Annotated in this window: 42 protein-coding genes (2 of these 42 cut by a window edge); 24 read left to right on the top strand and 18 right to left on the bottom strand. The window is 53.3% G+C overall.

Annotated elements, in window-relative coordinates; genetic code table 11:
- Together EI42_RS20640 and otsB are read left to right on the top strand one after the other, a co-directional pair.
- Window positions 1-1,926 carry the 3' portion of an amylo-alpha-1,6-glucosidase gene (locus tag EI42_RS20640; protein ID WP_111324532.1) on the top strand. Its footprint begins 249 nt before the window's first position, so only the last 1,926 of its 2,175 coding nucleotides appear in the window; its start codon lies off the left edge, out of view; its stop codon occupies window positions 1,924-1,926.
- 116 nt (window positions 1,927-2,042) lie between these two features.
- Window positions 2,043-2,858 (top strand): trehalose-phosphatase, encoded by an 816-nt coding sequence (gene otsB / locus EI42_RS20635; RefSeq protein ID WP_211326280.1) that lies wholly within the window; start codon window positions 2,043-2,045, stop codon window positions 2,856-2,858.
- 65 nt (window positions 2,859-2,923) lie between these two features.
- Here the strand turns inward: otsB and EI42_RS20630 are convergent, their stop codons facing one another.
- Window positions 2,924-4,501 (bottom strand): alpha,alpha-trehalose-phosphate synthase (UDP-forming), encoded by a 1,578-nt coding sequence (locus EI42_RS20630; RefSeq protein WP_111324530.1) that lies wholly within the window; start codon window positions 4,499-4,501, stop codon window positions 2,924-2,926.
- 318 nt (window positions 4,502-4,819) lie between these two features.
- On the opposite strand from EI42_RS20630, the gene EI42_RS33395 reads away from it, so the two are divergent.
- From EI42_RS33395 to EI42_RS20605, 5 genes are all read left to right on the top strand, one after another.
- Entirely contained in the window at window positions 4,820-4,987 is a 168-nt protein-coding gene (locus EI42_RS33395) for a hypothetical protein (RefSeq protein ID WP_211326279.1), read from the top strand.
- A gap of 949 nt (window positions 4,988-5,936) precedes the next feature.
- The gene (locus tag EI42_RS20620) at window positions 5,937-7,073 is read left to right on the top strand and encodes a hypothetical protein (RefSeq protein ID WP_111324528.1); all 1,137 of its coding nucleotides are present in this window, start codon (window positions 5,937-5,939) and stop codon (window positions 7,071-7,073) included.
- 7 nt (window positions 7,074-7,080) lie between these two features.
- Window positions 7,081-8,187: a histidinol-phosphate transaminase gene (hisC, locus tag EI42_RS20615; RefSeq protein WP_111324527.1), complete on the top strand. Its 1,107-nt coding sequence runs from the start codon at window positions 7,081-7,083 to the stop codon at window positions 8,185-8,187.
- Window positions 8,188-8,383: 196 nt separating this feature from the next.
- Entirely contained in the window at window positions 8,384-9,709 is a 1,326-nt protein-coding gene (gene eno / locus EI42_RS20610; protein ID WP_111324526.1) for a phosphopyruvate hydratase, read from the top strand.
- A gap of 196 nt (window positions 9,710-9,905) precedes the next feature.
- Entirely contained in the window at window positions 9,906-10,781 is an 876-nt protein-coding gene (locus tag EI42_RS20605; protein WP_111324525.1) for an alpha/beta fold hydrolase, read from the top strand.
- Window positions 10,782-10,917: 136 nt separating this feature from the next.
- Here the strand turns inward: EI42_RS20605 and EI42_RS20600 are convergent, their stop codons facing one another.
- Both EI42_RS20600 and EI42_RS20595 read right to left on the bottom strand, forming a co-directional pair.
- On the bottom strand, window positions 10,918-11,160 hold the full coding sequence (locus tag EI42_RS20600) for a hypothetical protein (protein WP_211326278.1): 243 nt from the start codon (window positions 11,158-11,160) through the stop codon (window positions 10,918-10,920).
- A gap of 134 nt (window positions 11,161-11,294) precedes the next feature.
- Window positions 11,295-11,969, bottom strand: coding sequence for a hypothetical protein (locus tag EI42_RS20595; RefSeq protein ID WP_111324523.1), 675 nt, complete (start codon window positions 11,967-11,969; stop codon window positions 11,295-11,297).
- 402 nt (window positions 11,970-12,371) lie between these two features.
- Between EI42_RS20595 and EI42_RS20590 the strand changes: the two genes are divergently transcribed.
- Complete coding sequence (locus EI42_RS20590; protein ID WP_111324522.1) at window positions 12,372-13,202, top strand: XdhC family protein; 831 nt, start codon at window positions 12,372-12,374, stop codon at window positions 13,200-13,202.
- Window position 13,203: 1 nt separating this feature from the next.
- On the opposite strand, the gene EI42_RS20585 is transcribed toward EI42_RS20590, so the two are convergent.
- Window positions 13,204-13,956 carry an SIR2 family NAD-dependent protein deacylase gene (locus EI42_RS20585; protein WP_111324521.1) on the bottom strand — a complete coding sequence of 251 codons (753 nt, stop codon included), beginning with the start codon at window positions 13,954-13,956 and terminating at the stop codon, window positions 13,204-13,206.
- 166 nt (window positions 13,957-14,122) lie between these two features.
- Here EI42_RS20585 and EI42_RS20580 point away from each other — a divergent pair, with 166 nt between their 5' ends.
- From EI42_RS20580 to EI42_RS20550, 7 genes are all read left to right on the top strand, one after another.
- Complete coding sequence (locus EI42_RS20580) at window positions 14,123-15,325, top strand: GAF domain-containing sensor histidine kinase (RefSeq protein ID WP_170142784.1); 1,203 nt, start codon at window positions 14,123-14,125, stop codon at window positions 15,323-15,325.
- A 44-nt stretch (window positions 15,326-15,369) separates the two neighbouring features.
- Window positions 15,370-16,047 carry a response regulator gene (locus tag EI42_RS20575; protein WP_111324519.1) on the top strand — a complete coding sequence of 226 codons (678 nt, stop codon included), beginning with the start codon at window positions 15,370-15,372 and terminating at the stop codon, window positions 16,045-16,047.
- A 194-nt stretch (window positions 16,048-16,241) separates the two neighbouring features.
- On the top strand, window positions 16,242-16,574 hold the full coding sequence (locus EI42_RS20570) for a hypothetical protein (RefSeq protein WP_111324518.1): 333 nt from the start codon (window positions 16,242-16,244) through the stop codon (window positions 16,572-16,574).
- Window positions 16,575-16,589: 15 nt separating this feature from the next.
- A complete protein-coding gene (locus EI42_RS20565) occupies window positions 16,590-18,068 on the top strand; it encodes an NAD(P)/FAD-dependent oxidoreductase (protein WP_111324517.1) in 1,479 nt (492 codons plus the stop codon).
- Between the two features lie 2 nt (window positions 18,069-18,070).
- The gene (locus EI42_RS20560; protein ID WP_111324516.1) at window positions 18,071-18,376 is read left to right on the top strand and encodes a 4Fe-4S dicluster domain-containing protein; all 306 of its coding nucleotides are present in this window, start codon (window positions 18,071-18,073) and stop codon (window positions 18,374-18,376) included.
- A gap of 4 nt (window positions 18,377-18,380) precedes the next feature.
- Entirely contained in the window at window positions 18,381-19,178 is a 798-nt protein-coding gene (locus tag EI42_RS20555) for a hypothetical protein (RefSeq protein ID WP_111324515.1), read from the top strand.
- 161 nt (window positions 19,179-19,339) lie between these two features.
- Complete coding sequence (locus tag EI42_RS20550; protein WP_111324514.1) at window positions 19,340-19,756, top strand: hypothetical protein; 417 nt, start codon at window positions 19,340-19,342, stop codon at window positions 19,754-19,756.
- On the opposite strand, the gene EI42_RS20545 is transcribed toward EI42_RS20550, so the two are convergent.
- The 3 genes from EI42_RS20545 to EI42_RS20535 form a co-directional block, all read right to left on the bottom strand.
- The gene (locus tag EI42_RS20545; protein WP_111324513.1) at window positions 19,753-21,312 is read right to left on the bottom strand and encodes a hypothetical protein; all 1,560 of its coding nucleotides are present in this window, start codon (window positions 21,310-21,312) and stop codon (window positions 19,753-19,755) included. The two genes, EI42_RS20550 and EI42_RS20545, sit on opposite strands and share 4 nt — an antisense overlap.
- Window positions 21,313-21,338: 26 nt before the next feature.
- Entirely contained in the window at window positions 21,339-23,393 is a 2,055-nt protein-coding gene (locus EI42_RS20540; RefSeq protein ID WP_111324512.1) for a protein kinase domain-containing protein, read from the bottom strand.
- 335 nt (window positions 23,394-23,728) lie between these two features.
- On the bottom strand, window positions 23,729-24,508 hold the full coding sequence (locus EI42_RS20535) for a hypothetical protein (RefSeq protein ID WP_111324511.1): 780 nt from the start codon (window positions 24,506-24,508) through the stop codon (window positions 23,729-23,731).
- Between the two features lie 320 nt (window positions 24,509-24,828).
- Between EI42_RS20535 and EI42_RS20530 the strand changes: the two genes are divergently transcribed.
- The gene (locus EI42_RS20530; protein WP_170142783.1) at window positions 24,829-28,311 is read left to right on the top strand and encodes an ATP-binding protein; all 3,483 of its coding nucleotides are present in this window, start codon (window positions 24,829-24,831) and stop codon (window positions 28,309-28,311) included.
- 56 nt (window positions 28,312-28,367) lie between these two features.
- On the opposite strand, the gene EI42_RS20525 is transcribed toward EI42_RS20530, so the two are convergent.
- From EI42_RS20525 to EI42_RS20515, 3 genes are all read right to left on the bottom strand, one after another.
- Complete coding sequence (locus EI42_RS20525) at window positions 28,368-28,706, bottom strand: hypothetical protein (protein WP_111324509.1); 339 nt, start codon at window positions 28,704-28,706, stop codon at window positions 28,368-28,370.
- A 192-nt stretch (window positions 28,707-28,898) separates the two neighbouring features.
- Window positions 28,899-31,286 (bottom strand): ATP-dependent helicase, encoded by a 2,388-nt coding sequence (locus EI42_RS20520; RefSeq protein WP_111324508.1) that lies wholly within the window; start codon window positions 31,284-31,286, stop codon window positions 28,899-28,901.
- 169 nt (window positions 31,287-31,455) lie between these two features.
- Entirely contained in the window at window positions 31,456-31,965 is a 510-nt protein-coding gene (locus tag EI42_RS20515) for a hypothetical protein (RefSeq protein ID WP_111324507.1), read from the bottom strand.
- Window positions 31,966-32,158: 193 nt separating this feature from the next.
- On the opposite strand from EI42_RS20515, the gene EI42_RS20510 reads away from it, so the two are divergent.
- Both EI42_RS20510 and EI42_RS20505 read left to right on the top strand, forming a co-directional pair.
- Complete coding sequence (locus EI42_RS20510; protein ID WP_111324506.1) at window positions 32,159-33,628, top strand: pyridoxal phosphate-dependent decarboxylase family protein; 1,470 nt, start codon at window positions 32,159-32,161, stop codon at window positions 33,626-33,628.
- A gap of 67 nt (window positions 33,629-33,695) precedes the next feature.
- Window positions 33,696-34,607 (top strand): PHP domain-containing protein, encoded by a 912-nt coding sequence (locus tag EI42_RS20505; RefSeq protein ID WP_249033471.1) that lies wholly within the window; start codon window positions 33,696-33,698, stop codon window positions 34,605-34,607.
- A 36-nt stretch (window positions 34,608-34,643) separates the two neighbouring features.
- Here the strand turns inward: EI42_RS20505 and EI42_RS20500 are convergent, their stop codons facing one another.
- The 3 genes from EI42_RS20500 to EI42_RS20490 form a co-directional block, all read right to left on the bottom strand.
- The gene (locus tag EI42_RS20500; RefSeq protein WP_111324505.1) at window positions 34,644-36,965 is read right to left on the bottom strand and encodes a transglycosylase domain-containing protein; all 2,322 of its coding nucleotides are present in this window, start codon (window positions 36,963-36,965) and stop codon (window positions 34,644-34,646) included.
- A 428-nt stretch (window positions 36,966-37,393) separates the two neighbouring features.
- The gene (locus EI42_RS20495) at window positions 37,394-40,315 is read right to left on the bottom strand and encodes a transglycosylase domain-containing protein (protein ID WP_111324504.1); all 2,922 of its coding nucleotides are present in this window, start codon (window positions 40,313-40,315) and stop codon (window positions 37,394-37,396) included.
- A gap of 243 nt (window positions 40,316-40,558) precedes the next feature.
- The gene (locus EI42_RS20490; protein WP_111324503.1) at window positions 40,559-41,194 is read right to left on the bottom strand and encodes a MerR family transcriptional regulator; all 636 of its coding nucleotides are present in this window, start codon (window positions 41,192-41,194) and stop codon (window positions 40,559-40,561) included.
- Window positions 41,195-41,454: 260 nt separating this feature from the next.
- Between EI42_RS20490 and EI42_RS20485 the strand changes: the two genes are divergently transcribed.
- The 5 genes from EI42_RS20485 (at window position 41,455) to EI42_RS20465 (ending at window position 47,867) form a co-directional block, all read left to right on the top strand.
- A complete protein-coding gene (locus tag EI42_RS20485; RefSeq protein WP_111324502.1) occupies window positions 41,455-41,985 on the top strand; it encodes a hypothetical protein in 531 nt (176 codons plus the stop codon).
- 421 nt (window positions 41,986-42,406) lie between these two features.
- Window positions 42,407-42,529 carry a hypothetical protein gene (locus tag EI42_RS34440; protein ID WP_281278952.1) on the top strand — a complete coding sequence of 41 codons (123 nt, stop codon included), beginning with the start codon at window positions 42,407-42,409 and terminating at the stop codon, window positions 42,527-42,529.
- Window positions 42,530-42,720: 191 nt separating this feature from the next.
- Complete coding sequence (locus EI42_RS20475; RefSeq protein ID WP_111324500.1) at window positions 42,721-43,908, top strand: FIST signal transduction protein; 1,188 nt, start codon at window positions 42,721-42,723, stop codon at window positions 43,906-43,908.
- 109 nt (window positions 43,909-44,017) lie between these two features.
- Window positions 44,018-45,307: a lactate racemase domain-containing protein gene (locus EI42_RS20470; RefSeq protein WP_111324499.1), complete on the top strand. Its 1,290-nt coding sequence runs from the start codon at window positions 44,018-44,020 to the stop codon at window positions 45,305-45,307.
- A gap of 4 nt (window positions 45,308-45,311) precedes the next feature.
- Entirely contained in the window at window positions 45,312-47,867 is a 2,556-nt protein-coding gene (locus tag EI42_RS20465) for a metallophosphoesterase family protein (RefSeq protein ID WP_111324498.1), read from the top strand.
- A gap of 66 nt (window positions 47,868-47,933) precedes the next feature.
- On the opposite strand, the gene gyrB is transcribed toward EI42_RS20465, so the two are convergent.
- The 3 genes from gyrB to EI42_RS20450 all read right to left on the bottom strand — a co-directional run bounded on the left by gyrB (window position 47,934) and on the right by EI42_RS20450 (window position 54,489).
- The gene (gyrB, locus tag EI42_RS20460) at window positions 47,934-49,955 is read right to left on the bottom strand and encodes a DNA topoisomerase (ATP-hydrolyzing) subunit B (protein WP_111324497.1); all 2,022 of its coding nucleotides are present in this window, start codon (window positions 49,953-49,955) and stop codon (window positions 47,934-47,936) included.
- 657 nt (window positions 49,956-50,612) lie between these two features.
- Window positions 50,613-51,209 carry a zinc ribbon domain-containing protein gene (locus EI42_RS20455; protein WP_170142782.1) on the bottom strand — a complete coding sequence of 199 codons (597 nt, stop codon included), beginning with the start codon at window positions 51,207-51,209 and terminating at the stop codon, window positions 50,613-50,615.
- A 175-nt stretch (window positions 51,210-51,384) separates the two neighbouring features.
- Entirely contained in the window at window positions 51,385-54,489 is a 3,105-nt protein-coding gene (locus EI42_RS20450) for an alpha-mannosidase (protein ID WP_111324495.1), read from the bottom strand.
- Between the two features lie 480 nt (window positions 54,490-54,969).
- Here EI42_RS20450 and EI42_RS20445 point away from each other — a divergent pair, with 480 nt between their 5' ends.
- Window positions 54,970-55,881: a glucosaminidase domain-containing protein gene (locus EI42_RS20445; RefSeq protein ID WP_111324494.1), complete on the top strand. Its 912-nt coding sequence runs from the start codon at window positions 54,970-54,972 to the stop codon at window positions 55,879-55,881.
- A gap of 8 nt (window positions 55,882-55,889) precedes the next feature.
- Here the strand turns inward: EI42_RS20445 and EI42_RS20440 are convergent, their stop codons facing one another.
- Window positions 55,890-57,239: a helix-turn-helix transcriptional regulator gene (locus tag EI42_RS20440; protein WP_111324493.1), complete on the bottom strand. Its 1,350-nt coding sequence runs from the start codon at window positions 57,237-57,239 to the stop codon at window positions 55,890-55,892.
- A 68-nt stretch (window positions 57,240-57,307) separates the two neighbouring features.
- A protein-coding gene (gene clpB / locus EI42_RS20435) for an ATP-dependent chaperone ClpB (protein ID WP_111324492.1) crosses the window boundary here: on the bottom strand, window positions 57,308-57,671 show its 3' portion. The gene runs 2,234 nt beyond the window's last position; the window shows 364 of its 2,598 coding nt (coding positions 2,235-2,598); its start codon lies off the right edge, out of view; its stop codon occupies window positions 57,308-57,310.

Here is a 57,671-nt window from a genome sequence, read left to right as displayed (position 1 = left end):
CGCCAGCCTATCATGCTTTCCCACCATATTGCCAACGAAGGAGACGCCTGTCAGATTGACTCCACAAACGCGACCCTGACCATAAATAATACCCCCATCGAACAGGGCGAAATCCATATCAGTCGTCTACTGACGTTGCAGCCAGAACAACTCATACAAACTATCACGATCACCAGTTTCAGCCCGCAGCCGCTTCCTGTCACCATCAGCTTCAAAGTCGATACAGATTTCAGCGATATCTTTGAAGTGCGTGGAAGCGTGCGCCCGGAAAAAGGGACCTTACAACCGGCCTTTATTCAGGACTCCACCTTGCACCTTCCCTATCTGGGACGGGATCACATCCAGCGCGAAGTACAGCTCCACTGTACGCCGGCTACTCCCCATATAGCAGAGCAGGTGATCCACTGGCAACTTCTCTTACAGCGTGGGCAGCCAGTCGAGCTTCAGCTTCGCGCCACAATGCATGAGGAAGTCAAAAAGCATTCCATCAAGTCTGTTGCTCTCCCTGCGATGCATACCATTGCTCAGCCAACAGTACGTACTGATGATCTTCTCTTTAATCGTCTTCTCTTGCGTGGCATGCATGACTTGCAGATGCTCAGCACCATTACGCCCCATGGCTTCTATCCCTATGCGGGCATTCCCTGGTTCTCCTGCCCATTCGGGCGCGACGGGCTGATCACCTGCCTGCAATTTCTCCCCTGGTATCCAGAGGTCGTGAAAGGCACGCTACAGTTTCTGGCCGCGCATCAGGGCACCAAATTCGATGATTTCACCGACGAAGAGCCCGGGAAAATGCTTCACGAAATGCGCACCGGCGAAATGGCGAACTGCCGAGAGATTCCCTATATTCCCTACTATGGAAGCGTTGATGTCACACCGCTCTTTCTGATTACGCTTGAAGGCTATATCCGTTGGACCAACGACACCGACCTGCTTGAGCGGCTCTGGCCCAACGCTGAAAAGGCAGCTTGCTGGCTGCGAGACTATGGCGACAAAGATGGAGATGGCTTTGTTGAATACCATCGTGCGCGTGAGACAGGGCTGGCCAATCAGGGCTGGAAAGATGCCTGGGACGCTATTTCTCATCAGAACGGGCGCCTGGCAGTCTCCCCGATTGCCCTTTGCGAAGTGCAGGCCTACACATTCGCTGCCTATCGTGCGATGGGATACCTGGGAAGCCGCCTGGGCAAACAGCAAGAGGCAACCTACTGGGAACAGCAAGCGCGGAAGCTTCAGGAACACTTCTTACAGCGCTTCTGGTGGGAGGAGGAACAAACACTCTATCTTGCATTGGACAAGGAGAAAGAGCCCTGCGCGGTCGTTGCGTCCAACGCGGGTCAGTGTCTCTGGACGGGCATCCTCCCCAAAGAGCAGGCACAGGCAGTCATAGCACGACTGATGCGTGAGGATATGTTTAGCGGTTGGGGCATTCGGACGCTCTCAACCACCGCTGTACGTTACAATCCGATGAGCTACCATAATGGCTCCATCTGGCCGCATGATACGGCTCTGATCGGTGCAGGATTCGCCCGCTATGGGGCGCGAGAAGAGGCCGCAACCCTGCTCTACAGTCTTTATCAGGCAAGCCTGTTCTTTGAGCATATGCGCCTGCCAGAGCTTTACTGTGGGTTCTCGCAGCGTCCGGGATTTGGTCCGACGCGTTATCCCGTTGCCTGTTCCCCTCAGGCATGGGCAACCGGCGCCCCCTTCCTGCTCCTCACCTCTCTCCTGGGTATGACAGCCGATGGAGAGCAAGGACGCCTCACCCTTGAACAGCCTGTGCTACCACCCTGGCTGAATACGCTTGAAATCAAGGATCTCTATCCGGGGGCACGGCAGGTCCACCTGCACCTTCAGCGCAAAGGCACGACTGTGGAGGTATTTCCGGGCACCCAGAATGAAGTAGAGATTGAGTTGCTGTAGACAATCAGGGTGAGAAAGGAGATTCCTTCTCACCCTGATTTCTATTTGACAAGCTATCAGAGATGAGACATAGTGAACCCAGGAAACGAAAAAAGATGAAGACAGAGAGTGACGTGATGACAACAACAGCATTGCAATCAGTTCTGAAGCAGAAACCACTCGGCCTTGTGTTTGATATAGACGGAACACTCAGTCCCATCGCGCCCACACCAGCCGAAGCGCGTTTGTTTCCGGGCATTGACACACGGCTCCGTGAGCTCTCACGCTATGCAAAGATCGCTATTCTGACCGGTCGGGCCGCAAAAGAAGGCGCAGCAATGGTCAATGTTGAGGGGCTGACCTATTTTGGAACTCATGGTCTGGAATGGTGTAACGGCCTTCCTTCCCCCACCAATCTTGTCGAAATCGTGCCAGAAGCGAAAGCCTATATTGAGCCGGGTAACCGCATTATGGACCTGGCCGAACGGGAACTGGCAAACGAGCCGGGCATTCTCATCGAGCGAAAACAGCTCGGTGGCACCATTCACTATCGACTTGCCCCCGACAAGGATCATGCTCGCCAGCGTATCCTAGACGTTGTCGAAGGACCGGTCGAGCAGGCACATATGCGTCTGGGATACGGCAAATTTATTATTGAGGTTCTTTCCCCCTTGAAAGTGAACAAAGGGGTGGCGTTACGCAGTTTTGCGCAGAAAATGGATCTGCGAGGAGTCATCTTTGCAGGAGATGATCGAACTGATCTGGACGCAATGGAAGCGGTATCTGAGCTGAGAGAGGAGGGGATCAGCGGTCTCTCTATTGCTGTTCAACATCACGATACACTTCCCGCACTTCTCAATCAGGCAGATCTTGTCGTCCAGGGTGTGGAGGGTATGGCTGCAACACTACAGGGGATACTGGAGTACCTCAAGCAACTGAACGGTTCTCGCTAGCTTCGGGCTACCCACTCTTCGGTAAGGACGCAAATTGTTTGCGTCCCCCGAAGGCAGTATTGGACTTAGCTGACATTTGCAACGATATTACCGGAAGCATCTCTCTGAACCGTATCAGCTTTTTTCGCCTGCGAGGCTACTGAATATTCAAGCAACTCGTTAATATCGCGAATCTGCCTGGCCAACCAGGCATCAAGATTATTCCGTTCCACAGACTGCCTTACGAACGTGGCTTTTGCATGTCGCTCTTCCTCGGGCAACATCAACGCTTTATACAATGCCTGTGCAGTCTCAATCACGTCAGTCGGGGAGGTTGGAATAGAGCCCTTACCCAACTGCTGGAATGCCCCAACAGTACGGGAGAGAACAAGCACACCATCGCGCTGATTCACTACAGGGCCTTCTTTTGCTACCAGGTTCATACCATCAATGATTGGATTCACCAGAAGGACATCATAGTACTGCATTGCCGCCAGAGCACGCGCGCGGTCGTTCCCCGTAAATGCCTGAATTGGTGTCCAGTCATCTGAGCCATATTTCTGATTGATCTCATCAATAATGGCCTGTACCTCTAATGCAGTGCGGCGATAAATGGGGAGAGATTGGCGTGAAGGAACCAGGAAAGCCAGAAACGCAACTTTTCCATGCAATTCCGGGTGCTCTTCCAGCAGCAGATCATAGGCCTGGAAGCCACGAAGTATATTTTTTGTCGGTTCGATACGATCTACGCGCATAATATTATATTCGCGTAAATACTGCTGTATCTCTTTCGCGGCACGCTTTCCGGGAGCACTGTTCACAACACGGCGCTCCTCTGTCACAGAGATCGAAATGGGGTAAGCGCGAGCCTGAGTGCGATGTCCCTGCCACCAGACAGCCCCTTCTTCAAAGTCAACAACGGCCCCATCCAGGATGGTGCGGGCTCCTTCAAGGAAATTGCGTGCATCACGTTCCGTCTGGAAACCGATAATATCATTGCCAACCAGACCGCTATAAATGGCCTGCGCAATATTACTTGGCAAGAAGTGCCAGCAGCGAATATCGGGCCAGGGAATATGAATAAACTGCTGCATAATGATCGAAGGATGTTTCTTCCGAATCATCGAAGAGACCAGATAGAGATGGTAATCCTGAAGCATCACCACGGGCAGGGAGTCCTCACGCTCGATCTCTTCAACTACAGCCTCAGCCAATTCCCGATTGGCCTCACAATAGCCATTGGTCCAGGCATCCTGGAGCTGTCGAATGTTACTCTGATAGGGATCATACATGTAGTGCTGTAAGAACCAGAGCACCTCATTGCTGATCTTGTCATAATATTTCCGGTACACGTTCTTCTGGACAGGCACATAATGAAGTTTCATGCGATGTCCTCGCACCGGAGAAGGCAAAACGCCTCCATGTTGCTGCATCTCGCGAACCGCAACCCTGTCGCCCTCGGTCATCGTCACAGCAACCCAGGTTACATCCATACTTTTCGCAATTTCGATTAAAGCGGTGACCATCCCACCAGCACCGCGACGCGCCTTGAGCGATCCATCCTGACTAAGTTGGAACTCGACGGGACCACGATTTGAAGCGATAATAAGGCGACGAGCATGCATCAACTGCGGAGGAGCGTCCGTCGTCGTCCGCGTGGGCATAGCATTTCCTTTCTAACAGGTGCTTACTGTTGTTTGTTCTATGACCGCCAACGACGCTTCAATACAGAAGCGAGCTGATGCAAGAAGCATTCTCTTGAAACGGTCTGCTACAGTCTTACACCGATTTACTTACTACGGCGTTACGCAAGGCACCATGTGTAATGTTACCATATGATGAAGTGTAATTACCAGAATTCGATTTCATCAACTGCCTGTAGTCCTTGCATTCCATACCCATAGTAATCGATTGCGTATAGTGTGCAACGATTTCGACAGTACAAATACACACTGGAAGGTATCACTTTATGATACGAATCGATGGTCACATTTAGACTCAACAACACACAGGACCACCGCAGGCCATCATTTAAGATTACGCAGCAAGGTCGTTTCTGGTTGAATCCCGGCATTCCGCGTGCCCTGATGCCGCATCATACCCTGGCAAGCATTCCACCATACTTAAAGGAAAGATTCGCCAGCATGTGAACACAAATCGAAAAACGCATATATGCTTTCTCCATCTTTTCTCAATCCACCTGCTCTCCCCGTTCTGCCCTGTTGCTCCTGTAACCGCTTCTTCTCTTTTTCCTGCTCTCTACCAATATATACCCCTTGATCAGGCGATACAGGGATATGACGCATTGAGCAATACCCCCACCACTTATTGGATACAACAAAGGTTAAATAGTAGTAAAAAAAGATGCTCGTTCTCTTTTCGCCTGCTTCCTTATCAATTGCTCCCCCAAGGATAGCAAGAAGAGACAGGGTCCAGAGAGCCCCACCTGCGTCATGGAAGACGTTCCCGGCGAACCGCATATGATACAGCAGGAAGCGCCAACAGCAAGCAGAAACTCGGCAGCAAACCAGACATCCGGTACTATGGTACCGTTTATCTTTATCAACACAAGCTTTCTTCGTTCTATCAGATACACGGTCCAAAAAGTCCCGTTCGTTTAAGGCGGGAATGCATGGGCCTCCCAACAGAATGGTACCGTCGGGCAGACGGGAACCAACGATCCCAGCAGATCGTAAAACGCTTCTGGACACCTGGCTCTCCTCGCTGTCTCGCAAGGGGTCAGCCGAGCATGCCACGTGGATGAAAGAAGAAGCCCCCGCATTGAAGCGGGCGAAATGCCAAGATAGAAGAGGGCAAAAGTGAAGCGGGCGACCGCAAAGAAGCCCGAAAAATGATGGTCTGATCCGTTTTTCTTTGTTGAAGGAAACAAGCTGTCAAGCGGCAAGCCTGTCAAGCCGGGAGGGGGTAATCAGACGAAACACAATGAATACCCACCCCCAAAACTACCTGTTATTCCGATAAAATTTGCAGATATCCAGGGCCACATGTTAGAATCAGCCCTGCAAGCACAACACACATCCGAAAGTAGAGAGAAGATTTTATCTGTCGGACCAGCGGCAGAACCGAGAGGAGCGCACATTGGAAGAAGAGAAGACAGGAAGAAAATGGCTTCGCCGCATACTGGACTTTATTAATCCTTTACGCGATCCAAGCCTGATGGTCGCCGCCGTACTGACCTTTATACAAGAAGCGGGACAGCACGACCCCTGGTACCTGATCATCCTACTGGCGCTCGTGAACTGGCTCGCGGTACGAGGAATCGTCTGGCTGGTCGTTAATTTTACATTTGCGGCAACCTTTTTGGCCAGGCGATTATGGTGGGCATTAAAACATCCACGTCTGGCATGGCGTATACTGGATGCTATAGGGCACGAAGAAATCGTGATAGGAGGGCTTCCTTCCGAGGGAGTCTTGCTTCAGGATGGAACAGCTATTATGGGCCCAATGCTTGGGGCCAATGGAATTCAGGTACTCGGCGAATTACCCGCGGGCGCAGAGGTTCCTCTTTACGGTCTGCCCGGCGGTCAGCCGATGGGCCAGGATTTCAGCGGCTTTGGGGGGGCTGGTTTCTTTCCTGCTGGAAATGGTTTCCAGGACTTTAACAATCAGGCAGGTTTCCAACCGATGGGCATGGGGGCCAACGGCTTCGTCAGTGCCCAGAGCACAGATGGGTTGGCTCAGGGTTTCCCCAACGGCCATTCATCTGAGGAAGAAGAGCGTATACGCCAGCAACTGGCAACCCTGACCCAGCTCCTGGATGACTGGATTCAGTTCACGGAAGAGAAATGGCGTACAGTAAGCGATACCCAGTTAGGCTGGAAACCATTGCGCGGACGCTGGAGTAGCTGGGATGATATTTTCCAGGATGTTTATGCCGCCAAGACAGGTGATGTCATGGCGCAAGCAGCGCAGGCAGCCGGTGAAGCCACATCGCGCCGGTATGAAACCTCGAAAGATAAAGGCTCTGCTGCCTCTGCTGTGGCCTGCTTTATGCGTGACATGCTCACACTACGGCAAGGTCTGGAACTCCTTCAACAGTCGAACGGAGAGGGTCCCGGAACATCTGGACTTCAGCAGGTTGTGCAGCCACTGACCAGGCGTTTCGGTAGCAGCAATAGCGGCTCGCTCAATGGCTCTACTGGTAGTGCCGGTCCTCGCAGCACATTTATTCGACGCCCTGCGCAAATTTTTGTGGATGCTGACTCGGAGAAGTAAATAAGTGATGTATACATATTCCCCTCGTCTTGTATCCGTGCGCCCAGAACTGGACCGCCTGGCCGAATATGTACCGGGCGAGTCGTTAGAAGCGTTCAGCACACGTACAAATATTCCTATACAAGAAATTATCAAACTAAATAGTAATGAGAGTCCCTATGAACCGGTGCCGGAAGTCCTTGCGGCACTGGCGAACTATAAGCAGTTCAATCTCTATCCAGACACAGACTCGGCGGCTCTTCGCCAGGCTCTCGAACAGTACACCGGAGTAGAGAAGCGTCATATCGTCGTACAGCATGGGAGCATGGAACTGATTAACCTGCTCTGGCACCTCTTCCTGAGCCCGGGTGACAACATCATCTGCTGCCCTCCGACGTTCTCGCTCTATAAGTCGGTTACAACCTTCTGTGGCGCTCATGTTATCGAGGTTCCACGTAACCCTGACTTCTCACTGAATGTCGAAGCGATTAAAGCAGCGATTACGCCTCAGACCAAATTAATCATTCTCTGTTCTCCCAACAATCCAACGGGTAACCCGATCCGTCAGGAGGATCTTTTTGCCCTGCTGGATACCGGGCGCATCATTATGGTCGATGAGGCCTATGTGGAGTTCTCAGATTTCCCTCATGGCTACGCGCATCTGGTTCCTGAACATGAGAATCTGGTTGTCACCCGCACGTTCAGCAAATGGGCGGGACTGGCCGGGCTGCGCATTGGCTATGCCCTTGTGCCCGAGTGGATTCAGTCCTACATGCGCCGCGCGCAATGCCCATTTGAGGTCAATATGTCCGGGCATATCGCGGCCATCGAAACGCTGAAACACCTCGATGCAACCCTGCAAAATGTGCAGCGCATTGTAGAAGAGCGGGCTCACCTTTTTGAGGTTCTTGCCAGCTATCCCTTCTTAAAGCCGCTGCCCTCGCAAGGGAACTATATTCTGACCTTCGTTGACCAGAGTCTGGTGACGATCAAACAGCTACGGAACGCGGTCGAGTCGCACGGCATTCTGCTCCGCTACTTCTCATCACAGCCCGATCTGGCAGACTACTTCCGGGTTACGGTTGGTTTACCGGAGCATACAGAGAAACTCAACCAGGCATTACAAGGCCTGTGATCACATACCATTCATCCCGATAAGTACCCTGGTGAATCTTTCACCAGGGTCTTTCTCTTGCTTGCCCATACCCGGCACTCCGATGTACAATAGCCCAGGCAAGGATGCAACATCCCCTGCGACTGGGCTATTATAAAGAGAGAAACAATTTGCTCCGCATGTGCATAGATAAGATTTTTGTGGAGGATTTTTGGTTATGCCACTCAACACAAACGATTCGACATCCATCAAGGAAGTCATCGCCCGCGAGATCCTGGATTCGCGCGGCAATCCCACGGTTCAGGTTGAAGTCACCCTGAAGGGAGGAGCGCGGGGAGTAGCGGCGGTTCCTTCCGGAGCTTCAACCGGAGCACATGAAGCAGTCGAGCTACGCGACGGCGACAAGAGCCGCTACGGTGGCAAGGGTGTTCTCAAGGCCGTTGAAAACGTCAATAAAGTGATCGCTGAAGAGATTGCTGGCTTTGATGCAACCGATCAGGTTATGCTCGATGAAGTGCTGATCGGTCTGGACGGTACACCCAATAAAGCGAAACTCGGCGCGAACGCCATTCTCGGCGTCTCACTGGCACTTGCCAAAGCAGCGGCACAGGCATACAATCAGCCGCTCTATCGCTACCTCGGCGGTGTTTCCGCCTGCACCTTGCCCGTACCCATGCTCAATATTTTGAACGGCGGAAAGCACGCGGATAATTCCACCGATATGCAGGAATATATGATCCTCCCGGTTGGCGCTTCTTCGTTCCGCGAGGCGCTGCGCATGGGAGCAGAAGTCTATCAGGGCCTCAAGAAAGTTCTCCATAGCAAGAAACTTAATACCAACGTCGGTGATGAAGGTGGCTTTGCTCCTTCCCTCTCCTCCAACCGGGAGGCACTGGAAGTGCTGGTTGCGGCAATTGAGACAGCCGGATACAAGCCAGGTCAGGATATCTTCCTCGGTCTGGACGTCGCAGCAACCGAGCTTTACGACAATGGGAAGTATGTGCTTGCCCGCGAGGGTCGCACGCTCAGCGCCTCTGAAATGGTCGACCTCTACGATAAATGGACAAGCGAGTATCCGATTATCACCATTGAAGATGGTCTTGCCGAAGACGACTGGGAAGGCTGGTCCCAGCTTTGCAAGCGTCTGGGCAGCCGGGTACAGCTTGTAGGTGACGATCTGTTTGTGACCAACACCGAGCGCCTCAAGCGCGGTATTGTCGAGCAGTCCGCTAACTCTATCTTGATCAAGCTAAACCAGATCGGTTCTCTGAGCGAGACAATGGAAGCAATCGAGATGGCGAAACGGGCCTCCTTCAGTGCGATCATCTCGCATCGCTCGGGTGAGACCGAAGATACCACTATCGCTGACCTTGTGGTTGCAACCAATGCCGGGCAAATCAAGACCGGGGCACCCTCCCGCAGCGAGCGTGTGGCAAAATATAACCGCCTGCTGGTTATCGAGGACGAACTGGGTGGAGATGCAGCCCACTACGCAGGCTTTAGCGCCTTCTACAATGTTCCGGCCCTCTATGCCAGAGCATAAGGCCTATCCCGGGTCATAGACAACCGATATCCCACCCCCGGGCCCGCCCTCGGAGTGGGATATCCCTATTTGCGAAAATGGCCAGCTACGCTTTACAATTCAGAAGGGAACAGAGTAGCGCATTATCGCTACCCGCTCTCATCAGAGATTTATCTACTTTGCTTATCCGTGAAAGAACCCTGTAAAGTGAGGACGTATGTCAACGAAATCATCCAAGACCTCCGTCTCGCAAGAACGACGGAAGGCACCTACCATACATTATAAACTCAGCTATATTGTCCAGGGCGCCGAACATGGACCAGACGGGGCAATTGTCCTGCTCCATGATATTCCGGCAGGCGCCTTCACCTGGGAAGCCGTGATGCCTCAACTGGCCGGCCTGAACCGTGCTGTCTACGCATTCGATATGCTTGGCTATGGCGAGTCCGATCATCCCTGGCCCGCCGATACCTCCGTCTGGGGCCATGCCGATGCGCTCGCTCTGCTGTTCAAGGATCTCAAGCTGAACAATATCATCCTGGTTGGTCACGGCCTCGGCGGTGGCGTCGCTCAGATTCTGGCAACCCGCCTCTATCGCGAGCAGACCGCGGCGCTGGTGCTGATCGATAGCATCTGCTACCTACAAGCCTTTGCCAAAGATTGGCCTCTGCCCGAGATGGAGAAGCGTCAGGACTTCGACGCTCCCAAGCAGACCAGCCTCGAAGATATGATTCGCGATCTGCGCGAGACCCTGCCACAGGCAGCATTCAAGAGCCAGGATTTCGCCAACGTGCTGGATCAATATGTTGAGCCGTGGAACAGCGAGCTCGGGAAAGAGGTGCTCTATCAGCATATTCGCCTGCTTCTCCCTCACTATGTCAATTCGGTCTCAACCGATCTGGCAGTTGCCAAAAAGCCTACCCTGCTGATCTGGGGCGAGAAAGACGAGCAGATCCCGCTGAAATATGCACAGCGTCTCAATCGGGAGATCGAGACCTCCAAACTGGTCGTCGTGCCAAATGCGGGCCATCTGGTCCTTTTCGACGCACCGGCTGCTGTGGCGAAAGCTATTGTCGATTTTGTACAGGCCTGATACTGTGGAAGAACGATAAGGGGACAACTTTCGCTTTGAGGTGTGGGACCCCGCAAACACAGTGAAGGTACTCACCGCTTCTCTTATGCCAAAATAGCGCTGCGAGTACCTTCACGCCTTACGTTGGCGATGCTTTCTACGAGGCTTTCCTACGACGTTTTCTCTTCTGGACAGTTGATCCGGTCTCGGGGTGCTGCGCAGCCGCCTGTTCAACAAGATAGCGTTCAGCACAGTGGTTGTACTCTTCAACAGCCAGCATATAGGCGTTAAACATCCGATCCAGCGTCTGGAGAGATGCCCCTTGCTGCTCTGCTGTTACCAGATCATACCATCGTTGTTTCATGCGCTTTTCAGCACACTCTACCTCTTCAGATGTCATTGTAAAATTGCTTTCCCGCTGCACTATGAAACCGCGTCGGGTTTCGCCTCCCACTACGTTCACCAACATGCGATCTACCTCTTTCAAGCAGGCTGTTCCAGATGATGTATTCCGGAAAACAGCCCCAATCGATATTACGAGGCCTTGTTCTGTTTGCGCTCTTTGTACTCGTTGGTCAGATCTTCGATCATTTTCTTGGCGCCCAGAAAGCTGAGAGATGTGATATTCTGGGGCTCTTCTTTGCCAAGATGCTGACAGAGTTTCCTGATATTGGCAATCTGTCGCTCAGTTACCTGGGCGTCAGCCGCGGCCTCGGCGCTCATGACGCCTGTTGCCCCATTGCGGGACGGGGCAGCACCTCCCTGACCGCCGACCGGGCTATCAACAATGCGGTGTTCCTCATCGAGTTCCGGGGCAAACTGTGTGCCATAGCCAAGCGCCGCTAGCGCTCGTCCGATTGCTCCAGTTTCGGCCTTCTCAAGGAAATCCGGGAATGAAGCCGCTTTCTCCATCTTCGTTGCGGTCGCGCTTCCACCTTTGCCATCTTTGACGGTCGCCCGAAAGACGGCCAATCCCTTTGCCGTTTTGACTACTTTTTCACTGCGCCGTTTTTCAGCGTTCCAGACAAAAGCCTCTTCTTCCGTCTCTCGTTCCAGATCCAGTTGCAGCAGTTCGGTCTCAATACTTCCTTCCGGACATTCCGAACGGAACCAGACAAGCCGCCACTGGACAGGCAAATACTCGGTTGCTCCTTGCCTGTTTTTAATCGTTATCAGATGTTCTCGTGGATTAAAGGTATTGTTACTCATTCGCTCTTGCTCTCCTCTGTCATTCTCTTCGTTGTCATAGCAGAGAAACATACGAAGTTACGTCAGTACAAGCTTATCTGCGGACTGTCTGACCGGTTGCTGCGGTTCTTTGCTCCCGCCTGTACCCCTTAGAATAGATGTTCTACATAATATAGAACACTTTTGATCTTTTCGTCAAACGCGCCGCCATCTCTAATGGCTGCTAGACAATGTGTTCTATAGCGCTTGTCATGTAGCTATTCTTTTCAGCACAGACAAAGGTGGAATCTCCCTTTCCACCTCCAGGAGAGATGCCCATGCTATTGTTGCCGGGAATATATTTTTCAGGCAGCAGCGTTTTATCATATAATCATAGGTGCAATATTCAGTCTTTGAGCAATAAAAAACGGGGAGACAGGTTTCATGAATGCTTTACCTATTTACGAGGCCATTCAGGAGGTCTTACGTCAGGGTGAACGCGTTGCAGTAGCAACCGTGGTAAAAACAAGCGGCGCGACTCCCTGTACAGTTGGTAGCAAAATGGTGATCCGGGCAGACGGATCTACAGAAGGAACGCTTGCCGGTCCCATCACAGATCAGAAGGTTGTTCAGCTCGCACTAGAAGCGATGCGAGAGGAGCGTACATTTCTCCAGCATGTACACCTTGACGCCGATCAGGGTGAGGCCGTCGGGAGTTGCGGGGCAACACTGGAGATCTTTTTCGAGGTGCTTCAGCCACAGCCGCGCTTGATTATCGCCGGAGCCGGATATGTCGCGCAGGCGCTTGCTCGTCAGGCAATCTCGCTCGGGTTCCATATTGTTGTGGTCGATGATCGCCGTGATCTGGCTGACCCTAAAAACTTTGGAGAACAGGTACAATTAACCTTTGGCGATATCCCGGAGACCATCCGTACACTGGCACAGGATACCTCCAGTTGGATTGTCATTGTCACTCGGGGCCACCATCTGGATAAAGACGCGCTGAGAGCCGCTCTAGAGACCAGAGCAAGCTATATCGGCATGATCGGTAGCCCGAGCAAGGTCAAACATATCTTCAAGGATTTACTCAATGAAGGGGTCTCTCGCGAACGACTGGCAGCCGTCCACGCCCCTATTGGGCTGGATCTGGGAGCCGAAACCCCGGACGAAATCGCGCTCAGTATTGCCGCCGAAATGGTGATGTTGCGCCGCAAGGGAACCGGGGCACAGCTCAAAACGATTCACCGCCTGCTTGAAGAAGAGGCGCTGGTCTGAATCAGGTTCGTTCGGGCCAGGCCCGCTGAACCAGTTCGGGTAATATGGTCCCTGCCTTTCCATGAATCTGATAGAGCGGAGGCACATCACGAGGTTCAACATCCAGATTGATCAGCGCAACCGTTGCCCCCATCTGCCGGGCAAGACGAGTCAAGGACGCGGCAGGCTCAACCACGCCAGACGTACCAATGGAGAAAAAGAGATCACACTGTGCAGCGGCTTCTACTGCCTTTTCAAAGGCGTCGGCGGGCAGGTTTTCACCGAACCAGACAACATCCGGACGCAATGGACCACCACAGTCAGGGCAACGGGGCGGCACCTCTCCCGTGTCCTCCCAGGAAGGGATCACCGTGTTTTCATGGAAGCAGCGAACCCGGGCAAGGTTTCCATGCAGTTCCAGCACGTTCTGGCTTCCTGCACGTTGATGCAGGCCATCTACATTCTGCGTAATCAGCGTTAGCTTTGGGACATGCTGTTCCATCGTCACCAACGCACGATGAGCGGCATTCGGCTCCACCCGCTCAACCAGCTCCCGTCGGTGCGCATACCATTCCCAGACCAGCTTTGGATCACGCTGAAAGGCCTCGGGCGTTGCCAGTTCTTCAGGGTTAAAGCGGGCCCACAGACCGGTCAACGCGTCACGAAAGGTGGGAATACCACTCTCTGCTGAGATGCCGGCACCGGTTAAAATAGCGACACGCCGTGCCTTTCGCAGGGCATCAACCAGCCCCGAGGGAACGAGAGCAGAAGACATAAGACTCACCTCGCTGTTCTTCTTGTTGCTTCAAGAATAGGCTACATAGCCCTACCTGTCAAACCATATCGCAACCGAACAGCAAAGGTTGGCTCCGAACCGGGATATGATATACTGCAAAAAGGAAAATACAGGGCAGGCAGTACCGGGAGGAAGGGGAAAGGTTATGGACAAAGAAACATCAAATCATACAAACGCAATTACATCGCCGCTTCTCCATCGCAATCGTGATCTCGCAATACTTTATGAAATCGCCAGCTATCTCAATCACATTGTAGATGTACAAAAAGCGCTACAGGAAGTGCTCGTGCGAGTGACAGAGCTCTTTGGCCTGCGCACAAGCTGGGTGTGGCTTCTCAATGAAGAAGGAAAACCATATCTGGCCGCCTCACAGGCACTTCCACCCTATCTGGGAAAACACCCGAAACGGATGGAAGGTTCCTGCCAATGTCTGGACACCTTTCTAAGTGGAGATCTTACCGGAGCCGCTAATATCAACGTCCTTCGTTGCAGCCGGTTAAAAAATGCCGAACGCGAAAGCGATCCGACCGCGCTCGGGCTCCGTTTTCACGCCAGTGTTCCCATCTACGCAGGCGATACCCGTATCGGGATTCTCAACGTCGCAAGCGAGGACTGGCGCGAGCTACACACCGAAGAACTGCAACTCCTGCATATTATCGGCGATCAGGTCGGGCTGGCCATTCAGCGGGCCCGCCTCTCCGCAGAACATACCAGAGCCGCGACCAGGCTGGCAACTACCGAAGAGCGCAACCGACTGGCACGCGAGATTCACGATACGCTGGCCCAGGGCCTTACCGCGATCTCACTTCAGCTAGAGACAGCGGATGTGCTGGTTGAAAGTCGGCCAGACAAGGCCCGCGAGGCCATCCAACGGGCGCTGCGCATGGCGCGCCGCAATCTGGAAGAAGCACGAAACTCGGTTATGGATCTGCGAGCCGCCCCCTTGCAGGAAAAGACCCTCCCCGAAGCGCTCAAGATGCTGGCCCAGGAGACCAGTGACGATGGAGAGAAAACCGCAATCCATTTTACGATCATTCCTGATCCCGACTTCCCGGCACTTCCCGCCCGCGTCGAAGCAGGACTCTATCGAATCGCCCAGGAGGCGCTGACCAACGCACAGCAGCATGCGCACGCCACACGGGTTGATATCCACCTGGAAGCCAGCGAGCATCAGGTATATCTGACAATTGAGGATAACGGTCAGGGTTTCGATCCCACAGCCATTCCAGAAGATGGTCACTTTGGCCTCAAAGGCATGAGTGAGCGAACCCGGCTCTTGAGTGGTACAATCTGTATTCAGAGCGAACCACAGAATGGAACTCGCGTCGAAATCATCGTCCCTTACTAGATCAACAGACGGTCAACAACAAGCGAAAGAAAGGCTCGAAGAGAATGGTGCGCATAGTGCTGGCAGATGATCATCCGATTGTACGAGAAGGATTGCGGGCAGTGTTGGAAACGCAGGAAGATCTTGAGGTCGTGGCGGAGTGCTCCCGTGGAGATGAGGTCCTGAGAACCGCGATGGACCTGCGGCCCGATATTATCTTGCTTGATCTTGAAATGCCGGTTATGGATGGCGTAGAAACCATTCGCCGCTTACGACAGGCACCCCATAATTTCAAAATTCTGGTCTTCACTGCCTTCGACAATGATGAACGCATTATTGCCGCAATCCAGGCCGGAGCCGATGGCTACCTTCTGAAAGGCTCACCCCGCGACGAGATCTTCAAAGCGATCCATCTGGCAATGGAAGGCGGCTCACTCCTTCAGCCAGTCGTTGCCTCAAAGCTCTTGCGCCATATCGGACAGCAGACAAAGCCCGTTGCCAGAGGCGATGATTCTATTCCTCCCATTGAGGAACTCACTGAACGAGAACTAGAAGTCCTGCATCTTCTGGCACAGGGTATGCCCAACAAGGAAATTGCCTCACAGCTTGTCATCAGTGAGCGAACAGCGAAATTTCATGTCAGTTCGATCATGAGCAAGCTTGGAGCAACCAACCGAACCGAAGCGGTTGCCATCGCGGCCCAGCGAGGCCTGATCAATCTGCGTAATAATCAACCATCCTGATTGGTTTCTCATCCTCCTCAACAGGCGAGCAAGACTCGCCTTTTTCTTTTTTAGAAGCCTGATTGATAGCTAATCAGGCTAACCAGAACGACGAAAAGCTGAAGATTGCCTCATTATCATGTAGAATCACTGACGGGAAAAGGATGCCACTTTGTAGCTCGTTTCTGTCATTGAGAGGATGCGAATCGGAAAAGATGCGAAACATTCGTCTGGCAGCCGCTCTTTTCGTGTTCTTGCTCATCGGGACGCTTTCACTGGCCGCTATTTTGACCCTTCATTGGCTTGGGCCTGCTCTTGCGCACGGCACCGATGCTCACCATGTACAGGGTACCATTCTGTTTCTGACAGGCAATGAGCGCGACTTTCACTTTCAAACCAGCGAGGGGCAGATTTTGCAATTCCAATGCAGACAACACTGTAAAGCCTCCTACGGCCATATGCAACGCCACATACAGGAGAAAGCGCCGACTGATGTCTACTATATCATCGGTCCGGGAAAGACCTTGATCGCGCTTGATGTCGATTAACGGAGAGGAGTTTCGATGAACGGACGCCTTGATAGAGCCGAAATTGTAATTGTCGGAAACGGCATTGCGGGTATCACGGCAGCGCTCGAAGCTCGTCGCCTTGCCCCGGAAAAGCGCATTGTTGTGATTACCTCACAGCTTCATCCCCCTATTCATACGCCCGCTCTCAAGCAATTTGCCTGTGCTCGGCTGGAACGGGAGCAATTGCTTGTCCATCCTGCCGGCATCGAGCGGCAGCAGCGCATTCACGTTATCACCTCAAGAGTGGAAGAGATTCAAGCCCAGAGCCAATATCTGCTGCTTAGCGGGAACCGCCCCTTTCACTATGGGAAGCTGCTTCTTGCCACAGGAAGCGTGCCGCAGGGACTTCCAGAGACGCTCCCAGGCCAGCACTTTGACGGCGTGCTTACCCTGCATCGCCTGCGTGATTACCTGGATCTGCGGCGTCGGCTGCCCACAGTGCAGGAGGCCGTCGTAATTGGAGGAGGAGCGCATGCGGTCGAAACCGTGATGACGCTGCTGTACTGGGGCATTCGGACACACTGGCTACTTCGAGGAGAATATCCGCTAAGCCGCCAGCTTGATGCGCAGGGGGGAGCGCTTGTCCGGGAAACGCTGCACCGAGCCGGGGCCATTATTCACCAGGGAATCGAGGTCGTGGATATAGTGGGCCGCATCGGCGTTGTGGTTGGTGTCATCACCAATCAGCGAAAGATGATTCCCTGCCAACTGGTGCTTGTCTGTACCGGCTCACGCCCCGCCATCGAGCTGAGTGAGCGCTGTAGCATGCCACTGTGCAGGCAGCATGGTATTCTGGTCGATGATCTTCTGCGGACCAACGTGCCCAATATCTTCGCTGCAGGCGACGTCGCGGCAATCAGAGATCCGCAGACCAATCGCTACGCGCCACGCGCCCAATGGTACGCGGCAGGAGAGCAGGGCCGAATTGCCGGGGCAATGCTGGCCGACCGTCCTGATCTCACACGCCCGCCCCTTGGGGTTTCCTGGCATGCGACCCACCTGGGCGAGCTCTCGCTGTTGATCGCGGGCAATCCGCATCTCCAATATCCCGGCATTGAGACGCTAACCGATGCGAGTCAGGGAGGCTATCGCCGTCTGGCACTCTTTGAGGATCGCTTGATTGGCTATCTCTCGCTCGGTCATATCCAGCCCGATAGTCTGGCGATCAAACGCCTGATTGAAGAGGGTCACTCGGTTCGACCGATACTCAAAGCGCTGCTCAAGGGAGACGTGGACGCGCACCACTATTTCGCCCGGCTCCAAGCTCCTCCTGTACAGGCGCTTCCGCTCATCAACTCGCAACCAGAGAGGCAGCGACTTCCTATCACCGGAAAGCTCGCTCTGACGCCTGAACAACTCCCGTTGCTGGCAGGTAGCTCACCAACAGGGCCCTCTCCGAAGGTTCCGGCTGGTTCATCGGCGTATTCCCACCATACGCTCTGGTCCTATCTGGAGCAGAAAGAGAGGCCATAAGTATGCGCAAGCTGTTGAGAATGTTCGCACCGCCACCTGCCGGGCTGCATAAGACGGTCTCCCACATCGCACAGGAAATCAATGCCTGCATCGGCTGCAATGAATGCTTGCTGGCCTGTCCTGCTCTGAGCGAGCCGATTACGATTGACGTGCTCAATCATGCAACGGTGCACGGGCCCATTACTGAATCAGTTGCCCATTTTGCCCGTTCCTGTTATCAATGCGGGGCCTGTGTTCCTCCCTGCCCGGTTGGGCTCCATCGAGATGCCATGATGCTCTGGCTCAAGATTCGGCTACTTCAGGAGTAAATGAATGATGCAGAGGCCACCGCGCACTGAACATGGCTATCCATTACTCTTCTTTCGGCTCAGTCGTCCACTGCGGAGAAGCGTTCTCCGCTCATTCGCCTTTGCCTCTACAGCGCTCCTCCTCACACTGCTCTGGGGCTCACTGACAAATGATGTGGCTCCCGATAGTCCGGCAGGCTATCTGCTGGCAATCGCGGGCACTGTGTGCATGCTGCTGGCGCTTTTCCGCTATAGTATACAGCGCCGGACAGCGAGAAGATTTGCCGGCATGCTCAATGCAGCGCTTCACTCACATGTGGCCTTCGGATTCCTTGCCCTCTTTTTGCTTTTCCTGCACGGTGCTGGAAATTTTAATGCTCGCTCAGGAACCTACGCACTCTATAGCCTGCTTGCCTTGATTCTCAGTGGCGTGGTCGGGCGCCTCCTTGATCGCATTCTGCCCAGGCTCATAGCAGAAGAGGCACGAACCACACTGACCCCACAGGGAGAAGACCGACAGCAGGAGCTGCTTGCCGCCACCTCTTCCAGACAGGCCGGCCAGGACTATCAACCAGCGCTGCAAGCTCCCTGGGATCTAGCCTCTCTCCCGCTTAACACGCCGCTCCATACCGACACGCGCCCACTCTCGAAAATGGCGCAACTACTTGAACTCCATACCTTTCAGCATGCCTACCGCAAAGAACTCTTCTATAGCTATGTCATTCGGTACTGGCGGCTGTTTCATAGTGCTCTCGGCTTGCTGACACTCGGCCTGACCATCTGGCATATCCTCTATGCCTTGCACCTTTTGTTACCCCACTAACCGAATTCGCGCGGAAAAAAAAGAAAAGGGAGTGGAAAGGAACGATTCAACGACAGAGGCAACAGAATCGTAATAGAGAAGGAGAGCGAAACGTATTCGTCTCTATCGTATGATGCAGGAAAGACCCCCACCATTTCGGGGCAGAAGAGGAGCGCAGCAAGATGAAACAACAACAGCAACAACCGTACAGGAGACTGAACATCAGCCAGTATCCCTATCCCAAACGCATCGAGATTTTCCTGCATCTGATCAAGACAGGGAAGCTCTTAAAACGGCTGTTCACCGATTCCCGCATTCATCCCGGGCGGAAGATCTCGTTTCTGGTCTCAGTGGTCGGGCTGGCAGTCATCCTGCTGGCGTTGCCATTGGGAGAATTTGCCCTGGGAACTCTCTTACCAATCATCGGGATTGTGCTTGGCGTGCCACTGGATACCGGCGTTGACTGGCTGACCTTCGCCATGCTTGTTGTCAGCTTGCTCCGCATTTTCCCGCACGAGATTGTCTCGGAGCACTATCAGGATCTCTTTCACCATTCCTCCCGGCGGAGATGGCGCGTTCAGCCAGATGGAAACGCCTAAAGGTCGCGTAGACGTATGAGAATGCCACCCGCCGCCAGCAGCCCGAAGAGCGGGAACAGCACAGTGCTCAAGAGAATAAAGCGCTCCAACCCTTGTGTTATCACAGCAAACGTCTCAGCATAGCGATGGTGATTTGCTGCGGCATACGCGCTCGTTGCCTGATCAAAGTCACGCACGACCTTCGCCGCATCGGTTTGAGCGCTCAGCGCTGCATCGTGAATCTGTTGCGCGTTGCCGGTTTGCAACTGCTTATGCAGAGAGAGATAGCGCTTCCATTGCTCGTCTGCCTGCGTGACCGGCTTCTGCTCATCGGGCCAGTAGACAAGCGTTCGATCGTTTTGAAACCATATCTGCACGGCATTGCTATGCTGCTGCCACACATCTGACCAGTGTTTCGCCTGTTTCTGATCGTTATAAGCCGATGCAGCCAGCCACCTCATTTCTGCCGCCTGCGCCCAATCAGCCTGAAGCTGTGTCTGCATAGCATCCAGCTTACGAGCGTAGCCAAACTGCGTCATACGATCATAGTCGCCATCAAGGACCCCTCCCAGACGCAACAGGAAGAGCCCCAGGAAAACGCTCAACACCGCCGTACCGATCAACGAAACATTCACAGCGGGCTGTAGCACGCGATGGGTCACAAATAAGAGCCAGATGGAGGCAAAGAGCAGGCACAGAATCAGGAGCCCGGCCAGAGTACAGATCACCAGCATAAAGGGGTACATCTCGCCCCGGCTATTCTGATCCGCGGTCTTGTATTCCTGAATGTTGATCGAGCTCAAACAGGCGAGGGCTGTTGTGATACCGCCTTTGGTCCATTGCGCCGCGGGCATCTGCTTCCCGCTGACCGTACATGCCGGTGCATTTCCTGCATCCTGTGGCAATTGCCCTTCTATCTGCTGATAGAGCACCTGACCAGCGGAGTGATAAGCCTGCTGGACCTTTTGCATATGGGGATCATTGGGATTCCCTTTTTGCTCTGCCTGCGCATATTCCTGGCGCATAATAGCAAGGTAACCAGTATACTGCTCAAAGCCAGTGGTGATTCGCTCAATTGCAACACGCTCTCCGGGATACACCAGATGGTGAGAAGCGTTGATCAATTCCTGATTAAAGAGAGCGATAGAGGCATCAATGTTGCGCTCGTTACACTCCTGCACGCTGATCGTTCCCGGAGAGCCAGATGCTCCCGGAACAGTACACGGCTCTTTCTTCTCAACTGGCGTAAAGAGATAACTCGCGGCATAGGCGTCCAGTTCAGAAAGCGCTCGCTCCATTGCCTGAGCGGCATCAGTTCCCGGAACGCTATTCTGCCCCATACTCCCGATATTATCAGCGAGCCGACGCAAGGAGAAAAGCGAGAAGAAGGAAAGAAACAGCGACAGCAGCAGAATAATTGACGCCAGCATCACCAATCTTCCGCGAAACGTGCGAAACATCCAGAATCGAAAGCGTGGGAACACACCCCGCGAAGCAGGGGGGCGCTCAGGTTCCGTTTGCAGAGCAGGCAGGGCCTGTTCCTGTCGCGCTACAAGCTCTTGCTGCTGTTGAGCCATAGAGTCATTCTTTTCCTTTCCTCTGTTTACCAGATTCGCCAGGGAGCCACTTCAAGCTTGCGCCGCACAATAGTCTCGCGCTCTTCGGGATGGGCAAAGCGGCGCGTCAGGTGCAGATAGCGGGCGTAACCGGCTTCGGCGGCCTGCCTCAGCGTTCTCGGACGACAATCAGCCACCCCGGGAAGGGCCGTTAACGGCTGCTTGCGCGCCAGTTGGAGAGCAGCCCTGAAGACTTCTCCCTGCGCCAGATAATAGCGGGGATCCTCAGTTCGGCCTTGCAGGGAAGCGATCACATCCGCAGCCTTATGTACGTTCTCCTCGGTTACGGGCTGTATATGACGCAAGTAGAGATCGACAAGGAGCAAACGCGCCTCAACATAGTGGGCCGTTGCCTCATTAATACGGCTAAGCAGTTTCGCCGCCTCCTGCCAGCGCTGCAAACGGAACAGCGGGCGGGTGCTCTGTAAAATTGCATCCGTATTTCCCGGATCAGCCTTGACCACAGCCGCGTATAGCTGCGTTGCCTCTTCGTCCTGCTCCAGTTGCACCAGCACACGTGCTAAGGCCAGTTGTGGCGGCAGTTCTCCGGGAAGATCTATTAACAGAGCACGATACTCAGTCGCAGCCTCAGTATAGTGCTTCTGCGCCTCAAACAGCCGTCCCCGATACCAGTTCAGTTGCCAGGCCTGTGAGGATAGCTGTGCTGCGGCTGTCAGTTCGGCTTGCGCCTGCTGATATTCTCCCTGGTCAATGAACACTTCGGCCAGACGTAAGCGAGCGTCCAGGCTGGATACGTTTTTCTGTAGCGCCTGCTGATAGAAGCCCACCGCGCTCTCATATTTGCCCTGCCGCAGCGCCTGATCGCCATAGCGTAACAGCTCAACCGCCGGGTCCGTGGTATCTAGCGCGGCCTCGCCGCGTGGTCCCAGTGGGCCATTCGTCGTGACAGCCCCCGGGATAAAATAGCGAGACGTCACCGGGAGACCGGGCTTGCCACCGACCACCTGCCGCAAGACGCCCTCAAGCTGATCACGCAGTTCTTCGGCGCTCTGAAAGCGTTTTTCTGGCTGTTTCTGCGTCCCTTTGACCAGTAAACGATACAGAGCAGGATTTTCTTGAAAGACCGGGTATTCTTCGGCTGCTGGCATGCCAAAAAACGGCTTTGCCAGATTCATCTGGCTCACCAGATAGGCCAGCACCCGGCAAATAGAATAGAGGTCTGTCTGAGGGGATGGCGCTTTGATGGCTTCTTGAGCATAAAAACCATGCGTGCCATAGATATTCTTTGTCTGGGTCCCCTCCTTGATGACGGTGCCCAGATCGATCAGCTTGACGATCTTCGAGCCATCCTTGAGTTCTTCCACCATCACGTTCTGCGGCTTAAAGTCGCAATAGACCAGATGCAGCCGGGCCAGATAGCTAAACGCGGGCAAAATATCCAGAATATAGCCAATAGCCTCAGGGACAGAGAACGGCTGCCCGCGCTCCTCCATAATCTGGTCAAGCGTCTTGCCCTGCACATATTCCATCACAATATAGCCCTGGCTCCCCACCGGCACAAAATCGTAGATTGAAACAATATTGGCCTGCTTCAGGGTGGCCAGGAATTCATGCTCACGGATACTCTGTGTGACCTGAGCGGGGTCAACATCACGCAAGAGGGCCTTGATCACCACCTGTCGCCGCAACACAGTATCTTCCGCCAGATAGACCGCGCCCATGCCACCAGAGCCAATCTCTTTCAGGATACGATAGCGCCGCTGAAAGAGAGCGCCTACCTTCAGATGTTGTGTTGCCAGTAGATCGCCATCTGCGGTGGCGGCAGCGTACTGGAGATTATACCCACAGCGGTTACAGAACTTTGCCCCCGGCTTACAGTGCGCATGACAACGCGGGCACTCGATCACCAGCGGTGGCTCGGTTTCGGGTGTCCGGGGTGGTGTTGTAATGGTTATTTTTGCGGAGGGCGGCTCTGGATTACGTCGCGGTGTCGTGACAATTGTCGAGACTACCGCGCCGCAGTTTTCACAGATATCCTGACCGGGCCAAAGCGGCAAATCACAATTAGGGCACCGTTCCATTGTCCTCGTTCCTGAATCCTGAATACTTCAGCGACTTTCGCGCGTTCACATTGCAGCAAGCTCTGCTACACAGTGTCGCTGATTGCGCTCAAAGCGTCAACCCCTTGAGACATGCTTTAGCCGTAATTACATACTCAGAAAAACGCAGATGAGGCGTCGACATCAAAGAGCGTCTGCCACGCTGCCGCAAGAGGATCCATCCTAGAGCAGGAGGGTCTATTTCTTGTTACCACATCCTATTATAATCGTCAAATTCGCACCTTCATAATAGCAGGCGCACTGGCGCTTATGGCAAAAAAGAGGGTAGAGATAGACAAGAGCCCGCTGGAACAGGTTCAAAGCCGAATTTTATCATTATTATTCGACGGACGGAATTTTTTGCCATCATTGATAAAGACAGAGAGCTGTTCTTGATTTGGCATATGAATATGAACAATCATATCGGGCTTTGAATCGCTATTAACATCGCGGAACTCAACGGTCACCGGGGCCTTCTCCCCGCCTTCACCCGAAATATAGACAGGAGCAACATAGCTGACCGATTTTGAAGGATCACCGGCCATCACCTCAAATACAATCGCCTGTCTGTTCAGATTCATCGCGATGAAATGGCTCTTCTTGGTCTCACTATCGTCTCCATGCCCGACCGCGGCATCAGTCTGAAAGGTCCGTGGATTCCCATATTGAAAGTCATTATAGACCCCGATTCCCCAGGCAAGCACCCATGAACCGGTCACCCAGATCGCAAGCATAGCAAGCATACCCAGGCCAAGCGGCAAGAGCCAGTGAATCCCGCTCCGTTTCTCGGCCTGTGTTACCGGGGTGCGTCCCGAAGCGGTTTTCGGGCGTGGCGGCTTGACCGTCTGCACACGACCTGTCTGCCGGCGCTGATTGGAGGCGGGAATTGCAGAGGTAACACGGGGACTTTCGGCGCGAAGGGAACTGGTCTGTGTACGGGGATTATTGAACTCCTCATCATCCATTGGGAGACGCGCCGTTCGAGCCCCTCTTCGTTCATACAGATCGTCTTCAGGCGAATGAAGGGAGCGAGAGCGTGTATCCCTCAGCTCTTTCGTGCGCCGCAGGTACTGCGAGAACTCATCGGCTGGCGGCATAGCTCTTCCTTTCTGGCTAGACTGACTTCTAGCGCTCGATGAGAACTACAGAACAGTTCAGAAAGGAAACTGTACTGAGCCCTATCATACTATCAAAACTGCTGCATTGTCAAATATGGCTTTTTCATCCTGAGCCACATTGCACAGTATCGTATTATACTGTATCATTATCATTCATCGATTTGCAAAGCACAAGAGCTATAGGAAAAAGGGGAAACGCAGACAGTACCTGAGCTTCCAGTATCTATTGACATCGTTCTATTACTGTACAATAATGAAATATACTTATTCACGCTTTTTCCCACATGGGGAGGTTGAGGATGGATAGAGATACTCATACACTACACGTCATCACTTTCGGTCGTTTTGAACTTCGCTCCCAGCATGGCCCCCTGACCGGGGAGCCGTGGAGCCAGCAAGAGGTACGCCAGCTCTTTAAGCTGCTGCTTACCGCGCGCCAGCATCGCCTACATCTGGATCAGATTCTTGACCTGCTCTGGTCGTCTCAGCCCCTTGAGTATGCCTTGCTGGCTTTTGAAGAAACCCTGGCCCGGTTACAGGCCGCCCTGACCCTCGAACAGGGCTCGATTCCCCTGACCTTTCAGCACAATGTCCTGACACTGCATACCCAGAACCTTTTTATCGATGCTGACGTATTTGAGCAGAGCGTCCAGCAACTGCAAGCTCATTACACCATGCATCCGAGTCAGCCACCTGTAGAGATTCAGAGCCTGCTCAATCGCTTCGAGCAAGCCCTGGCCCTCTATCAGGGCGACTATCTCCCTGAGGAGAGCGTCATTCCCTGGTTTCAGCCACGCCGGAGCCAGTTTCGGAGCTACCACCTCTGGCTGCTTGAACATATCAGCGAGGTCGCTGACGCCTGCCATCAACACCGGAAAGCCTTTGAATATCTGCATCTCCTCCGTGATCGCTATCCCGCTGATGTGCGGATTCGCAACGAGCTGCTACGCCACTATGCGCTCATGGAGCGCTGGACCGATGCCATGCAACAGGTCCAGAAATGGCAGCAGGAGACACCCCCGAAAGAGACACAGCCGTTTCTCTTTCTTCCCCCGCTCAAGAAAATGCCTCCTGCGGAGCCGCCGACGATCCCGGCAGCCGAGACCTATAAACAGAAGCCCCTTAACAGCCCACTGACGCATGCACTAACACCCTATGTCGCGCCGTTCCAGTTCCCGGAGGCTCAATCGTTCTCCTCAGCCCTTCCGCCACTGTTGCAGCATGCGCTGGAAAACACCCGGGGACAAGAAGATTCTCTGATCGGGCGCAGCGAGGAATTCGAGCAATTACAATGCTTCTTCCAGCAGGAGCGCCTTGTGTTGATCCGCGGTGAGGCAGGTAGCGGCAAAACCCATCTTGCACGGCAATTCTGCCAGTGGGCCAGCACTGAACACAGTGCTCGCTGTTTCTGGAGCACCTGCACACCGGCATCCAGCTTTCGGCCATACAAGCCGTTCATTGACTATTTAAGCGCCATTCTTGAGCCCCTGACCGTCGGTCAGCTTCGGAAAAAATATGGCAAGAATGCTGATGTCTTCTATCGCTTACTCCCGACCTACCGGGATCAGATGAAATCTATTCCCGACATAGATCATGCCTTCCTCCTGCGTGCCGTCACTGCCTGCCTGACACGGCTTGCCAATCAGGAACCGGTCATCATTGTGCTGGATAACGCCCAATGGAGTGATCGAAGCACCTTACAGCTACTCGCACAGCTTGTTGCCAGAGCCGCGCAAACGCCTGCCCTCCTCTTTCTCGTGCTCTATCGCGCTGAGGAGGTGGGGGTTGAACACCCGCTGCGAGAGCTGCGGATCCCGCTTGAGCAAACCACTCCTCCGCCTGAACTTCGCCTGAGCCGTCCGGGAGAGATGCATACTCTGGAACTGCTTTCAGGCCGTTTGCAAAGCCCTATTCAGCTTTCCCTTGCTTATGTGCTTTATAAATACACGGACGGCAACCCCTGTCAGACTCTAGAAACGCTTCATTACCTGCAAGATACAGGTAAGTTGCAACAACAAGACGGACGCTGGCAGCTAACAGGATCGGCGGAACATCTGATCCTGCCAGGCAGCATGCAGGAATTGGTCAGCGCACGCCTCTCACAGTGCACTACTGCATGCCAGGAGACGCTGGCCTTTGCAGCAGTACAGGGCTATACATTCGATCTGGAAACATTGTGTAAAGCGCGTAACCTTCCACAGGACGATATTCTGCTTCATCTGGGCCAGGCAGCCTGCCTTCACCTGATCCAGCAAGGAGAAGAGAAAAAAGAGTTTACGTTCACGCATCCATCTATTCATGAGGCACTCTACTGGTCTCTGAACCCGTGGAGTAAGCGCGCGATGCACCGGGAAATAGCTCACGCTATCGAGGCACTTCACGGCACGAATTCGCAGGAAATGCTCTACCTGCTGACCTATCACTATCAGCAGGCAGAGGAACCACGTTCCGCCCTGGCCTATTCCATCCAGCTTGTCACCCTCTGCACAACGCTCTATGCCTATGATGATGCAGCCTGTATACTTGAACGCACGCTCCCTCTGCTTGATGGACACGATTACCAGACAAAAGCGGCGCTCCTTGACCAGCTTATACGTGAGCTATATCTTCCCGGTGGGCACATTGAACGGGCGCTACAGGCCTGTGGAGAGGCACGTTCTCTCTGGCACTCGTTGAAGCAGCCGGAAAAAGAGGAGGCAATCATCTTTCAACAGGCGCTGCTCCATTTCCGTTTGCGACAAGATGCACAGGCGCTGCAAACGCTTCAGCCACTTTCCTCAGAGAAGGCAACAGAGCAGGCACGAACCAGAAGCCTCGCACTACAGAGCATGCTTACAATCCGGCAGGGCGACACCGCCACGGCCTTTGAGCAGCTACGTCAGGCAGAAAACATGCTGGATTGTCTTACCCTTCCCGACCCACTTGTCAGCATTCTCACCCTCTGGTCACGCAGCTGGTATAGCTTCCTGACCGGGTCACCGCAGGCCATGCTCTCCTATGCCCAACGCGGGCTACAGCTCTGCCGCGACACCCAGGAAGAGTACTGGGAGCCGGTTCACACCTTCACGATGATCTGGGCGCTTATTCACACCGGCTACTACAAAAAAAGTGAGCAGGTCGCCCATACGGCCCTGAAACAGGCACAACACCCCGGAGCTCTGCGGGCGCGCGGCTGGATACATCTTGCTCTGCTCTTTCTGTCCAATCGGCGGGAACACTGGCATGCAGCACGCGAACAGGCCGAACGAGCGCTGACAATTGCTCGCCACAGACATGATATAGATCTGGAACTTTTCACGCTCTGGGGTCAAAGTCAGTATGAGAGTGGTCAGGGCCATTATGAGGAGGCATGTGGGACTCTGCAACAGACCCTTGAATATATTCAGCAGCAGAATTTGAAAACGATGATCCTGCCTCACCTCCAGCTACAGCTTGCCACAGTGCACTATCAAGAGGGCGAACTAGAGGAGGCACGACAGGTGTTACAGCAACTTCAACAACCTCTGACCGAACAGCGGTATATCCAGCTTACCGCCCTATCGCGGCGCCTTCAGGGCTGCATCCTGCAACGCCTGGGAGATCTGGATAGCGCCCGAAGCCATTTTGAGCAGACGCTTGAGTTGCTGATGCGCATCAAAGATCCGCTCGAATATGCCAGCACACTCAACCTTCTGGGGAATTACTACTTGAAGCGGCGCAAGCCAGGTGATCGCAAGAAGGGGAGAACCTACCTTGAGCAGGCTAAAAGTATTCTCAAGCAGTTTTCGCTCAGGGAATCGTGACATTGGAAGAACGGCTATCGCAGAGAGGTGCGATAGCCGTTCACCCCGGAGGAGGGTCAAATACGCACAAAAAAGCCTGCAATCAAGAAAACAACTGCCAGAACCAGCAGAATCGGGCTCCAATACTCCATATTGATGAAGAAGAGCGAGTGACCACGAGAGACCGTCACCTGCCGCCCGGTCCGAGGATCAAAGGTGGTTGTTGGTTTGTTAAAGAAACGCCCGAGCGGCCAGACAATAACAGCGGCAATCACCAGCCCGATCGGGATCAAAAAGCGCTGAATTTGAGTGGTTGCCTCGGGGCCTACGATAGTGGATGCAAGCCACTGGAGCCCACCTACACAAATAAGGACGACCAGAACAACAAGTGCGCCAAACCCACGCCAGATAATCATAGATACCTTCTCCTTAGCTCTCTTTGTATTCCCCTTAAGAGAGAAAAGCTGTGGGGCCATACTTGCTCTTACCATACCGTCTTTATCCATGTCTATCTATGAAGCAATTCACAGCCGAAAGAAAAAGGGAAGCCAGAAGGATCTCTTCCGCTTCCCCTCTTTTTCTGCTATAGCAAATTTCACGTTGCAGGTTTAAAGTTTTTGCAAACGGGCGAAGTCCAGACTCAGGCGCTTCTTGCCTATTTTCCCCTGGAACTGGACCTCAACAAACTCCGTTCCGCTCTCCATCTCGCTCTTGAGGATGATGCCCTCTCCGAATTTGTCATGACGCACCCGTTCCCCCGGTTTAAACTGCTGGCTCTTCGGTGTACGCTCTTCCTGGCGTACAGGCTTAGGAGTGCTTGAAAACTGACCGGGTCGCGTCGTGGATGACCATTTCGGTGTAGTGGTGGCTCTTCGTCCGCTACCGATTGCCGCGCCAAAATCCTGATCATCAAACGGGTCTTGATTATATTCATTGTCCCACTCGACCTGACGCGCCTTTGTCATCCGTGAGCTTCCGATATTCTGGCTTACCACCCCAATCTGCTTGAGCAGATGTTCTGGAATATCATAGACAAACCGGGAGGTCTCTGTATACTGGGTCTCACCCCAGAGAGAACGCCGTTTCGCTCGCACCAGATAGAGCTTGCTCATTGCGCGCGTAAAGCCAACATAGGCAAGGCGTCGCTCTTCTTCCAGTTGCTCAGGAGATTGCAGTGAACGAGAATGCGGTAACGAACCCTCATCCATACCCACAATAAAGACAACCGGGTATTCAAGCCCTTTCGCAGCATGCAGCGTAATCAAGGTGACAGAGTCGCTGTTCTCCTCGGAAACCAAAGTGCCGTTATCGCCTGTCTGCACGGTATCGGCTCCGCCAACCAGCGCCACATTTTCAAGGAACAGCTCGATAGCAACCGGCGTCTCAATCTCCGCATAGTCTTCTGCGACCCGCTTTAATTCCAGCACGTTGCCCCAACGGTCCAGTTCTTCTTCAGCGTTTGCACGAAGCTCATGACCATAGCCGCTCCGCTCCGCAATGCGCTCCAGCAAGTCGGGAAGCGGCAAATCCTCGATAGAACCTCTCAGATCCTCGATCAACTTTGCGAAGCCCTTTAACGCGTTTTTGGCCGCCGCCCCAAGTCCAGGATACTGATCAATCGTGCGAATAGCCACAAAAAGCGAGCATTGCTGTGTTCCTGCCCATTTTCTCAGTTCGCCAAGTGTTTTGGGCCCAACCTTGCGATTTGGCACATTCACAATGCGTTCAAAGCTCAAATCGTCATCGGGATTTGCCAGCAAACGCAGGTACGCCAGCATATCCTTGATTTCTTTGCGCTCATAGAACTTGCGGCTACCTATCACTTTGTAAGGGATGTTTGCGCGCAGGAATTGCTCTTCCAGAGCACGCGATTGCGCGTTCGTACGATACATGACCGCGATATCGCTGCGATGTTTGACCTCCCCGCGAGCCAGCAAGCGCTGAATCTCATGGGCGACAAACTGCCCTTCCATCTCATCGTTAAACGCCTCATAAAAGATAACCTGCTCGCCCGCCCCCTTCGCAGTCCAAAGGCGTTTCTCTTTGCGGAGCCTGTTCTGTCGCACAACACCCTGAGCGGCATCGAGAATCGATTGTGTGGAGCGATAGTTCTGTTCCAGCAGAATAACCTTCGTCGCCGGAAAATCGCGCTCAAAACGAAGCACATTCTCGGCGCTGGCCCCACGCCAGGTGTAGATCATCTGGTCATCATCGCCAACCACACAGACATTGCCCGCCCCCTTCTGCCTGTCGGGCGTGCCCAGACCAAGCAAGCGGATAAGCTTATACTGGGGCAGGTTACAATCCTGAAATTCGTCAACATGCAGGTAGCACCAGTGACGCTGATACTTTTCCAGCACCTCGGGATTGCGCCGCCAGAGTTGCTCGGTCAGCATCAACAGGTCATCAAAATCAACAGCGTTACTCTGACGCAAGAGTTTCTGATATACCTTGTACACGCGAGCGGCGACCTCTTCGCTATACTTGCGTGCCTGCTCCGCCATCTGCTCGGGGCCCTGCATCTCATTTTTTGCGCGGGAGATCATCCCGTGGATCGCAGACGGGCGATACAGTTTCTCATCGAGATTCAGTTCTTTGATCGCCTGCTTGACCAGCGTGACCTGATCGTCGGTATCCAGGATCACAAAAGAACGATTGAGCCCTAATGGAAGCAGATAATCGGCCTCAACACGCAACACCCGTGCACAGATAGCATGAAAGGTACCTATGCTCATTTCTTTTGCGGCGCTAATCCCTATCAGGCGTTCCAGGCGCTCACGCATTTCTCGGGCCGCCTTATTGGTAAAGGTCACAGCGAGGATATGACCCGGTAACACCTTCTCATGTTGAACCAGATAAGCAATACGATGCGTGATGACCCGTGTTTTTCCACTGCCAGGCCCGGCCAGAATAAGCACAGGCCCCTGAGTTGTGGTAACGGCTTGACGCTGCGGCTGATTGAGTCCGGCTAATAAATCAATTTGTTCCAACATCATCACGCTCCATAGAGAAAGAAGAAAAATATGCTTTGCCTGTAATTCAAAAGGGAGAGACGACCATATAAAACCCAGGCTATTGTATCACAGATGGAAGCGGAAAGGGATTCAGCAGACGAGAGGGAGGACATTCAGGCCGGGAGCAGTCCCGGCCAGCGTCCTTCTGAGCTCAGGGAACATAAATGACACTGCCAGTCGGGATAGGCGTTTTCGGGCCCCGGCCGGCGGTCAGGATCCGTTGAACCAGCATATAATAGCCAGACTTGAGCGAGGAGGGGAGCTTGAGTTTTGTCGAAACGGCGGTATCGGTCCAGTTATCGGTTTGGACAGGCGTCATGGTCGTCGCCACCGGACCAGTCATACTGCTTCGATCAAAGCTCACCGCCTTGTTGAGCTCATCAAGCGAGGGAAAAGGCCCGATTAAGCCAGCCTCAATACTGACCTTCTGAGGCGCTTTATCCATCGTCTCGCCCGTTGCCTGAGGCTTCCAGGTCAGCATTATCTCGTCCCCCGGGCGATAGGTAAACGCATTTTTCTGTTTGATCAGGCGGTCTTTAGGCAAGCTCTCAATTGAGCCATATTCATAGATTTTATGTGTAGGCACCTGAGTAACATTACAGGCGCTGAACAGCACAAGAAACAGGCATCCGATCAGAGCCAGCACCCCCACCTTTGTCATACGTCCAGACACAGCCGCAGTACTATCCTTTCTTTTTTCGCACCAGAAAATATATGCCGTTATGATACATTCATCGTCACATATTGTACCGGCTTCCTTGCTTTTATGCCAGAGAGACGCACCATAGCACCTCCTCTTCAAGCTGTGCTAAGCTAGAGAGCAAGAAGGAGTTTTTTTCCAGAAGGAGGTTCTTATGACAGGAGAACGCCCCACATCAGACCCCTTGCACGGCGATATGAGTAGCGAAGAGTTCCGCCGCTACGGTCATCAGATTGTGGATTGGATCGCCGATTACCTCGATCAAGCAGGCACCTATCCTGTACTCTCACAGGTTGCTCCAGGTTCGACCCGCCAGGCCCTGCCACAACAGCCGCCGCAGCATGGCGAATCGATGGATGCCATTCTTGAAGACTTTCAGCGCGTGGTTCTGCCAGGCGTCACCCACTGGAACTCACCCGGCTTTATGGCCTATTTTGGGATTACGGGCTCAGGTCCCGGCATTCTTGGTGAAATGCTCACCAGCGCACTCAACGTCAATGCTATGCTCTGGCGCACCAGCCCCTCAGCAACCGAGCTCGAACAGCTCACGCTCGACTGGCTCCGTCAGATGCTCGGCCTGCCTGCTCCCCTCTTCGGCGTTATCAACGATACCGCATCTACAGGCGTCCTCTATGCCCTTGCCGCAGCCCGTGAAGCTATCCCGCACCTTTACATTCGTCAGAAGGGAATGGCGGGCCGACATGAGCTGCCACCTCTGCGGCTCTATTGTTCACAGGACACGCATTCCTCCGTAGATAAAGCCGCAATCACACTTGGTATCGGACAGGAAGGCATCCGCAAAATATCGATAGATGCCGATTTTAGAATGAAGCCCGACGAGCTGGAACAGGCTATCCTTGAGGACCTTGCACAGGGCTGGCTGCCTTTCGCGGTTGTCGCTACTGTGGGGACGACCTCAACCAGCAGCATCGACCCCATTCCCCGGATCGCAGACATTTGCGAGCGTCATCAGCTCTGGCTACATGTTGATACTTCCTATGCCGGCACGGCTGCCATCATACCCGAATTCCGCTGGATACTGGAAGGCTGTGAGCGAGCCGACTCCCTGATTGTGAATCCGCATAAATGGCTCTTCACCCCACTGGATTGCAGCGTACTCTTCACCCGCAGGCCTGATGTGCTGAAAGCTGCCTTCAGCCTTGTGCCAGAGTATCTTCGCAATAATGAGAGCGCCACAGACGAGGTGCCCAATCTGATGGACTATGGGAACGCACTCGGCAGGCGCTTCCGTGCCCTGAAACTCTGGATGATTCTGCGCTATTTCGGTCAGGACGGCATTATCGCCCGCCTGCGCGAACATATTCGTCTTGCCCGATTATTGGCCCGGTGGATCGACGAGTCTCCGAACTTTGAACGCATGGCTCCCACACCCTTCAGCCTTGTCTGCTTCCGTGCTCATCCAAAGGGTATGGACGACCTGGACGAGCTGAACGCGCTGAACGAGCGGATCATGAACACCATCAATGCCAGAGGGCGCTTCTTTATCTCCCACACTCGCCTCAATGGGGCGATGACGCTACGGGCCGCCATCGGCAACCTGCGCACGACGGAAGCAGAGATACGCGAGTTCTGGCAGCAGTTACAGGAGTATGCCACCATATAGCGATCACACGAGGAGAGAATGCCCTTTTCTCTCCTCCTTATCTAGCAAGCAAGCGTGTGATACCATTATGGTGGAAGCATCAAAGACCAGTGAAATAAAAGGAAAAGAGGAGAGAAGCTTGCTCACACACTACCTTACCTTACATCCCGACGCCCCGATAGATCTTCATATGCATACGACATTTAGTGACGGACGCTGGCCTGCCGAGCAGCTCATTGACTTCCTGGCAACCGAAGGCTTTGCGCTGGTTGCCGTCACTGACCATGACCGCGTAGACAAGGTCGCCGAGATTCAGCAACTCGGTGCAGCCCGGAACCTGACAGTGCTCTCAGGAGTTGAAATCAGCACCTACTGGAAAGGCAAGCCAACCGATGTGCTGTGTTATGGCTTTGATCCCACACAGAATGAGCTGGCTCCCCTGACCGAAAGGCTCTCGCGCCAGAAAACCGAGAACGCCCTTGAGGTCTATGAGGAGCTTTTACGCCAGGGCTATCGTTTCCCACGCCAGGAAGACGTGCTTGCCTCGAAAGGCGGGAAGGTACAGCGCGCCTTCGATAATATTGATCTCCTGCGAGAGCATGGATATATCAAAGGCTGGTCCGATGGACATATTATTCTAGAGAAAGCGGGTTATCGCTCGATTCGTCCCGAGATGGATGAGACCGTTGAGGCCGCACATAAAAGCAATGCCCTGTGTCTGATCGCCCACCCGGGCAGACGCGAGAATGGGTTCACCTACTATACTCCGGCTCTGCTGGACGAACTGCTTGCAGAAATCCCAATGGATGGCATAGAACTTATTCACCCTTATCATTCACCAGAAGACATCGAGATGTATCGCGAGTATGCCGCACAGCATAATCTGCTGGTCAGTACTGGCTCCGACTCGCATAGCCACCCCGGACGTATGCCCCTGAAGCATCGAGCAGAGATCAGCCGTCGTCTGTTGGAACGTCTGGGAATCGCGATTTCCGCATAAAAAAGAACCGGCGGAAAATTTCCGCCGGTCAAACCGCTAATGTTTCGTAATCACCCAGTCGACATTTCCATCAACATTCCGCTTCTCCACTCCAGGAGGCGGGCCATCAAAGTGCCGAATGGGTTTTCCCTGCTCCATCAACTGCATGGTGTCATGCCAGATCGGACCCGCGCCATCGATACCGGACACATCGACCATTGGCGAGTTATCGTTATTACCGGCCCAGACACCAACCACATAATCAGTGGTATAGCCAATAGTCCAGTTATCGCGGAAGTCATTTGAGGTTCCCGTCTTTGCCGCAGCCGGGCGCACCGGTCCCGGATTGCCAGCATAACACTCACGCTCGGATGTGCTGTAAAGGTACAGGGCGCTACATTTCCCGAACTCGAAGATACGCGACGTGTTATCGCTCAACACATCCGTCATCACAAAAGCAAGCTGCGGGCTGATCACCTGCTCACCCTTCTTGTTGTACTGAAGCACCGGTTTGCCGCTTCGCGCATCCAGCGCCACATCAATCGCATGAGGCGGAACACGCACACCCTTGTTGGCAAACACGCCATACGCAGACGTCATATCAATCAGGTGCACGCCCAATGTACCAAGCACCATCGTATAGTTCGGAGTACCGTTATACTCGGTGATGCCCATCTTCTTCGCCAGATTGAGCGACTCATCCACACCAGTTTGCATCAGCAGACGCACGGCCGGAATGTTAAAGGAGTTCTGCAACGCGTAGCGGTACGAGACAATACCGTGAAACTTCAAATCATAGTTCTTGGGCTGATAAGGCGGCAAGCCACAGCACATCTGCACCGTCAGAGGCGTATCCGCGACCTTGTTGCCCGGGCTGATTCCCTGGTTAAAGGCGTTCGCATAGATAAACGCCTTAAAGGTTGATCCCGGCTGACGCAGGCCCTGACTGGCAACGTCAAAAGCGCCGCTCTGCGGGTCAGCAGGATCAATATTTCCAAGCAGGGCGCGGATTGCTCCCGTGTGGGGATCAAGCACTACCACCGCCGCATTCGACATATTGTGCTGCGCCGCCATGCCTCGAATGTGCTTCTGTGCGATCTTTAAGATCTCTTTTTGTTTTGAATAATCGAGTGTCGTTTTGACAATCAAGCCGGAGCGCGGAAGATCTTCCACCTTCACATGCAGCTCATCAGCCAGTTCTCGCAAGGTATAGTTGATAAAGTGCGATGCCACCAGCGCATCATTTTTAATGACACCGCGCTTCAAAAAGTTCGGTTGTTGCGCCTCATGGATCGCCTGGAGCTCCTCATCATGGGTGATATAGCCCTGTAAGCGCATCTGTTTGAGGATCTCTTTCATGCGCGAAAAGGCAACCTTGAAATTTTTAAAGGGATTTCGGGCATTAGGAGAACTCGGTATGCCTGCCAGCATTGCAGCCTGTGCTATATCAAGTTGTTCGGCTGCGGTCTTCCCATCTTTGGGCTGTAACCCGAAATAGGTAAAGGCAGCCGCCTCAGCACCATATGCCTGCTCACCATAATAAATGGTGTTCAGGTACATGCTGAGAATCTCTTCCTTGCTAAAACGCCGCGTCACATCAGGGGCAAGCAGGATTTCCTGCAGCTTTCGGATCATTGAGGTTTGATTACCGACAATTGCATTTTTAATAAGCTGCTGAGTGATTGTACTTCCACCTCCCATGACGCGACCATGAAGCAGGTTCTCTAATGCTGCCCTGACAATACCGGTAATATCATAGCCCTCATTATTCCAGAATGACTGATCCTCAATCGCAACCTCAGCGTTAACTAAATGCTTTGAAATTTTTGAAAATGGAACAGTAGTCTGAATTCCGCGCGATGTTGATTGATAGAGAAGCTCCCCCTGAGCATCGTAGAGCTTCAGGTTATCCTTCGGGAGAATATCCGGCAATGTGGTTAAGGCCTGTCCATACCGATGGTAAGTGGCATCGCGAAAAGCTGCCAGTCCCACCAGCACAGACGTTCCGACCACCAGCACCGTCAGCGTAATCAGCGTCAGTGGCATAAAGCCAAGCCGCATCCCCAGATTTTCAGCCGAGGCATGACGAGAATTGCTGATGCGCAAATTCTTGCGCTTCTTGTGACGTTTAGCTCTCCATCCCTCTGGATGCGTGCGCAAATGGGGCGCCGAATAATGCACCCCGCGTGGAGCTTGCGGAGGAATCTCATTTAGCCGTTGCGCTGCAGCAGCCTTACTATATGGTGGCAGCTTTGCAGGGACTACGGCCTGTTCATCATTGTGCTCTCCACCTTCCTCCTTTTCAAGCTGAACGCACTGTTCTTCATTCTTCACACCCTCTCTCCCATCCGGCTCATCAGGGCGTCGCTCTCTCTGCATATCCCAACCTCCTGCAATTCAGGCATACACGCAAGACGAACTTCTTTTTTCAAGAAACAATACCAGCCGCCTCTTCAAGGAAAACGGTATCCGCTTTCTTATCCTCTCTTATCTACCATACACAGAATCTTTATCTATAAATACAAATATAAACATCCCATATCTGGAATAGAGGCAAGCGTTCTTTTTCTCTTTCTATCATACAACAACACTATTTCGTGCTCCCCTTACAATTCAAACACCCCATGACTAAAAGGCATAGAGAAACTCTGCAATAGAAAAAGGCAGGCCGCTTGTCCTCAAGTATTTAGCCGACCGTTTTCCAGAAAAAGTGTAGCTGTTGTTTTTCTACCTGGCCCCTCGCGCCTCCACCCAAAAAGAAAAACGCGCCTGCACCCTTGAGAGTTGCAGGCGCTTGAAGTGTTTGACTACCACCATCCATCAGCGTTGGTATTCGTCGGAGGAAACGCATAGTTAAAGCTGCTCGGACAGTATGGCTGCACCTGAGGCGCAGGCTTCGTCTTTTCTCCCGGCTTCGCAGTGGGAGAGGGGGCAGGTGCTCCGCCCTTGAAGGAGTCAGGTACTTTCCCCTCCAGATAGAGATCAGTAGAGCGCACGCCATCAGGATAGGTTACCGTTGCGGTGACCAGTCCGGGCGGCTTCGGGAAATCGCGAATCGGCTTATTCGCGTTGACGGCCAGCATGGCATCATGCCAGATGGGAGCCGCGCCGACCAGGCCGGTCGCACCCTCAGCCATCGGATGACCATCGTTATTGCCAGTCCAGACACCAAGCACATAATCAGTGGTATAGCCAAGCGTCCAGTTGTCCTTAAAGTTGTTGGTGGTTCCGGTTTTGGCTGCTGCCGGACGCACCACACCACGATCTCCGGCCAGGCACTCTTGTTGGGAGTTTGAATAGAGTTCCAGCACATTACAATCCAGCATCTGTGGAATGCGAGCCTTGTTGTCGGAGAGCACATTTGTAATCATATACGCGATCTGCGGACTGAAGATCCGCTGACCCTTCTCCCGTGCATGTTGCTCCACTTTTCCAGAGCCAGAATGTACAACCTTTTCAATGACATAATGGGGAACATGGACCCCCTGATTGGCAAAGGTGCCAAATGCCGACACATGGTCCAGCATATTCACTTCCAGACCACCAAGCACCATTGAGAGGCCAGGATAGCCCTCATGCTGAATACCCATCGCATCGACTTTCTTCATCGCCTCATCCACTCCCAGATGATCAAGTGTACGCACCGCCGGGATATTGAGCGAGTTTTGTAAGGCACAGCGGATCGTCATATGCCCGTGGAACTTTTCATCGTAGTTCCCGGGCTCAAAAGGTCCGCTCGGCAGATCGAACGTCGTCTCAACATCCGCGACCGCCTGTCCCGGGGAAGCGTTAAACTTCTCAAGGGCCGTGGCATAGACATACGGTTTAAAGGACGAGCCGGGCTGACGCATACCCATCGTTGCCACATCAAACTGACCACCGATCGCCTCATTGTTATAATCGAGGCTTCCAAGCAGGGTTCTGATCGCTCCGGTTTTCGGCTCAATCAACACTGCCGCCGCATTGGAGATGCCATACTGTTTCAAGTCGTCGGTATGCGCAAGCATAGCCTTCTGCACCTTTTCCTGAAGCTTCAGGTCCAGAGTGGTATACACGTTCAGGCCAGAGAGCGACAGTTCCTCAGGCTTTAGCTTATACTTTTGCTGCAACTCGCGCAGGACATAGTAGAAGAAATGTGGCGCAAGATTCTTCAAGCCGTTTTTCGGCCACTTCACAAAGTCGGGCTTCTGTGCCTCTTTCTCTGCTTCCAGCGCCTGCACCTTTGTAATATAGCCCTGGCTGACCATTGAATTCAGTACCAGTTCCATACGTTTCATGGCACTTTCAGGATGATAGCGCGGGTTGAGCAGGTCACCTCCCTGAGGCAGACCGGCCAGCATCGCCGCCTGAGCCAGTGACAACTGCTTGGAAGCAGGTAGCCCGGGCTTATCCTCCAACCCGAAGTAAATGTATGCCGCGGCATCGATACCATAAGCCATATTGCCATAGTAGATGGTGTTCAAATACAGCTCCATGATATCGCGCTTGGAGTAGTTGCTGTTCACTTGAGGAGTCAGCACTATCTCTTCCAGCTTACGAAACGGGCTGACCTTATCGCCAACGATCAGCTTTTTAATCAACTGCTGCGTGATAGTGCTGCCCCCCTGCACAACGCGCCCGCTCCGCAGGTTCTGAAGTGCAGCCTGCACAATCCGGAGCACATCAACGCCCGGGTTCTCCCAGAAATCCTTATCCTCAATGGCAACGGTCGCATTGATCAGATCTTTTGAGATGCCATCAAATTTCACATAGGTATGAAAGCCCTGATCCTGCAACTGACCGATCAAGGTATTGTTGCGGTCATACATTTTCAGGTTATCTTTTGGCACCAGATCAAACAGCGTTGTCACAGTACCCTGATATTTTTCCTCGGTAGACATATAGAAGCGATAACCCAGAAAAGCGCCGGTGCCGCTGAGGGCCGTAAATATCACCACAATTGCCAGCAACGTACTGACAAGCGTCAACGCAGCCTTTCGCAGTCTATTCGCCGCTCTGTTCCGCTCATCGCGCATATGTTTGCGCGAGATATGCCGCAATAAAATCTTGCGCTTTCGTTGCCAGCGGGCACGCTCGCGCGCCGAGGCATTCTCTGGCAGTGGCGGAAGAACAAACGCCTCCATATCCAGGCGCGAAGCGGGAGACAATGCCCCCGTACGCTTCCGCGCTTTCTGCCCATCGCGCACCGTTTTTGACACCTCGGGCGGCCCGCTCTTCGTAGAGAGTTCGGACTTTCGGATAGAGGGTAGCGCTGGTTCAGTCAGACCACTATGGGCATCATCGCTCAGCGCAGCCGATGGCGTACGCTCCTTCGCTGTCTCTTCGCCAGAACCCTCTTCTTTGGCAGAAGGATAACCGTCCTTTCTGCTCGCAAGAGCTTCAACGTCTTTTGGGTTCCTCTGGTCGTGATGGGATTGTGCTTTATTCTGTTCAGATTGCACCGCAGGCCTCGTCTCTTTCACATCTTCATCAACATTCAGAGAGGATGCCTCAACAGGCAATGCTTGCGGTTCCTTCACAGATGTTTCTTCACTTTCCCCTTCTTCCCCCTTACCATCATCTCTCACTTTTGGCGTTTCAGAGTTTTCCTGAAAATGGGCCTGTCGATCATCCTTTTCTTTTTCTACTATATCCTGTTTACCATAAGGCCCTGTTCGTGCCGCCTTCTCCCCGCGCCGCTTGGCCACCTCCTCAGAGTCAATATTCTGGTGCTGCTTTCCGTCAGACATATGAGCTCTCCTTCTCAAAGCTCCCTCTTAGCAAATACATATTTATCTATAAAGATCCAGGAACTAAATTAAAAATGACATAACTGAATACTTCTTAGAAAATGATACAACAGACAGATGAAAAAAGCCTCCCGATGAAGAAGGCAGATATATCTATCCCTTTTTATTAAGACGCGAAACAGAGGAATTTGTTACAGACAAAATGGACAGACAGGAGAAATGGCGTAGCAGCCAGCGCTGCTCTTATTGTACACCAGGAGCGGCCTCAATCAAAGCAGGCAGAATTTCATTGGTGATAGTCTGAATCTGGTACAGGCTCTCGATCCAGGGAATATCCTGCTCACGAGTGCCCCGCACCTCCGCAAGCTGCAACACCGCTTCATCCATCATTGTGCGAAAATAGAGGAAAGCTCTGACGGCATCGGCCAGCGGGACATGAGATTGCGCTGCGATCGAGCCGTACTCGCGACCAAGCTCGACAGCCTCGCGGCGCAGATTGTCATTGTGCGTATCGTCGGTCAACGCCCGGAGCAACAGATCCAGGACACGCCGCCCCAGGCGGCTATAAGCGGCACGCGCATTTGCGTCAAAATGCTGATACCAGGGCAGGGAATCTAATTTCCCATCGGTCAACTCAAGACGCACACGGCCCAACAAATTTTGAATCAGCATCTGGGCCGCCAGACTGGGGCGTGGCTCTATCTGCTGATGAAGACGCGCTTCAATATCTGCACGACGAAAACGACGATGGCCCCCGCTTGTCCTCCGCGATGGAATCTCGTTTCGATCAGCCCAGAGGCGCACTGTTGCCGGGTGCATGCCCAGTAACTCGGCGGCCTCACGCAGGCTCAGCCATTCGTCACCAGCCTGTGATGTCACAGTTTTCCTCCTGCCTTCAGTGTTGCAGCTTCCAATTGATATGTATTCTTTACCCCTGAGAATTGGATTGTATGGAATTCAAGAAGCATCGTCAAGCCTGTCTTAAGTATCTCACAAATGCCTGCTCCCGACAACCGGCAAACCCGAGCCGAGGTAGAATTTTTCCACTAAAGCAGAACATCGTCACCCTCCGCTCAGTTGCTGCGTGTTCTTAAACAGAGTAGGCTATCAAGCAGCGATCCAGAAAGGGATAGACCATTATGACAGAGCATGAAAAGCAAGGGCGTAAGCCTGAATACAATAAATTACTCCACCAGAAGGAATCCGGAACTGAGGAAGGCGAGGGGACAAAACCCCCGCGCACTGAAGGCATGAGAAACCGGGATCTGGGAACTGTGGGAGGTGGCACCCTTCCCGAACCAGCTTCATCGCTCTCTGGAACAGACAATCCACCGGGCGGCATGAATATCAGTAGTGATACCATCGCCGGCGGTGGCACCACAGCCAGCAGTATTGAAGGTGGAGGCTCGCATCATGAACGTGGCTCCGAGAGTATCAGTGAGAGTTCTATTCGACGCGGACACTTCAACGAGGTAGACGCCTACGCACAGGGAAGTATTGGCGGTCGGGCAGCAGGACAACCGCAAACAGCGATGGGGGACCGGGATCCCCGGAAAAACGAATATATGAAACAGGAGGGTACTAAGCCGGGAGAGCAACCACATCAAAGCGACATTGTGGATCCTATGACCTCCCGTCATCCCGATACCCTGCAAAAAGACGAACAATAATCGAGCAGGCACTACAGTCCCTATTACAGGCGACTCAGTTCCTCTCCTCGGAATAATTGTGGACTGTAATAGGGGCTACCTCTTTTATTATTATTCGCCTGTTATCCCCTATTCACAACCTCATTTGCCCCTCTTCACCCCATCTTTTTTTAGAAATATTTATCGAATATTGCAAATGAGAAAAATTAATAGAATTTTAACACATACTCCAGATTAAATTTGCTATACTCGCTCATAAGTTAAGGCTCACCACTGCCAGCCTACTACACAAACATTGTACGTAGCCCCTCCGTTGCCTTCTCCCTGTAGCGGAGGGGTTACGTTTGCCCCTTTTTCTCTTCCATTGCCTTCTTTCCTCTCAGTGTGCGATACTTTTCAACAGAAAGAGTGATGCAGTGTATCTGCTTCAGGAGAGAGGCACGTGATGAAGCATAGCGCGGCTCGTGCAGCAATCGTGCTCCGCGGCGCCTACACGCAGAGAGAGCATTCAGCGCCTCCATCATCGCTTGGTCCTTTCCTGTACACAACGAGGAACATCCAGTAAGGCAAACCTCGAACACCTGTGCTCAGACCGCCAGAGGCCAGGCCATCTGGCTATCAGCAAAGAAGATCAGGAGTCAGCCAGTTCGGCCATAAACGGGACATCCTGCCCTGGCAATATGCACCCATACATCAAGAAGAAATCCGGTTTCGGCTTCAGACGGCACCACCCAATACAACGCCCAGGGAGGATATATGAAAACCTGTAAGCCGGTTGCCAGAGCAGCAATTATCGCAGATGAGGATTGGAACCAGGCCCTCTATCAGGCGCTCGAATCCGTTCGTGGCACCTATCCAGATGTCGTGCTGCTCTTTGCGAGCGGCGAATATGCCGCACACTATCAGGACATGCTTCACATTCTTCGCCATGAGCTGGCCGCGCCGCTCCTCATTGGCTGCTCGGCTCAGGGAACCATCGGGACAGGAATAGAGCTAGAAAACGCGCCCGCGCTCTCTCTCTTGACGCTCTCCTTACCTGAAGCGACCCTGTATCCCGTGCGTATCCCTGTAGATCTGCTGGAACAAGGCAACTCACCTGTCTCTATGCGAGAAACGCTGAATGTTCCGCTGGATGATGTCAATGCCTGGCTGTTCTTTCTTGACCCTTTCCATATGGATTGTGAAAGCCTGGTCGAACACCTGAGCGGCGCCTATCCCGATATTCCGATGCTCGGTGGTCTGGCCTCCAATGATATAGAGGAGCATCGCAGCTATATCTTCTTTAACGATGAGGTCTTTACTGATGGAGGCGTTGCCCTGGCTCTGGGTGGCGCTTACTCGATTCTTCCACTGGTCTCGCAGGGATGTGAACCGATCGGTGAACCCTGGACAATCACCCGCGTGCAGGACAACGGGCTTGTCGAGACCATCTCGAACCGGCCGGCCTATGAAATGCTTATCGAAACGTTTCAGGGCCTGCCGTATACGCTTCAACGCCGCGCACAGCACAACCTGCTGGTCGGGCTTGCCGCAGATGAATACCGCGCCACCTTTGAACGCGGTACCTTCCTCATACGCAATCTGCTAGGAGTCGATCGCAGCACTGGCGCTCTTGCGCTTGGCGCACAGCCCCGGGTCGGGCAGACCATTCAGTTCCAGATGCGGGACGCTCAGGCCGCAGATCACGATCTGCGTACGCGGCTCTCTCACCTCAAGGATAAGCTTGTTGGCAACACGCCTATCGCGGCAATTCTCTGTACCTGTAATGGTCGCGGTGAGGATCTTTTCTCCGCTCCTCACCACGACGCAGGCCTGATAGAACAGATCCTGGGCCCTATCCCGCTGGCCGGGCTCTTCTGTAATGGCGAAATCGGCCCGGTAGGGAGGCGCTCCTTTCTTCACGGCTTTACGGCGAGTATCGCAGTACTGGTCCATCGCCGATAAGTCACCCGATACATTGCGGGGAAACAGGACTTTCTTGCTTAAGAATGCCGTCATTTTTCAAAAATGGTACAATAATACACAAGGATCAAAATAGAGAAAAGGATGCACTATGTTGCAGGGAAAAGGTAGTATACACCAGGAATTAACAGAAACCGATGTACAGGAACTGCTCGCAAAGTCGTTTGCCTCTCTACCGCTCGATGGAAAGCGCGTCCTCGTTATCATTCCCGATGGCACGCGGACAGCCCCCATTCCACTCTTCTTCCGCGCCCTCTATGCGCAACTCGGGTCGCGGGTCGAGCGTCTGGATTACCTGATAGCGCTCGGCACTCACCCCCCGATGTCGGAAGATGCTATTACGCTTCTGGTGGGCGCAACCCCGGAAGAGCGGGCGCAGCACTATCCAAACGTCCATATTTATAATCACCAGTGGGACGGCCCGGAGGCCCTGCAAACGATAGGCACCATCAGCCGCGAAGAGGCGGCACGGCTGACAAATGGCCTGCTGGCAGATGAGGTCCCGGTGCGCCTCAATCGAATAATCTTTGATTATGATCAACTGCTCATTTGTGGTCCGGTCTTTCCGCATGAGGTGGTTGGATTTTCAGGCGGTGCGAAGTACCTGTTCCCGGGGATCGCAGGCCCGGAGATCATTCATTTTACCCACTGGCTTGGTGCACGTCTGACAAGCATGCATACGATCGGTGTGAAAGATACGTATGTGCGCCGGGTGATTCATCGTGCCGCCGAATTTGTGCCTGTGCCCATTTTGCTGCTGGCGATGGTGATGCAGGGGAACGCCTTTCACGGCCTGTACATTGGCTCGCATCTGGAGGCCTTTTCCAGCGCCGCCGACCTTTCGGCTCGCCTGAACATCATCACAGTACCGCATCCGATGCGCCGCGTGCTCTCGATGCCCTCCACGCGCTATGATGATCTCTGGACGGCCGCGAAGGCGATGTACAAAACCGAGCCAGCTATTGCTGACGGAGGCGAAGTGATCATCTATGCACCACATATCACCGAGGTCTCCTATACGCATGGGCATCTGATCGATCAAGTGGGCTATCATGTGCTGGAGTATTTTCTGAAGCAATGGGATCGTTTCAAGGACGTTCCCGGCTCCATTCTGGCGCATAGTACCCATGTCAAGGGCACGGGGACGTACGATCCACAGACCGGTATCGAAAAGCCACGCATTCAGGTGACATTGGCGACAGGCATTCCAGAGGAGCGCTGTCGTCGCATCAATCTGGGGTATCTTGACTACCGTACTATTCGTCCCGAGGAATGGGAGAACCGCGAAAAGGAGGGAATTTTGCTGGTTCGGCATGCTGGCGAAATGCTTTACCGCTGCCCGCAGCTTTTCCAGCAACAGACAAACCAGGGAGAGGTTTGATTCTATGTCCTGGCAACCACTGGCCGAACGCGCAGAAGCGTTACCACTTATCCTTGCAGGCCCGATTGTACGCCGCGTCGAGCCACATAGCGTGACCATCTGGCTGGCGCTTAAGGAAGCACGCACCGTTACCCTGTTTGTATATGAACCCACGGAAGAAGGCCACACAGAACCACGTTGTACAGGGACTCGCCAGACCATCAGACTTGGCGATCATTTACATCTGGTTGCGGTCACGGCACGCCCGACAGATCGGGAACAGCCGCTCGAATGGGGTAAGCTCTATTCCTACAATCTCTTCTTCTCGGAGGAGTCTCAGGCAACGCCAGCAGCCCATTTAGGCACACCTGGCATTTTCAGCATGGCAGACGAGCCGCTCAGCCAGCTCACGTATGCGGGACAGCCCCTGCCCGGCTTTGTGCTGCCCCCGCGTGAGCTCGAACAGGTACGCATTATTCACGGCTCCTGTCGTAAGCCGCAAGCACAGGGCTACGAAATGCTTTCCGTCCTCGATACCTTGCTTGCCAACGCTGCCCATGACCCGGTGCGTCGCCCACAGCAGCTTTTTCTAACCGGAGACCAGATCTACGCCGATGATGTCTCCGCGCCACTGCTCTTTGCTCTGATGGATGCCGGATCGTATCTTTTCGCAGGCAATGAGCCCGAGCTGCTTCAGCCGTTACAGCTTCCAGCACAGGCTTTTCCGCCGGAAGGACGAACGCCAATCGTCCATACGGTCGCCATGTTCACCACCACGCACCCGGAAAATCATCTGCTTTCTTTTGCCGAATATGCAGCTATGTATCTCTTTAGCTGGTCCGATGTGCTCTGGCCGGACGAACTTCCCGGCACACAGGATCTCTGGAAGGCCTACCCGGAAATTCGCCCGCGCAAAGCCTCGCAACAGGAGAAGGCCGAACGCAGCTTTAAAGAACAATACTATCTGATAGATGATTTTGTGCGAGGTCTACCAGCAGTACGCCGCGCTCTGGCAAATATCGCTACTTATATGATCTGTGACGACCACGAGGTGACCGATGATTGGTTTCTGGATGGAGCATGGTGCCGACGGATCCTGAAGAATGAGCTTGGTCAGCAGATTGTGCGCAATGGCCTATTAGCCTACGCGCTCTTCCAGGGATGGGGCAACACGCCAGAGCAGTTTGAGCAGAGCTGTTTGCTTTCCACTATCAACAGATGGAACGGTTCTGAGCGCGCAGCCGAGGTCGAGAAGATCAACGCACTGCTAGGAATGCCTTTTCCGTTCTCTGGCAAGGGAGAACTCAGGCGCTCAAAGCAGGCGCTTGACTGGCACTACACCTACAATGCCCCGGCGTACCACGTGGTTGTGCTTGACACACGCACACGCCGTTATTATCGCAAGCCCTCTGATTTTCCGGGCCTGCTCTCTCGTTCCGCCATGCATACCCAGCTTGACTCGGCGCTTCAGGCACAGGCAGACGTCACAATTATTATCTCGCCCTCTCCAGTGCTGGGCGTCGATTTTGTGGAATCTATTCAGTTCTGGAGCCGCCTGCGAGTGCGCGAGAACTATGCCTTTGATCGTGAGGCCTGGGCGCTGGAATGGGAAACCTTTCAGAACTTTCTCAAGTATCTCAGCCGTCTGCAACGAGTTGTGTTTCTCTCGGGCGATGTGCACTATGCCTTTGGTGCCAGCCTGGATTACTGGGACCATCGAACGCATGCAACCGCACGCTTTATCAACTTTACAGCCAGCCCTCTCTCGAATGAGGGCTCAGGCTCACAAATGGCCGTCCTTGCCATCGGGTATCCACGCCTGCTTCAATTGCTGCGGCGCGACTCTCCCTCGGTTGATTTTTTTGCCTGGGATCTTCTCCCGGGAGATAGCCTGATCGCGAACTATGTTCTCTCCAATATTCGTAAGCGCCTGTACCATTTCTGGTGGTCTCTGCCCCGCTTGATCGCGGCGCGGCGCTCAAAGAGAGAGATTGTGCTTCCCGCACATGGCTGGCATACAGGGAGCTTTGACGCTTTCCCTCCCAATCGGAGCTATCGTCTGAATTACCTCCGCAACTCAATGGCACAGATGCTGCCACAGCGAAAACGAGGCGTCTTTATGACCCTTTACCGCTGGCTGCTGTTTCCTCTACAGGTCGCTTTGGGAGCGGTAACCCTGTTACAGAAAGCGCTCGGAGCAGCTCGGCAGAATCTGATTCAGGCCAACCGGAAGGCAGAGCAGAAACGGCTGACATCACGCGCTCTCCATCGCCCATTTCAGGATGCGATCACCCGGACGGAGAAGGTTGAACAGAAGCTGGAAGAGCAGCGTGTGGAGTTGGTTGATGCCACATTTCGCCATAAAGAGTGGTTCAGCAAGTGGAAAGCCGGTGAATTGATTGTGGGCTACAACAACATCGGTGAGGTCTTTTTTGAGACAGCGAAGAACAGGCCGGAAACGGAGATTATTCAACGGCTCTGGTGGTGGACACCAACCACCGGGATACCAACGCTGCAAAAGGCCGAATATCACGCCTCGCTGGCCCCGCCTGATCCGGCCGCCGAACCTCCGTTGCCCTGAACGAAAAAAGAAGGTCTGGCTTCGAAGCCAGACCTTGCTTGTATATTCTGTGTTGTGCCATCCAGACTAGATGTCCAGATTCGCACTCTTTGCATGGCTCTCGATAAAACGGCGACGCGGCGCAACCTCATCACCCATCAGCATGCTGAAGACCTTATCTGCTTCCACGGCCTCTTCAATCGAGACGCGCAGAATCGTGCGCTTATCCGGGTCCATAGTGGTATCCCAAAGGGTTTCGGGATTCATTTCGCCAAGACCTTTATAGCGGCCAATCTCTGGCTCTTTCCCGTTATGGGTCGCCTTGTACTCCTCGATCAGAGCATCGCGTTCCTCATCGCTGTAGACATAGCGAATCTGTTTGCCCAGTTTGATGTGGTAGAGAGGCGGCTGAGCAATGAAGAGATGCCCATTTGTGATAAGCTGTGGCATGTACCGATAAAAGAAGGTCAGCAACAGGGTGCGAATGTGAGCGCCATCAACGTCAGCATCACACATAATGACGATGCGACCATATCGCAGCTTGCTGATATCGAAGTGTTCGTCAATGCCGACGCCGAGCGCGGTAATAATATTCTTGACTTCCTGGCTATGTAGAATTTTATCCAGGCCCACACGCTCAACGTTCAGGATCTTACCACGCAGCGGCAGGATAGCCTGAAAATGACGATCGCGTCCCTGCTTGGCAGAACCGCCCGCGGAATCACCCTCAACCAGATAGAGCTCACACCGATCGGCGCGACGCTCCGTACAGTCGGCCAGTTTACCCGGCAGGGTGGTATCCAGCACATTCTTACGCTGGACCAGCTCTCGGGCCGTGCGAGCAGCCTCACGGGCTCGGGCTGAGGTCAAACATTTATCGATGATTGCCTTTGCCTCATTGGGCGTGACTTCGAGATAGTGCGTCAACATCTCGGCGGTGATTGCCTCAACAATCGGGCGCACCTCAGCATTATTCAGCTTACTCTTGGTCTGAGCCTCAAACTGCGGATTCGGGATCTTGACACTGATAACGGCGGTCAAACCCTGTCGTACATCATCGCCGGTGAGATTGCTATCTTTCTCCTTCAGCAGTCCGGCCTTGCGGGCATACTCGTTCAGGGTGCGAGTCAGAGCGCTGCGGAAACCAGTCAGGTGCATCCCGCCGTCGATGGTGTTGATGCCATTAGCAAACGAAACCTCGTTCGTGCTCCATTTATCATTATATTGCACCGCAATATCAACGCTGACCCCGTCAACAATGCGGCTCACACTCACCGGACGAGCCTGAAGGGTACGCTGATTCTTATTGAGATAGCGCACAAAGGAGATCAGACCACCCTCGAAGTAAAAGGTTGCCTCGCGCTCACGACCAGGACGCTCATCAACCAGACTGATGGTCATGCCCTTATTGAGATACGCCATCTCGCGGAAGCGCTGAGCCAGAGCATCGAAGCTGAAATCACGGGTCTCCATTACCGAAAGATCGGCCAGGAAGGTTGTTTTCGTGCCTCTTCCCTCTGCCGGGCCAACCTTGATCAGGCCAGTGACAGGGTTACCACGCTCATAGCGCTGCCGATAATGGAAGCCGTCGCCGGGTTTTACATCGACCTGACACCACTCAGAAAGCGCATTCACGACCGAGACTCCCACACCATGCAGACCGCTACTGATCTTGTATCCACCACCGCCAAATTTGCCACCGGCATGCAGTACGGTCATTACAACTTCCAGTGTTGATTGTCCCGGGCGCTGATGATGCTCGTCAACCGGGATACCACGCCCATTATCTTCAATCGACACCGAGCTATCCGCGTGAATCACTACTTTCACGGTATCAGCGTATCCTGCCATGACCTCGTCAACGCTATTATCCACAACCTCAGTGACAAGATGGTGCAGGCCACGCTGATCAGTTGCACCGATGTACATGCCGGGGCGTACCCGTACAGCCTCTAAGCCTTCGAGAATCTGGATATTTTGCCCGCTATAGCCTCTTCCATTCTCATTCTCGCTCCCATTTCCATCGCCCTGCCCCTTGCCATTTTCTGAAATTTGTGTTGTATTATGACTGGTAAGAGCATCTGAATTATCAGCTAATTGCTCTGTCATGAAGGATTCTCTCGTCTTTGCCATAGAACCTGTACCTTTTATGCAGTAAAAAAACGGATCAGCGGCGGAAGGGGTCATCTCCCTTCCTGAGTTCGGATGTGCCGCGCCGTAAAAATCGAGTATTCATAACCTTCCACACAGCAGCAGACTGCAGAGTGGTTCAATAAGAGTGTGTGTTTTTTGGCCTCAAGCGGAGGCTCACGCCCTTTACGACAGATCAGGGGGTGAATACCACATTGAGGTAAGCGATATCCATTCAGAACAACACAAAAGACGGCCACCCTGCCTGGCACCTACCCGCAAAGGATAAAAGCAAATCAAGCATCGGGCCAGATACTTCCTGTTTGCCATCCTCATCACGGAAAGAGTCCAGAGGAAGGAACAAAACAAGAAAACGGCGCTTCTGAATGATCAAGAGTGTAAAGCACTGGCGGAAAGCAGTTTTTATCTCATTCAAATATTCTGCTCAAGCATAGAAAAAGTGGCAACGGAAGCCACCATCCACTGTGATATTATATCACATTCTGCTTGATAAACAAAGCAAGTAGGTTGAACAGACGACCGAAAAAAGAAAATCCCCGGGAATGGCTTCTAGAGCCGCTTCTGACCATATGTCAGAAGTCACCATCACCGGGGAATTATGCGTTTCTCAACAAGTTAATAGCGATTGCCCCCGCCACTAACAGAGACATTGGAAGAGCCGGGCGTATTAGCAACATTGGGCAAGCCGGGCATGCTTGGCGGAACCTGATTCCCACCAGCCACATTGGAGGCGCAATATGGGCAGAAGGACCAGCGCAGCTCCAGAAGACGCTCACACTTGGGGCAGGTTCTCTTCAGCTTCTGACCACAGGACGGACATACCTGAAAGTCATTTTCAATCCGGGCGTGACAGTTGTTGCAGGTCTGTCGCTCGGTCATCTCGGCCAGCAACGACTCTTCTTCAAGCTGCCGCTCATAGACCTCGGCCAGTGTCTGACGCGGGCGAAGCAGCATATAGATAAATACACCGACGATCGGAAAAATGGCCGCCGCCAGCGTTGAAATGATCTGTAGGATCACATCTTGTGTGCGAGAACGAATATCACGGAATGTCCAGTAGACTGTGCTCAGCCAGAAGGCGACAAAAAACGCGCCCAGACAGCCAATAATAATGCCTAGCGAGTTCTGAATAGTCGTTAGAAGGTCCCCTGATCCCCCACTGGAAGAAGGACTCGCGAGCAAGCTTAGAGCCAGATTTGCATACACGTTCACAGGACAAACGCCCCTTTCAAGAGTATAGAGTATTTTTTTACAGGTACGTAACTGATTTTTTGCGCCTACTTCGCTTTGCTTATCACACCCACTGATCTTACAACGTTTCATCACCTGTCAGGTTGCTTAACCAGGACTATAAGCTGACAGGTATGCCCCATCAGAGGAACTGTGTTCACTCCTCACAGACCAGAGTGATGATCTCTCCCCCCTTGAACTCCAATGTCACACGCTGCTCTCCGGCTCGCATCTCTCCACTACTCCCCGCTTCCTCTCCTCCCTGAGCCGTAGCCACCACTTCCTGACATTCTTCAAGGAGATTGGCCCTGGATACTTTCCAGAAAGAAAAGCGCAGGTGAACCGTTGCATGGACAGCAGAAGCAAATGGATTGTACAGACGTACTACTATTCCTTTACCACGTTGCCAACGTTTTACGGCACTGACGACCAATGCCGCGGGTTCAACCGTTACAAATGCTTCCCGAGAAGGGAATCTCCCCTCATGGATCTCTTCGATCACAGCCCGGGTCGCAAGCCGCGTTGTAAATGTTTGTGCCTCACGAAGTACCAGAGCCTCTTCACCGTCCCACGCTCCCGCATGCGGAACCAGCGCATAATCAAACTCGTAGAAGCCCGGACATTGTGCCTCTGGAGTATGCTCCATCGGGCCCGCATGTCCCTGCCGATTTGGAAGATCCCCTCGCGAGAGCCAATCGACACAGCGCAGCAAGGTAATTGCAACAGCAGTCCCTCCCTCTTCTACTCCGAAACCAGAGGGTAAAACCTCACATTCCGGTAACCCCTGGTTTAAGATTGCTAGCCCGAATTGACTAGTGCTGAGATCAACAAAGCGCTTCTGTGGAAATGTCGCCACCGGATACTCGATCCATGTGCTGACATTTACAGGCTCTGGAAGAGAGATCGGGCGCTGACACACCTGAAATGTGCTTTCCGCCATAACCGCTTCTGGTCGATAAGGGACAGGGAAAAGAACCCTCAGGCGATGGTCCTTCACCTTATTCTCTATACGTGTATGAATGTCGACACGCCGCATCCCTGCCGTCAGGGCTACATCGCTGACAATCGTACAGACGGCTGTGCGTGCACTGCGCTCCCGCCGGTTTGCCGTACAGGATGTCGGCAAAGCCCAACGACTACTAATACGCAAGGCCGCACGCACCGGACCGCTCTCTATCACCTCAATCCTGGGTGCTTCTAGAGGCTCACCAATAAGCATATCATGTTCAGGGGGACAGTAGGTATACAGATCACCGATATCCCCTCCATCTATAAAACGGTTGAGACCTCGAAAAACTGCACCAGTGCGCTTATCAGTTACGGTCAACGTCCCATTCGTTGCATCGACTGCAACCTGATAGTGTTCATTCTCAATACTATTATGACCAGTTCCAAGAAATGATGATACAGAATGCACTTTCTGTGAAGCATCACACCCCCGTGGATAGAGCCAGTATGTTTTATATCCATATGAGGGCAGGTCTTGCGCTACAAAGGAGATAGTTTCCCGCGCCTGTGCCACAAGCTTCAATTCCAACGTATGGATATCTTCTCGTCGCAGCAGGTCCAGCACCTGCTGAGCAGCGGCCCGCAGATCGGCCCGGTTAATCTGCACGCGCCCCTTTGGAGCAATCATAATCTCAATAAAAATGACACCTGGATGTGGTATATGCGGCTCATGATGCAGAGGAGAAACGGTTACGTTCTCGATATAGATATGGGAGATCTCCTGTTTCTCATCAATGCCGGGCGTTTCTCCCAGCGTGCTGGTGATGATCGATTGAGTCATCTGCAACAGGTGGTCAGGGTCCTGTAAGCCCGATAGCGCCACCATTGACGCCAGCATCTCACGCGCTACTGGCATGGTCCCGAGCACTTCCCTGCTGCGATTCACGACACGGAATGGCATACAGCGGCGCTTCTCATCGAGAAGCATGGCATGATTGAGCGAGCCCGGAAGCTGCACTGTTGTCTGCACCGCTTCACCCGGCGTCGCCGGAGCCGGATGAAAGACGACGATTGGCACGGGCGCATCCGCAGGATGCTTGACAGGAATGGGTGGCTGCGTATCGACACGGGCCGCAATCTGCGGGAGGGTCTGCGCAAGGAGCCCTTCACAGATCTGCTGACATTGAGCAAAGCGCACGCTATTCTCACGATGAACCTGGTCAATACTACAACCACAGATACTATCGTGAGGGTGATTTTGCAGAAGATATTGCCAGGCAAGTCGTACCAGTCCTTCAGGATAAGAGAGGTTCAGGGCGCTCATAAAGGTGGTCATTGGCTCAACCCAGCGCTCAAGCAGTTGCTCGCAGCGCTCATTCTGCTGCTTGATCCAGATACGACTGGAAAGCACACCGGGCAAAAGCGGTGCAAACTGACTGCTTCGCAACTCGCCCTGCCAGACCTGCCAGTGCCGGTTCTGACTTCGTACCCGCTCGATGTATTGCGGCAGAGTGCCTATTTCCACATAGAGTGAGTGATAGTGTCCGTTCGCTGATGACTGCTTTCGTTCCTGCTGGATGTCCACATGTTGCAGGAGCGCGTTCGCCTGCGCTATGGTAGCCGGGAGCCCTTCTTGTACCTCAAGATGATCGGAGCCATTCATGAAGAGCAACACATCATCGGTAGCTCGGGGCAACAGATTGGCGACCTGGAGCTTCACCCGGGACACAAACTCTTCCGGGTTCAGGGGCATCTGGCGGGCATTGGAATAACCCTGCGGGTCGGCCAGATAGACAACAAAGACCTGTGAGCCGTCCGGCGCCTCCCAATAAAATTCGCTCCCCTTGATCTCCTCGCCCACTCCCCGCCAGAAGACCGCATTATCAATGCCAACGCCACGCAGGATCTGGGGAAGCTGAGCGATATGCCCAAAGGTATCCGGGACATAGCCAACGCGCATCAAGCCACCAAGCTCTTCGGCCTGACTGATACCCCGTTGCAGATTCCGAATCAGCGACTCGCCACTGACCAGAAACTCATCTGGCTGAATATACCAGGGACCAACCAGGATCCGCCCGGAACGAATCAGCCGTTTCAGACGTTCTGCTTGCTCTGGTCGAGCCTCAAGGTAATCGTCAATCACGATTGTCTGACCATCGAGCATAAAATAGCGAAAGTCCTGGTCCTCTTCCAGCACATTCAACAACGCATCAACAGCCTTCACCAGGCGCAGACGGAATTGTTGAAATGTTTGATACCATTCTCGATCCCAGTGGGTGTGGGGCACAAGAACAATATGAAGCTGTTCAGCCATAGCGCGTCCTTTCAAACCATTCTTCTGTTTTTACTATAATCCCCTCGCACTATACTCTCTTCCCTTCAGCAATTACAGTGGAGCTCTTGAGGAATACGATCGCGCCAGAATAAACTCTTGCATGAAGAGTAGCAACCTGTGGTAAAAAATTATATCTGATTCTCGAATAGAATCGCAAACCAGTCTCTGACTGAAGCATTTCTTCTGCTCTTAACCAAGTTCGTGGATTCCTGCGATACTCTTTGCCAAAAACAGGACTTATTTCTCACTCATGAGTCGCTTCAGAGGTGATATGATAGTTTTTGAAGAGACAGGATATCTTTTTCAACGTTCCAGTCAGGTAGGCTCTAGCGGGGATCACAAACAGTTGAGCGGCATGCAACGCGGCTTCAGCAATTCTAACACGACAGGCTTGACACTACGAGGTATAATCTGGAACAAAGCCTAGAACAGAATTTCCAGAAGGAGAATGCGTTTTTCATGGCAAGCGGCAATTATATCAAACGGAAGCGCCCGGTTACTCAGATGACAGATATCCAGCCCGTAATTCGGCGCACAACCCGTCTTCTCGAAGCGGTACCGGGCATGGATTTCCGGGACACGGATGAACTCCATCTGGAAGCCATCCAGACACGTACCACTACCGCTTTTACTGTTTCCAGACCCGCGGCCAGCAAACCCGCGATCTCCCCTCTAGCACGCCACCTGCCCTGGCTTCGGGTATTCCTCATCTGTTTGATTATGGTGATTGTCGGTACCGGGGTGTTAATCGGCGTTGGTATCTCACAGCGCTCAAACGGCTCACTGCTGTTGCCCTACAGTGGCGGTAAGGTCTACGACATTCAGGTTGGTGGCGAGCTTGCCAATACATGGCAGACCAAGCAGCCCATCAAACCGAAAGTTGAGCTCCCCAAACAGACAGGCCCCTATTCTGTGCTTGGGAAACCAACGATTACCGCCGATTTTATCAACAAAGTGCTGCAAGATTATGGTTCACCGGCAGCAGGCAAGGGAAAAGCACTGTACGACCTGGGTGTACAATATGGCATCGATCCGGTCTATGCGCTTGCATTCTTCCTGCATGAAAGCGGCTTCGGCACCCAGGGAGAAGCTCGTGTCACACATTCCCTGGGCAACCTGCGCTGTATTCCGAACTATGATTGTATCGATCAGGATCGCGGAGGCTACGCCAGTTTCCCGAGCTGGGAGGAAGGCTTCAAGGCCTGGTATGCGCTTATCCGTAACCTCTATGTCGCCCAATGGGGAAAAACCACCATTGATCAAATCATTCCAACGTATGCCCCTCGCGCCGACAACAATGACGAGAAGGCGTATATTAACGCAGTAAAGCACTCGGTCGATACCTGGCGCGCCGGAACATTGCGCCCATAAACGAACGCTTATTTTGCGCCATTTTGCCCGGTTCTGAGCAGTCCAAGCGCGATCGCCCTGCTCAGAGCCTCAGTTCTCCCCGAGACGCCTAGCTTCTGATAGATATTGGCCAGATGAAAGTTCACCGTTCGCTCGCTCACATACAGCCGATTTGCAATCTCTTTGTTGCGCAACCCAAGCGCCAGCAACTGCAAGACTTCCAACTCACGGGCAGTCAACTTCTGCCCATGCGCAACTGTTCTTCCCTGTTCGCTGACCCGCGAGAGGAGCCGCCCGGCCAGACGCGGTTGAATCGTCACCTCGCCTCGGGCAACGCTCCGTATCCCCTGCGCCAGTTCCTCAGAAGTGCTATCTTTGAGTAGACAGCCGTCGGCCCCCGCCCGCAAGACCTCATACAGTTGCTCCTCACGGCCCTCAGTCGCCAGCAAGAGAATTCTGGTATCCAGGTTCAGTAGCTTGATCTGGCGGACAGCCTCAATACTTGATTCATCGGGCAAGAAGGCATCCAGCAGGACTACCTGTGGTCCCAGTTCCAGCGTCTCGCTGACCGCTTGGACGCTATCTGACGCCTGACCGACAATCCGAATCTCCGGGTATGGTTCCAGCAAATGCCGCAAACCAGCACTGATGACAGAACTGGCATCTACCAGCAACACCCTAATCATCTTCGCAGTGTCCGCTGTGGGCTCACTCTCAGGGACCCATGCACCATAAGGCACAGCCGCGCTCACGCGTACCCCTCGTTCGGGCAGATGCAGTATTTCCAGACTTCCCTGAACACGCTCAAGACGCTCTCGAAGATCTACCAGCACTGGACTCTCCCCTGCGCGCGGCTCTCCGGCCTCCATGCTCATCAACGGCAGAGCAGGCGCTTCCTCGGGAGCGCGCGCATCCAATCCATCGTCTTCAATACTGAGCAAAACATCATCCAGGCGAAACGTGAGGATCAGGCGCAGGCGATGAATATCGGTATGTGTCAGCGCCAGATATACCGCCTCCAACGCTACCAGATAAAGCAGGCGCCCCGCCAGTGGGGAAAACTCCTTGCTCTGATCTCCAGTCACAGAAATACGGCTTGAGAGGCTATGGGCCTCCGCGGTTTCCTCGATCAAGTTGGAAAGAGCCTCGACCAGCGAGACCTGTTCCAGCTCAGGCAATGCGAGTTCCACCGTTGCCTGTCGCACTATACGCAGAGCTTGCTGTGTCATTTGCTCGATCTCGCCTAATCCCGCTTGAATCGTGGCGGTCTCTGTCTGCATACGCAAAGTCTTGATCTGAAGCAACATCGTGTTCAGCATCTGCAACAGGCGTTCGCGTACCACGATAGGAGAGGGTCTTTGCTTCTCTTGTTCAAACATGCCTTGTGTTCATTCCCTGTCCATGAAACAAAGCCCGGAGAGTTTCCCTCTCCGGACCTCAACACTGTTTATGCTGCGGGCTGCATCGTTTTCATTTGCAGCTCGTTTCCGCTGGCGTCAAACACTACCTCAGAGCCATCGCGAATGGTGCCGTCAAGCAGACCACGCGCGATTCTATTTTCGATCTCACGCTGAATGACGCGCTTGAGTGGTCGTGCACCAAACTGTGGATCATAGCCCTCCTGGGCCAGCAGATCCTTCGCGGCATCGGTCAGACGCAACGTCACATGGCGCTCGGCCAGACGCGGGCGCAGCCGATTGATCTGAATATCTACAATATGTTTGACCTGTTCGCGTCCAATCGAATGGAACACAATAATCTCATCGATACGGTTGATAAACTCAGGACGGAAGCCCTCTTCTCGCAGGCGC

The sequence above is a fragment of the Thermosporothrix hazakensis genome, assembly GCF_003253565.1.
Lineage (GTDB): Bacteria > Chloroflexota > Ktedonobacteria > Ktedonobacterales > Ktedonobacteraceae > Thermosporothrix > Thermosporothrix hazakensis.
This window is presented reverse-complemented; position numbering and strand designations above follow the sequence as displayed.

Excerpts from the sequence above, each read along its gene's own strand:
- EI42_RS20545 (WP_111324513.1), bottom strand. The coding sequence starts at position 21,312 with ATGGCTCAACAGCAGCAAGAGCTTGTAGCGCGACAGGAACAGGCCCTG.
- EI42_RS20570 (WP_111324518.1), top strand. The coding sequence starts at position 16,242 with ATGCGAAACATTCGTCTGGCAGCCGCTCTTTTCGTGTTCTTGCTCATC.
- EI42_RS20470 (WP_111324499.1), top strand. The coding sequence starts at position 44,018 with ATGTTGCAGGGAAAAGGTAGTATACACCAGGAATTAACAGAAACCGAT.
- eno (WP_111324526.1), top strand. The coding sequence starts at position 8,384 with ATGCCACTCAACACAAACGATTCGACATCCATCAAGGAAGTCATCGCC.
- EI42_RS20525 (WP_111324509.1), bottom strand. The coding sequence starts at position 28,706 with ATGATTATCTGGCGTGGGTTTGGCGCACTTGTTGTTCTGGTCGTCCTT.
- EI42_RS20565 (WP_111324517.1), top strand. The coding sequence starts at position 16,590 with ATGAACGGACGCCTTGATAGAGCCGAAATTGTAATTGTCGGAAACGGC.
- EI42_RS33395 (WP_211326279.1), top strand. The coding sequence starts at position 4,820 with ATGGTCACATTTAGACTCAACAACACACAGGACCACCGCAGGCCATCA.
- gyrB (WP_111324497.1), bottom strand. The coding sequence starts at position 49,955 with ATGACAGAGCAATTAGCTGATAATTCAGATGCTCTTACCAGTCATAAT.
- EI42_RS20595 (WP_111324523.1), bottom strand. The coding sequence starts at position 11,969 with ATGAGTAACAATACCTTTAATCCACGAGAACATCTGATAACGATTAAA.
- EI42_RS20535 (WP_111324511.1), bottom strand. The coding sequence starts at position 24,508 with ATGCCGCCAGCCGATGAGTTCTCGCAGTACCTGCGGCGCACGAAAGAG.
- EI42_RS20575 (WP_111324519.1), top strand. The coding sequence starts at position 15,370 with ATGGTGCGCATAGTGCTGGCAGATGATCATCCGATTGTACGAGAAGGA.
- EI42_RS20440 (WP_111324493.1), bottom strand. The coding sequence starts at position 57,239 with ATGTTTGAACAAGAGAAGCAAAGACCCTCTCCTATCGTGGTACGCGAA.
- EI42_RS20450 (WP_111324495.1), bottom strand. The coding sequence starts at position 54,489 with ATGGCTGAACAGCTTCATATTGTTCTTGTGCCCCACACCCACTGGGAT.
- EI42_RS20600 (WP_211326278.1), bottom strand. The coding sequence starts at position 11,160 with ATGACATCTGAAGAGGTAGAGTGTGCTGAAAAGCGCATGAAACAACGA.
- EI42_RS20585 (WP_111324521.1), bottom strand. The coding sequence starts at position 13,956 with ATGTCTTCTGCTCTCGTTCCCTCGGGGCTGGTTGATGCCCTGCGAAAG.
- EI42_RS20605 (WP_111324525.1), top strand. The coding sequence starts at position 9,906 with ATGTCAACGAAATCATCCAAGACCTCCGTCTCGCAAGAACGACGGAAG.
- EI42_RS20495 (WP_111324504.1), bottom strand. The coding sequence starts at position 40,315 with ATGTCTGACGGAAAGCAGCACCAGAATATTGACTCTGAGGAGGTGGCC.
- EI42_RS20540 (WP_111324512.1), bottom strand. The coding sequence starts at position 23,393 with ATGGAACGGTGCCCTAATTGTGATTTGCCGCTTTGGCCCGGTCAGGAT.
- EI42_RS20555 (WP_111324515.1), top strand. The coding sequence starts at position 18,381 with ATGATGCAGAGGCCACCGCGCACTGAACATGGCTATCCATTACTCTTC.
- EI42_RS20505 (WP_249033471.1), top strand. The coding sequence starts at position 33,696 with ATGGTGGAAGCATCAAAGACCAGTGAAATAAAAGGAAAAGAGGAGAGA.
- EI42_RS20530 (WP_170142783.1), top strand. The coding sequence starts at position 24,829 with ATGGATAGAGATACTCATACACTACACGTCATCACTTTCGGTCGTTTT.
- EI42_RS20520 (WP_111324508.1), bottom strand. The coding sequence starts at position 31,286 with ATGATGTTGGAACAAATTGATTTATTAGCCGGACTCAATCAGCCGCAG.
- EI42_RS20445 (WP_111324494.1), top strand. The coding sequence starts at position 54,970 with ATGGCAAGCGGCAATTATATCAAACGGAAGCGCCCGGTTACTCAGATG.
- EI42_RS20590 (WP_111324522.1), top strand. The coding sequence starts at position 12,372 with ATGAATGCTTTACCTATTTACGAGGCCATTCAGGAGGTCTTACGTCAG.
- EI42_RS20515 (WP_111324507.1), bottom strand. The coding sequence starts at position 31,965 with ATGACAAAGGTGGGGGTGCTGGCTCTGATCGGATGCCTGTTTCTTGTG.
- EI42_RS20500 (WP_111324505.1), bottom strand. The coding sequence starts at position 36,965 with ATGCAGAGAGAGCGACGCCCTGATGAGCCGGATGGGAGAGAGGGTGTG.
- EI42_RS20630 (WP_111324530.1), bottom strand. The coding sequence starts at position 4,501 with ATGCCCACGCGGACGACGACGGACGCTCCTCCGCAGTTGATGCATGCT.
- EI42_RS20560 (WP_111324516.1), top strand. The coding sequence starts at position 18,071 with ATGCGCAAGCTGTTGAGAATGTTCGCACCGCCACCTGCCGGGCTGCAT.
- EI42_RS20550 (WP_111324514.1), top strand. The coding sequence starts at position 19,340 with ATGAAACAACAACAGCAACAACCGTACAGGAGACTGAACATCAGCCAG.
- EI42_RS20485 (WP_111324502.1), top strand. The coding sequence starts at position 41,455 with ATGACAGAGCATGAAAAGCAAGGGCGTAAGCCTGAATACAATAAATTA.
- EI42_RS20475 (WP_111324500.1), top strand. The coding sequence starts at position 42,721 with ATGAAAACCTGTAAGCCGGTTGCCAGAGCAGCAATTATCGCAGATGAG.
- otsB (WP_211326280.1), top strand. The coding sequence starts at position 2,043 with ATGACAACAACAGCATTGCAATCAGTTCTGAAGCAGAAACCACTCGGC.
- EI42_RS20465 (WP_111324498.1), top strand. The coding sequence starts at position 45,312 with ATGTCCTGGCAACCACTGGCCGAACGCGCAGAAGCGTTACCACTTATC.
- EI42_RS20510 (WP_111324506.1), top strand. The coding sequence starts at position 32,159 with ATGACAGGAGAACGCCCCACATCAGACCCCTTGCACGGCGATATGAGT.
- EI42_RS20580 (WP_170142784.1), top strand. The coding sequence starts at position 14,123 with ATGGACAAAGAAACATCAAATCATACAAACGCAATTACATCGCCGCTT.
- hisC (WP_111324527.1), top strand. The coding sequence starts at position 7,081 with ATGTATACATATTCCCCTCGTCTTGTATCCGTGCGCCCAGAACTGGAC.